Genomic DNA, 55,088 nt, shown 5'->3' on the forward strand with positions numbered 1-55,088 from the left:
TGGAAGCGCTGCAAGGCGTTGAGCTAACCGATACTAATGGCCCGTGAGGCTTGACCATATAACACCCAAGCGGTCTGAGATGACGACCGACAGGGCCGGATACGCAGAGACGTGTCGCGTTGCCAGCATGATTCCGTTTTTCGCCTGACGACCATAGCAAGCGTGAACCACCTGACCCCATGCCGAACTCAGAAGTGAAACGCCGTAGCGCCGATGGTAGTGTGGGGTCTCCCCATGCGAGAGTAGGTCATCGTCAGGCACCTTTTCAGAAACCCCGGCCATTGGTCGGGGTTTCGTCGTTCTGGGGGTTTCCCATGGAGAGTCCCGGGGTGCCGGCCGCCGGGAGGCCGGCCCGATCATCGTCAGGCACTTATTCAGAAAAGCCCCGTGTTCGAAAGAGCACGGGGCTTTTTGCGTTTCGGGCGCAGGCCCGGCGCCGATGCTGTTAGACCTTGGTCTATAGTCGATGGTATAATGCATCGCAACATGAATCGCGATGTGAGGCCGTAGCCATGAATTCCGCCAGGATGACCTTTCCCACCATCTGGGACCAGACGAATTCCCACCGTGCTGTTGTCATGCCGCTGCTGCGTGGCATGTGGCGGGGGGTAATGAGGCTTGCCGAGGCGCAGAGCCAGGCACAGGCGCGCCGGGGCTTCCTCCCGTACGTCTGATGCCGCTCACTGCCGCCCTCCGCAGGCAGAGAAGGTCATGACCAAGAAAAGCCCGGGCCATCAGGCCCGGGCTTTCTCGATCCTGGAAATGCGAAGGTGACGAGGCTTACACCACGCCCTGGTCGATCATGGCGTCGGCCACCTTGCGGAAACCGGCGATGTTGGCACCCAGTACCAGGTTGGTCGGCTCGCCGAACTCCTCGGCAGTGTCGGCGCACTGCTTGTGGATGTTGGCCATGATCTCCTTGAGCTTGGCGTCGACCTTCTCGAGGGGCCACTGCTCCATGCTGCTGTTCTGGGCCATTTCCAGCTGGCTGGTGGCCACGCCGCCGGCGTTGGCGGCCTTGCCGGGGCCGTAGGCGATCCTGGCCGCCAGGAAGCGATCCACGGCCGCCGCGGTGGACGGCATGTTGGCCCCTTCGCTGATGCAGGAGGTGCCGTTGCCCAGCAGCGTCTCGGCATCCGCCTCGGTGAGTTCGTTCTGGGTGGCGCAGGGGAAGGCGATATCGCCCTTGATACGCCAGACCGCATGGCCGTCGGCCGGGTAGTCGTCGACCGGGGTGTAGCTGGCCTCCGGGTGCTTGCCGAGATACGCCTCGAGGGAGGTGCGCTTCACCTCCTTGAGCTCCTTGAGCAGGTCCAGGTCGATGCCGCGCGGGTCATGCAAGGTGCCGCGTGAGTCGGAGCAGGTCACGGGCTTGGCACCCAGCTCATAGAGCTTCTCGATGGTGTAGATCGCCACGTTGCCGGCACCGGACACCAGGCAGGTCTTGCCCTCGATGCTTTCACCGCGCGCCTCGAGCATGTTCTGGGCAAAGTAGACGGCACCGTAGCCGGTCGCCTCCTTGCGGCCGATGGAACCGCCCCAGTTGAGGCCCTTGCCGGTGAGCACGCCCTCGTAGCGCCCGGTGAGCCGCTTGTACTGGCCGTAGAGGTAGCCGATCTCGCGGGCGCCGACGCCGATGTCGCCGGCCGGGACGTCGGTGGTCGGGCCGATGTGGCGATGCAGCTCGGTCATGAACGATTGGCAGAAGCGCATGATCTCGGCATCCGACTTGTCCTTGGGATCGAAGTCGGAGCCCCCCTTGCCGCCACCGATCGGCAGGCCCGTCAGGGCATTCTTGAAGATCTGCTCGAAGCCGAGAAACTTGATGATCCCGGAGGTGACGCTGGGGTGGAATCGCAGTCCGCCCTTGTAGGGGCCCAGGGCCGAATTGAACTGAACGCGATAGCCCTTGTTCACCCGGACCTTGCCGGCGTCGTCGGTCCAGCAGATGCGGAACATGATCTGGCGCTCGGGCTCGACGATACGCTCGATGATGCTGTGATCATGGTAGTGCGGGCTGCGCTCGAAGAGCGGGCGCAGGCATTCCAGCACCTCTTCGGCGGCCTGGTAGAACTCGGTCTGGGCCGGGCTGCTCTTGCGCAGACTCTCGAGAGTGTCGTGAACGTAGGGCATCGTCGATTCCTGTCGTGTGAAGAGAGTGGTAGGGGTCGCAGCGGTGTCGACCCGGTCTGAAATTGTTTTTCACAGGAACCACAATATAAAGCAATGCACCATTATGCAGCAACTGTATAGGTCATACGTGGATTAGACATTGATATGAACCAAAAACGCTTGAAAGTGCCGAATATGACCGCACCAAGATCGAGCATTCATTATCCTTCATAAATGTTTATTAAACGGTGCTGGCGAGATGTCGCCCCTGCAAGGGTCGCGCTGCTATGATGTGCGGCGTTTTTTTTCCTCTGCGGAGCCCTGCCTTGACCCTGACGACCCCGGCGCTGCTGTTTCCCGCCATCTCGCTGCTGCTGCTGGCCTACACCAACCGCTTCCTGGTCCTTGCCCAGCTGATTCGCAAGCTGGCGGATGAGGAGCGCAATCAGCATCAGGAGGTCAACGCCAGGCAGATCCTGCTGCTGCGCAAGCGCATCTCCCTCACCAAGCGCATGCAGCTGGCGGGGGTGCTGAGCTTCCTGCTCTGCACCCTCTCGATGTTTGCCCTCTTTCTCTCCCTCGAGCTGCCGGGCATGGTGCTGTTCGGTGTCAGCCTGGTGAGCCTGTCCGTCTCGCTGGTCTACTCCCTGTGGGAGATCCAGATCTCGACCAATGCCCTGAATGTCCAACTGCAGGACATCGAGGACCTGTTGGCCGCTGATGCGACAACGCCGCCGGCGCGGCAGCGTTCAGGAGATGAGCCATGACCACACCCTCGGAGCTGCTGTTCTACTGCCGGGCGGGATTTGAGCCCGACCTGGCCGCCGAGGTTACCGAGAAGGCCGCGGCCGCGGGTGGGGCAGGGGAGGCGCTCTTCGCCCCCGGGGACGGGTTCGTGCGCTTCCGGCTCGACGGTGGCGAGCCGGCCAACGCACTGCACCGGGCATTGCCCCTTGGCTCGCTGGTGTTTGCCCGCCAGAGCCTGGTGGCACTACCGCCGCTCCGGCTCTCCCGCGAGGATCGCCTCTCCCCCATCGTCGACCAGGTGGTAGCCAGCGGCTGGAACTTCGAGTCGTTCTGGCAGGAAACACCTGATACCAACGACGGCAAGGCCCTGGCCGGGTTGGCCAAGGCGCTGGATCGACCTCTGGCGTCGCTGCTCAAGAAGCGCCGGGCACTTCGCCGCAAGGCCGGCGGGCGTCGCCTGCACCTGCTGTGGAGTGCCGGCGACCGTGTCCAGCTCGGCATGAGCTTTCCCGGCAACCGCAGCGAGATGCCGGGGGGCATTCGTCGGCTGCGCTTCCCCCATGCGGCGCCGAGCCGTTCGACGCTGAAGCTCGAGGAAGCCTGGCACGAGTTCGTGCCACGGGACGAGTGGGACGAGCGGCTGGGGGAGGGGATGCAGGCGGCCGACCTGGGTGCGGCACCGGGGGGATGGACCTGGCAGCTGGTCCAGCGGGGCATGCACGTCTATGCCATCGACAACGGCTCGATGGACAAGGGCCTGATGGCGACCGGGCTGGTGGAGCACCTCCGGGAAGACGGCTTCGTCTGGGCGCCGCCCTGTCGGCTCGACTGGCTGGTCTGCGATATCGTGGACCGGCCGGCTCGGGTGGAGGCGATGGTCGAGCGCTGGCTCATCCGGCGCTGGTGCCGTGAGGCGATATTCAATCTCAAGCTGCCGATGAAGCGACGCTGGCCGGAGGTCTCGGCGTGCCTGGAGCACCTCGCGGAGGCGCTGGCCTCGGCCGGCATTGCCGCGGAGGTGGGCTGCCGTCACCTCTATCACGACCGCGAGGAGGTGACGGTGCACGTGCGGCTCCGCGGCTGACCCGCACGTGGGAAGGAGCGACGCGACTCAGTGGGTCGTCGGCTCATAGATGCGGATGCGTTCCTCCTCGGTCAGCAGCGGCAGCAGACGCTGCATGACGCGAGAGCGCTCCTCGCTGGTGTACCATTCCTTCCAGGCGCGCATGTCGCGCCACTTGGTGATCATCAGACGCCGGTCGCTGTGACCGAGCTCGACGAGACTTTCGCCGCCGACGAAGCCGCGAGCGCCCAGGGACTGGCGCATGGCTTCGCGGGCGGCCTCCTCGTACTCCTCCTCTAGCCCGGGCATGATCCGACGTTCGATAATGATCTTGATCATCTAGCTGCTCCCTACTGATTGTTCCCAACGACGAGGCCATCGATGGTTGATCCCCGTGACACCCACCCCGAGGGTGCCCCGCCCGATTTCGAGGTCGAGCTCGATACCACCGGGCTGTACTGTCCCGAGCCGATCATGCTGATGCACAACAGGGTGCGTGACATGCATGCCGGCCAGGTACTGAAGGTGATTGCCAGCGATCCGGCAACCACCCGCGACGTGCCGAAGTTCTGCCACTTTCTCGGGCACGAGCTGATCCATCGGCAGGAGCGCGACGGCAGCTACCTCTACTTTATCCGTTTAGGCTAATCCTGTCCGCCCGCCGGGTCCGCGCCTCAGTCGGCCGGGGGCTCGGGGGCATCCGGCATCACCATCAGGGCCAGCGCCTCCAGGGTGGCAGGGTCCTCGCGGCGAATACGATTGGCGATCTGGCGCTGGAAGAAGTAGACCACCCGGTGGCGGCTGTGACCCGGGTAGAGGCAGGCATCGCCCGGCAGGATGGGGGTCGACTCCACCAGGCGCTCGTCCGCCAGCAGGGCCTCCACGGCGCCGTCGCTGTAGAGCCGCCAGCCGAAGACCTGCTTGAGCTGCCAGGGGGCATTCCCCTCGTCCATGCACAGGGCATGGGTGCCCTGGGTCTCGGGGAGCTGCTGGATGAGGGTGACCTGCTCGGTCTCCTCGTAGTCGAAGTAGGCGGCGGCGTGCTCGAGTTCCAGCACCTTGTGCTCGGGCGCTACCTCGAACAGCTCCTCCGTCTCGGGGTCCCGGTAGCCGACGAAGCTGCCGTGCTCCTCGTCGTCGAGGCGGTGGCAGGGCGTCAGGGCCTCCATCCAGGGAACCAGGCCGACCACCTCACCATCCTCGCGCAGGCCCCACCCCAGCAGGGGCATGCCGTAGAGGGTGTCGGGACTGGAGGCGAGGCGATAGACCATCTCCAGGCCATCCAGCTCGGGGGCGAGGCGAATCAGGCGGCGTCGGGCTTGCTGACGCTGGCGCATGCTCTCGAGGTCGATGACCCGGGCGGAGCGGGGTGACAGCGGGATTCCCATGGTGTCCCTCCACATGCTGCGTGAACTGGCGGCCGGACAGTAGCGCACTGCGTCACTCTTGCACTCTCGCTTCCACCAATAGCACAGTCGCCCCGGGAGGTTAACCCCTGGCGCGTCATCGGCAGCGCCGATCGAGGCGCTCGCGCAGGGTGTCATGTCGCTCCCGGGCGGCCTGGAAGGCGGGCAGCGGCGCCTCCGGTGCCTCCAGCGAGAGCCAGCGGCGGCGATAGTCGCCGACGGCCTGGGGCCCCGAGATCTGGGCCTCGAGCAGGGTGTCGATGTCCTGGAGCCAGCGGGTAGCCGCGTCCTCGAGCCGCGTCAGCCAGGTGGCCATGTCGGCCGCCGTCGGGGAGTCCCCCGCACCGGCCGTGCGCGCGCAGCCATCGTGACGGTCCAGCGCGACCTGCAGCAGATCGGAGGCCTCCTCGAGGCGCTGTTCGGCCAGCATCAGGGTGCGCAGCAGCTCGGCCGTGTAGGGGCGGGCCTGGAGCGCCTGCAGGTGGCCTTCCAGGCGGTCGGCATCGGGCCGGCGATCCGGCCGGAACTGGTGGCGGGTCAGGTCATGCAGGAAGGCCAGCGCATCGCGCTGGGCAGGCGGCGGTGCCAGCGACTCATGAGCCAGCGGTGAACTCGCCCGGGAGAAGCTCCTGACCCACTCGTCGGAATCGAACAGCGAGTTCCAGCTGACCCGGGGCAGCTGCTCGGTCTTGATGGCGGCGAGTCGCTCCAGGCGCTCACGGTCGGCCTCGGCGAGGCGCTCCGGGACGTCGCTGGCCAGGCAGGCATCCAGGCGCTTCCACAGCTCCAGCTCGTAGAGCCAGCGCTGGCTGGCGGGGGCCACCCGCCCCAGGGCGCTGTTGCGCTCGGCGACCAGGGTGGTGATGTGGCACTCGCGCAGGGCGTAGACGTTGAGCATGCCGTCTCGGGTCTCGGGGATCTCCACCAGCCGTTCGCGACGCTCGGGGAAGGCGCCGATGTTGGCAGGGGGGCGGGGCTCGGGGGCCTCCATGCCCAGTCGGGCGGCGAGCGCCTGCTGGTAGTCGATCAGCAGGGCGTCACTGCTGTCTTCGCCGCTGCCGCCGCAACCGGCCAGCAGCAGGGTCGCCACGGCCGTGGCCACCCACTTCTGCCACAGGGCCGGCCTAGCTGTCGGAGAGGTCGATTCGTCCATGTGCCACCCCCTTGCTGATGCGTCTCAGGCGCTCGCCGAGCAGCAGGGCCGCTGCGGTGAGGCCTCCAATCAGGCCGACCCAGTAGCCGTGAACGCCCATCGGGTCGACCAGGCCGAACAGGCCGCGGGTTCCCAGCCAGTGGCCGCCGGCCAGTCCGACCAGCCAGTAGGCCACCAGCGTGATGAACATGATCACCCGGGTGTCCTTGTAGCCGCGCAGGGCGCCCGCCAGGTTGACCTGCAGCGAGTCCGAGACCTGGAAGATCATCGCCAGTATGACCAGCGACAGCGTCAGGCGTTGCACCGCCGGGTCATGGGTGTAGAGCGCGATCACCGGCTCCGCGGTGAGCCACAGCAGCAGGCTGTTGAGGCCGGCGACCAGCAGGGCGATCAGGATGCCGTTCCAGGCCACCCGCCGGGCCAGGCCGGGGCGCTGCTGTCCCAGGGTGTTGCCGACCCGCACCGTCAGCGCCATGCTCAGCGACAGCGGCAGCATGAAGAGGATCGAGGTGTAGTTGAGGGCCACCTGATGGGCCGCCACGGTCACCTCGCCGAGGCTGGCGATGAACAGGGCGATCAGCGTGAACAGGGTCACCTCGACGAAGATCGCCACGCCGATCGGCACGCCCACATGGAGCAGTTCGCCGATCATCCGCCAGCGCGGCGGCGTGGGCGAGTGCCAGAGCTTGACCTCGCCGTAGGCGCGGGAGCGACGCGTGTAGAGGGCCATGGCCAGGCTCATCACCCACAGCGAGAGCGCCGTGGCGATGCCGCAGCCCAGGGCGCCCAGCGCCGGCAGACCTGCCACCCAGGCCGGCAGCCAGTCGCCCAGCAGCCCGGTCAGCCCCTCGCCGCCGTAGATCAGCACGAAGTTGCTGGGGACGTTGACGGCGAGCCCGATCAGGCTGATCCACAGCGAGGGGCGCGTATGGTTCATGCCGTCGGAAAAGGCGCGCAGCGCCTGGAACAGCGCTGCCCCGGGCATGCCGAAGGCGACCGCGGACAGGTAGGCCGCCGAGCGCGTCGCCACCTCCTGGGGGACCTGCATCAGGGCGAAGATCGGCATCACCGCGAACCACAGCAGCAGGCCGGCGGCGATGCCCAGGGCCAGCGCCACCCACAGCGCCTGGTGGACATGGGGCCGGATGCCGGCGACCCGGCGACCGCCGAGCAGCTGGGCGACGATGGGCGTCAGCCCCATCAGGGTGCCGGTCATGAACAGCATCAGCGGCATCCACAGGCTCGAGCCCACCGACACGGCCGCCAGGTCGGTAGCGCTGAGCCGTCCGGTCATCATCACGTCGGCCACGCTCATGCCGGCCTGGGCGAGCTGGGCGCCGCAGATCGGCAGGGCGAGGCCGAGCAGCGGCCGCGTCTCCCTGCGGCTGGTGCGGGTCAGGTTGGCGAGTGGGCTGGCCACGGGCGTGCGCTCCCTGCGGTTCGGCGGGTCGTGGAAGCCGGCTATCCTAGCAACTCCCGAGGATTTTCGCCCGCCTGCGCGGCTCGCTATAATGCTGCCTTTACCCCCACCCCGGAGCTCGTGTGACCCACCGCCTCGACGACGTCATCGCCCTGTTCGACGGCCTCTTCCACGACACCTTCGCCACCCGGCTGGTGCGCGGCGGCGACGAGCCGCTCTACCTGCCGGCGGATGCCGACACGCCCTTCCACCGGGTGATCTTCGCACGGGGCTTCTACGCCAGCGCGCTGCACGAGATCAGCCACTGGTGCATCGCCGGCGCGCGCCGGCGCCAGCTGGAGGACTACGGCTACTGGTACCTGCCCGATGGCCGCGATGCCGACCAGCAGCGTGACTTCGAGGCGGTGGAGGTGGCGCCTCAGGCGCTGGAGCGGCTGTTCACCGAGGCCTGCGGGCGGGTCTTCCACGTCAGCGTCGACAACCTCGGTGGCGACGTGGCGGTGGACCGCGAGGCCTTCCGGGCGCGGGTGGAGGCAAGGGCCGACCGCTACCTGGCCGAGGGCCTGCCACGGCGCGCCGCCGCCTTCCGGCTCGCCCTGCAGCGCTTCTACCGGGAGGGTGACCCCCGGGAGGTCGCCATCGCCGCGGGGCGTCGCCGGCTCGAGCCGGCCCCTTTCGCCCTGGCCTGATCGCCGGCGACCGGACCGGGCGAAGTCGACTAGGCTGAAGGCGTTCCCCCAGCCGGAGTTCGCCGTGGCCACCGCTTCCCCGCCCCGCACCCCCGAGCCCCTGCCCCAGGAGCAGCACTTCCTTGCCGCCCTGCGCGATGACGACTGGCCGATCCCCGCAGCGTCCCTGGGCCTCGACGAGGTCGGACTCGACGGTCCGGCGCTGCTCGAGCTGTTCGAGTCCCAGCTGATGAGCCGCCATCTGGACCTGCAGGCCCGTCGCCTTCAGGCCCGAGGCGAGGGGTTCTACACCATCGGCAGCGCCGGCCACGAGGGCAATGCCGCGGTCGCCCGGGCCTTCCGCCCGAGCGATCCCGCCTTCCTGCACTATCGGGATGCCGCCTTCCTGATCGAGCGCAGCCGCCAGCGTCCCGGCCAGGCCCCGCTCTGGGACCTGCTGCTGAGCTTCGTGGCCTCCCGCGACGACCCGATCTCCGGCGGGCGTCACAAGGTGCTGGGCTCGAAGGCCCTCAACGTGCCGCCCCAGACCAGCACCATCGCCTCCCACCTGCCCAAGGCGGTGGGGGCGGCCCATGGCCTGGGGCTCTGCCGGCGCCTGGGCGTCAGCGGGGAGTGGCCGGCCCAGAGCGTGGTGCTGTGCAGCTTCGGCGATGCCTCCTTCAACCACTCCACCGCCCAGGGGGCGCTCAATGCGGCGGGCTGGGCGGCCTACCAGGGGTTGCCCATGCCGCTGGTGATGGTCTGCGAGGACAATGGCATCGGCATCTCCACGCCCACCCCGGCCGGCTGGATCGAGGCCAGCATGCGCGCCCGGCCAGGTTTCCACTTCCTGAGCGGCGACGGGCTGGACCTTCTCGACAGCTGGCGCGCCGCCCGCGAGGCCGAGGCCATCGCCCGCCAGCGCCGCCAGCCGGTGTTCCTGCACCTGCGCTGCGTGCGGCTGTTCGGCCATGCCGGCTCCGATGCCCAGCAGGCCTACCTCTCGGCGGAGCGTATCGCCGCCGACGAGGCTCGCGACCCGCTGCTGGTCAGCGCCGGCCTGCTGCGCCGCCACGGAATCCTGACGCGGGCGCAGCTCGCCGAGCGCTACCGGGCCATCGGAGACGAGGTGGCGCGGCTGGCCGAGGCGGCGATCCGTCGCCCGAAGCTGGAAAGCGCCGCGCAGGTGATGGCCAGCCTCGTCCCGCCGCCGCGCCCGGGGCGCGGGCAGCCGGCCCCGGCCCGGCAGGAGCGCGAGGCCGCCCCGGCCCCCATGGCGAAGCTGATCAACCAGGCCCTGCAGCGGCTGATGGCCGGCCACCCCCGCCTGGTGATGGCCGGCGAGGACATCGGCCGCAAGGGCGGCGTCTACGGGGTGACCCAGAAGCTGCAGGCGCGCTTCGGCGCCCATCGGGTGGTCGACACCCTGCTCGACGAGCAGAGCATCCTGGGGCTGGGGATCGGGCTGGCCCACAACGGCCTGGTGCCGATCCTGGAGATCCAGTTCCTGGCCTACCTGCACAACGCCGAGGACCAGCTGCGCGGCGAGGCCGCCACCCTGAGCTTCTTCTCCGATGGCCAGTATGCCAACCCCATGGTGGTGCGCATCGCCGGGCTCGGCTACCAGAAGGGCTTCGGCGGCCACTTCCACAACGACAACGCCATCGCCGTGCTGCGCGACATCCCCGGGCTGCTGGTGGCCTGCCCCTCCAACGGGGCCGATGCCGTGGGACTGCTGCAGGAAGCGGTGCGCCTGGCCGACGAGGAGCAGCGGGTGGTGGTCATCATCGAGCCCATCGCCCTCTACCACCGTCGCGACCTGCAGGAGGCGGGCGATGACGGCTGGTGCTGCGTCGACCCGGGGGCCAGGCATCGGCTGCCTCCGGGGGAGCCGGGGCAGTGGGGGGAGGGGACCGATCTGGCGATCATCACCTACGGCAACGGCGTGCTGCTCTCGCGGCAGGCCGCCATCGCGCTGGAGGCCGAGGGGGTTGCCCTGCGCATCATCGACCTGCGGTGGCTGACAGGCCTTGATCACGACGCCATCCAGCGCCGCGTGGCCGGCTGCGAGCGGGTGCTGGTGGTGGACGAGTGTCGGCGGTCCGGCTCGGTCAGCGAGGCGCTGGTCACCGGCCTGGTGGAGCGCGGCGTGGCCGGCGAGCGGCTGGCGCGGGTGACGGCAGAGGACAGCTTCATCCCGCTGGGGCCCGCGGCCACCCTGACGCTTCCCTCGGTGGCGACGATCCTCGAGGCCGCGCGCCGCCTGACGGGGAGGCGCTGATGCGGGGCGCCGGTCAGTCGTCGGCCGCGCCGTTCATGCGCTGATGCAGGTGCAGCATCACCTCCACCTCGTGCTCCGGGCGCAGCGGCTCGAGCCCCAGCTCGCCGAACAGCTCGCCGCGCGCCCGGGCCCAGTCGCCCGGCGCCAGGGCGGCGTAGAGACTCTCCGCGGGGGCCAGCTCCACGAAGGGGTCCAGGCCATAGGTGTCGAAGAGGCGTGACAGGGCGGCCTCGTCGTCGCTGATGCCCGCCGTGTAGAGGGTGTCGCTGAAGTGGTCGTTCTCCAGTTCGCGGATCACGTCCAGCGGGCTCACCCCCATGGAGTTGAGCTCTTCCAGGCTGTACTCGCCCAGCGATACCGTCTCGGCATCGAGCCAGTCGTCCTCGGGCTGGATCAGGGTGTGCTTGACGCGCCCGTCGGGCAGCGTCCAGGCGATCGCCAGCGGCAGGCCGCCGTCCTCGCCGGTCTCGACCGCAATGAAGCCGGGTAGGTCGGCCATGTCAGGAGTCCTCGTGTCGGGTGGCTGGGGGGTGAGGGTCCGCCATCGGCAGGCGGAAGAAGGCCCGGGCCGTGCGGGTGGTCGCCGCCGCCAGCTCGGCCTCGTCGATGCCGCGCCAGTGGGCGATCTCGCGCACGATCCACGGCAGCAGGGCCGGCTCGTGGCGCCTGCCCTTGAGTTTGGCAGGTAAATTGCGCGGCAGCAGGTAGGGGCAGTCGGTTTCCACCATCAGGCGGTTCAGGGGAATCTCGTCGACCAGCTCGCGCAGGTGGTGCCCGCGGCGCTCGTCGCACAGCCAGCCGGTCAGGCCGACATGCAGGTCGAGATCCAGGTAGCCGAACAGGGTGTCGCGATCGGCGGTGAAGCAGTGCACCACGGCGTCACCGATGTCGTCGCGCCAGGCGTGCAGCATCTCGCGCATGCGCCGGCCCGCGTCGCGCTCATGCAGGAACAGCGGCTTGCCGCTCTGTGCCGACAGGCCCAGCTGGGCCTCGAAGGCGCGCTCCTGTTCGGCGGGCGTGGAGAAGTTGCGGTTGAAGTCGAGCCCGCACTCGCCTACCGCCACGACCTCGGGCTGGCGATGCAGGTCGGCCATGGCGGCGGCGAGGCCGGCGTCCCAGCGGCTGGCGTCGTGGGGGTGCACCCCGGCGGTGGCATACAGGGCCAGCCCGGCGTCGGCATGGCGGCGGGCCATGGCCACGGCCTGTTCGGCGTGCTCGCGGTCGGTGCCGGTGAGGATCAGGGTGGTGACGTTGGCGGCGCGGGCGCGGGCCAGCACCGCCGGCAGGTCGCGGGCGAAGCTCTCGTGGGTCAGGTTGGCGCCAATGTCCACCAGCGGGGCGGCGGCGCGGAAGCGCAGCGCCTGGGGCAGGAAGTCATCGAAGCCGTCGGTCGGTTCAGCCAAGGCGGAGCTCCTGTGGTCGTGATGGCCGGATCGTCGGGGCGCGCCGCAGTTTACTCGGGAATGGCGGAGGTCACCATGGCGGCACGGCCACGGCGGGCCGGAGTTGCGATACACTAGCCGCCTTCGCGATTCGATGAGGTGTGTGCGTGACCCTGCTACGTCTGGAACAGCTGCAACTGGCCTATGGTACCCATGTGCTGCTCGACGGCGCCGACCTGGTGCTGGAGAAGGGCGAGCGCCTGGCCCTGGTGGGGCGCAACGGCACCGGCAAGTCGACGCTGCTCAAGCTGGTCGCCGGCGAGATCCTGCCCGACGGCGGCAGCATCTGGCGCGCTCCGGGTCTGAAGATCGGCGTGCTCGCCCAGGATCTCCCCGAGGCCTCCGGCCAGACCATCTTCGACGTGGTGGCCCAGGGCCTGCCCGAGGCGGGCGAGCTGCTCTCCGAGTACCACCACCTGATCCACGAGGACGAGCCCGACATGCGCCGCATGTCCGAGCTGCAGACGCGCCTCGAGGCGATCGACGGCTGGTCCTTCCACCAGCGCATCGACGTGGTGCTGACCCGGCTGGGGCTGCCCGAGGACGCCGAGATGGCTGCGCTCTCCGGGGGCTGGCGGCGGCGCGTGGCGCTGGCCCGGGCGCTGGTGGCCGAGCCCGACCTGCTGCTGCTCGACGAGCCCACCAACCACCTGGACCTCGACACCATTGCCTGGCTCGAGGAGCAGCTGGCCGCCTTCAACGGCGCCGTGCTGTTCATCACCCACGACCGCGCCTTCCTGTCGAAGCTGGCCACGGCCATCCTCGAGCTCGACCGCGGACGCCTCGGCCGCTATCCCGGCGACTACGCCAGGTACCAGGCCCAGAAGAGCCACGAGCTGGAGGTGGAGGCCCGCGAGAACGCCGAGTTCGACAAGAAGCTGGCCCAGGAGGAGGCGTGGATCCGCCAGGGCATCAAGGCGCGGCGCACCCGCAACGAGGGGCGGGTGCGGGCCCTGGAGCAGCTGAGGCGCGAGCGCAGCGAGCGTCGCGAGCGCCAGGGCAAGGCCAGCCTCAGCGTGGACAGCGGCGAGCGCAGCGGCAAGCGGGTGGTGGCCCTGGAGCATGTCACCCAGCGCTTCGGCGACGAGGCGGTGATCCGCGATCTTTCGCTTGAGATCCAGCGCGGCGACCGCATCGGCCTGATCGGCCGCAACGGCGCCGGCAAGACCACCCTGCTCAAGATCCTGCTGGGCGAGCTTTCGCCCACCGAGGGCAAGGTACAGCTCGGCACCAAGCTGAAGGTGGCCTACTTCGACCAGCTGCGCGGCGGGCTCGAGCCCGAGAAGAGCGTCTACGACAACGTGGCCCAGGGCAGCGACCGGGTCACGGTGGGCGGCCGCGACCGCCATGTGATGAGCTACCTGCAGGACTTCCTCTTCACCCCGGAGCGGGTCCGTCAGCCGGTCAAGGCGCTCTCGGGCGGGGAGTCCAACCGCCTGCTGCTGGCCAAGCTGTTCACCCAGCCGGCCAACGTGCTGGTGCTCGACGAGCCGACCAACGACCTGGACGTCGAGACGCTGGAACTGCTCGAGGAGCTGCTGCTCGACTTCGACGGCACCCTGCTGCTGGTCTCCCACGATCGGGCGTTCATGGACAACGTGGTGACCAGCGTGCTGGCCTTCGAGGGCGAGGGGCGGGTGCGCGAGTACGTGGGGGGCTACAGCGACTGGGTGCGCCAGGGCGGCAAGCTGCCCCCGGCGCCCTGGGAGGGAGCGGCCCGCCAGGGGGCCGAGCCGGCCCAGACCACCGAGGAGATGGCCGAGCAGTCGCCGCTGACCTCGAAGGCGACGGCGGCGAAGGAGCCCTCAGCGGGGGGAGGGAAAAAGCCGGCCAAGCTCTCCTACAAGCTGCAGCGCGAGCTCGACGGCCTGCCGGCCGAAATCGAGCGGCTGGAAGGCAAAGTCGCCGAGTTCGAAGCGAAGGTGGGCGATCCGGCTTTCTACCAGCAGGAGGCCGACGCGGTGACGGCGACCCTGGAGGCCCTCGCCGAGACCCAGGCGGCGCTTGACGCCGCCATGGAGCGGTGGATGGAGTTGGAGGCCATGGCCTCCGGCGACGCATAGGAAAGGCGCCCAGCGGGCGCCTTGGGAGTGGCAGGGAAGCGGTTACTCGGCGCTCTCGCCTTTCTTGCCCACGCGTACGGCGAGCACGTCGCACTGGGCACCGTGCAGTACGCCGGTGGAGGTGGAGCCCAGCAGCAGGGCGAAGCCGTGGCGGCCGTGGGAACCGACCACGATCAGGTCCACGCCGTTCTCCTCCGCGAAGCGGTGGATCTCGGTGTCGGGCATGCCCACCAGCACGTGCTGGTCCTCCTTGGCCACATGGGGGTCGGCGATCTCGGCCAGCCGCTGCTTGGCATGCTCGTCGAGTTGGTCCTGGATACTGGTCAGGTCCATGGGGATGTCGCCGCCGTAGGCGAAGCCCAGCGGCTCCAGGGTGTGCATGATCGACAGCTTGGCCTGGTTGCGGTCGGCGATCTGGTGGGCACGCTCCAGCACCTTGTGAGAGTCCTTGGTCAGGTCGACGGCGACCAGCACATGGCGGTATTCGTTGCTCATGGGGAGCTCCTTGGCAGGGGTCCAACGGGTTGGGCGGTATGCCTTCACTCTAGGCCGCGTCGCGTGCCAAGACAACGACTTGTATCAAGATTCACGCATCAACCCTGTCGGGAGAGAGGCATGGCCTGGTTCTTCATTCTATTCGCCCTGATGCTGGTGATCTCACCGGTGATGTGGCTCAAGCCGAGCCCCCGCCAGCGGCGTATCGCCGCCCTGCGCAGCCAGGTCATGAGGGCGGGCGTCAGCGTCAAGCTGGAGTCGCCGCCGCTGCACGGCATCAAGACGGCGATGCCGGTCTATCGCTGGCACTACCCGCAGGAGCGGCCGGGTCCCGACTTCCTGCTGGTGCGCGACAGCCATGCCGCCGACGCCCTCAAGCCGTTTGCCCACGGCTGGCGATGGCGCCACGAGCCCCTGCGGCCCCTGCCCGCCCCCCTGGAGACGCGGCTCAGGTCGCTGCTGGGCCGACTGCCGCAGGATGCGCTGGTGGTGGAGTCCGGCGCTCGCGCGCTGGGCCTCTGGTGGCACGAGTCCCAGGGCTTCGAGCGCGTCTCGACCTACCTGGAGGATTTTCAGGCGCTGCGCGACGGGCTCGCCGGTCGCCCGGACGACCCGACGGCCGCCTCTGCCTTCGGCGGGGGCGGCGAGTAGGTCGGCGGATCAGCCCTCGGCGTCGCGGGCCTGGATCGCCAGCCCGTTGTCCTCGATGCGCGAGAGCAGCTCGGAGAGGGTGGCCACGTCCTGGTCGCTCAGGCCGGCCAGCATCTCGGCCCGGGCCTGGGTCACTACCTGCTCGATCTGTTCCAGCAGGGGGGTGGCCTCCCGGGTGAGGTAGACGCGCTTGGTGCGGCGGTCCTGGTCGCAGGGCTGGCGCTCGATCAGGCCCTGCTCGGAGAGCTGGTCGAGGGTGCGGACCAGGGAGGGCGCCTCGACGCCGATGGCGCGGGCCAGGTCGCACTGGGGCTGGCCGTCACCCAGCCGCCACAGGTGGTAGAGGGTGACCCAGCGGGTCTGGGTCAGCCCCAGCGGTGCCAGGCGCTCGTCGATGATCGCGCGCCACAGGCGTGGCACGCGGCTGAGCTGGAAACCGATGTTCTGATGCATGGGGACTCTGGATTCCAAGGGGCGTCACGGGATTGTCCGAACCCCCCGCGTGGAATGCAAGCAGGCTTACCGTTCGTCACTCGCCTTGTCTTCCGCCGCCGGCTCGGCCGCCTCCCCCGTGGGCAGCGCCTCGCTCGCTTCCCGAGGCGGAGTGTCCTCGGCGGCCTGCGCTGACGGGGCCTCCTCGCCCGGTTCCGGTGGCGGGTCGTCGCCGGTGTCCTCCCGCGGCGCTGCCGACATGCCGGGTACCAGGTGCCGCCAGTCGAGCCCCGGCAGGCCAGGGGGCGACAGCGGCCTGCCGTCGGCCAGGGTGCCCCCCTCGCCGTCATCGACGGTGAAGCGCAACACGCCGATCCGCTGGCCGCTGTCGGTCATCACGTCGATCCGCCAGCGTCCCGCCGGCGACGCCGGAAAGTTCTCCTTGTGGCTCCAGGCCCGGTAGCCCGCCTCGCGGCCGCCCTCGATCACCAGCGGAATGCGGTCGATCACCTCGCCCTGGTGTCGCCATACGTGGAACACCTCCTCCCGAAGCCCCCGCGGCGCACGAATCGCCGTGTAGGCGTAGAGCCCGCTGCCGGCCAGCGCCTCGGGGGTCAGCCTGAGGCTGCCCAGCGGCGCTCTGGCCTCGCTGTCGAAGCCCGGCGACAGTGCCATGGCACTGATCCACAGGTTGGCAGGCGGGACCCAGACGCGCCCGAACCAGGCGGCGCCGGCCAGCACCGGCAGCAGTGCCGCGATCATCACCCAGCGTCGCGGCGCCTTGCGGCCCAGCAGGTGCAGCAGGCTCGGCAGGCTGAACAGCAGCATGGCGGCCAGCGCCAGCTTGAGGCTCTGGCCGGTGGTCAGCTGGAGCATGATCGGCAGGGTGACCAGCACCACTAGGAAGACACACTGGGCGTGGAAGGCGAAGTAGAGCCAGCGGAAGCGGTCCGCCACCCGGTAGTAGAGCGGGTCGATGATGGAGAACAGCGCCATGCCGAGCAGCAGCAGGGTGAACAGCGCCTGGCCGCTGCTCCAGACGGTGGTGGCGAGCAGGAAGGGCAGCGAGAAGAACAGCGTCTCCTGGTGGATCATCTGGGCGATGAACAGGGTGACGCCATGGGGCAGGGTGGGGTAGCCGCGTCGCGCCAGCAGCCGGCCGATCAGGCTCTCGAAGAGCAGCAGCAGCCAGGCGGCCAGCATCCCCAGCGCCAGCAGCGCCCCCAGCCACTGCTGGCGATCCACCAGGAAGAAGCTGCCGAGCCCTGCCGCGAAGGCGGCCGGCGGCCATAGCCAGCTCCAGGGGCGCAGTCGTTCCACCAGGCGCTCGACCCGCTGCTGGAAGGCATGCAGCTGCGGGGGGCTTCGCGGCGGGTCGTCGGGCGCTGGACTGGCTGAGGGGCGTGGCATGGAGGTCGGCTATCCTGATCGAAGTGAGGAAGTGACGCGCCAGGTTGTTACCTTAGCAGCGTTCGCCGGTGGCGGTATCGTGCGCCCCGGTCGATTAGGTGGCAGGCGATGATGGGAGGGGTTGACGTTTGCGCAGGAGTGAACCAAGCTGTGTGCATTCAAACGGCCGTATGAAATCGGGAGATTCGCGGAATGATCTATCAGGGCAATGCCATCACGGTGACGCGCGGCGACGACATCGCCACGCTCACCTTCGACCTGAAGGATGAATCGGTCAACAAGCTCTCCAGCGCGGTCGTCGCCGAGCTCGACGACGCCGTCAAGGCCATCCGGGCCGAGGGCGGCCTCAAGGGGCTGATGCTGACCAGTGCCAAGGAGGCCTTCATCGTCGGGGCCGACATCACCGAGTTCCAGGGCATGTTCGACAAGGGCAGCGACTTCCTGGTCGAGATGCTCGAGCGTGTCCATGGCATCTTCAATGCCATCGAGGACCTGCCGTTCCCCACCGTCACCGCCATCAACGGCCTGGCGCTGGGGGGCGGCTGCGAGGTGCTGCTGACCACCGACTTCCGAGTGATGAGCGACAAGGCCCAGATCGGCCTGCCCGAGACCCAGCTGGGCATCCTGCCGGGCTGGGGCGGCTGCGTGCGTCTGCCGCGCCTGATCGGCGCCGACAACGCCATCGAGTGGATCGCCGGCGGCACCCAGAACCGGGCCGACGCCGCCCTCAAGGTGGGGGCCGTGGACGCCGTGGTGCCGGGCGAGGAGCTCGAGGCTGCCGCCCTGGATATCCTCGCTCGGGCCAATGCCGGCGAGCTCGACTACCGGGCCCGCCGCCAGGAGAAGAGCCAGCCGCTCAAGCTGGGCCCCATCGAGCAGATGATGGCCTTCGAGACCGCCAAGGGCTACGTGGCCGGCAAGGCGGGCCCGCACTACCCGGCGCCGGTGGAGGCGATCAAGGTGATCCAGAAGGGCGCCGGCGAGGAGCGCGCCCGGGCCCAGGCCATCGAGGCCAAGGCGTTCGCCAAGCTGGCGCTCTCCGACGTGGCCTATAACCTGGTGGGGCTGTTCCTCAACGACCAGGTGGTCAAGAAGAAGGGCGCGCGGTTCGAGAAGCAGGCGCGACCGGTCAGGCAGACCGCGGTGCTCGGTGCCGGGATCATGGGCGGCGGCATCGCCTACCAGAGCGCCTCCAAGGGCACCCCGATCCTGATGAAGGACATCAAGGACGACGCCATCGAACTCGGCCTCAAGGAGGCGCGCAAGCTGTTCGCCAAGCAGGTGGAGCGCAAGAAGCTGACCACCGAGCAGATGGCCGAGAAGCTGAGCAACATTCGCCCGACCCTCTCCTATGGTGATTTCGGCAACGTCGACCTGGTGGTCGAGGCGGTGGTCGAGAACCCGAAGGTCAAGGACGCGGTGCTCACCGAGGTGGAAGGCCAGGTGGGCGAGGAGACCATCCTGGCCTCCAACACCTCCACCATCTCCATCACCCGCCTGGCGCAGAACCTCAAGCGCCCCGAGAACTTCTGCGGCATGCACTTCTTCAACCCGGTGCACCGCATGCCGCTGGTGGAGGTGATCCGCGGCGAGAAGACCTCTGACGCGGCGGTGGCGGCCACCGTGGCCTATGCCCGCGCCATGGGCAAGACGCCCATCGTGGTCAACGACTGCCCGGGCTTCCTGGTCAACCGCGTGCTCTTCCCCTACTTCGGCGGTTTCAGCCAGCTGATGGCCCAGGGGGCCGATTTCCAGCGGGTCGACAAGGTCATGGAGAAGTTCGGCTGGCCCATGGGCCCCGCCTACCTGCTCGACGTGGTGGGCATGGACACCGCGGTGCATGCCGGCGAGGTGATGGCCGAGGGCTTCCCGGAGCGCATGGGCAGCCTGGGCGGTGACGGCGAGCAGAAGAGCGCCATCCAGGCGATGTTCGAGAACGACCGCCTGGGCCAGAAGAACGCCAGGGGCTTCTACGCCTACGAGGAGGACCGCAAGGGCAAGCCGAAGAAGGTTCGTGACGAGGCGGCCATCGAGCTGGTCAAGGGCGTGGCCAGGGAGAGCCGCGAGTTCTCCGACGAGGAGATCATCAGCCGCATGATGGTGCCGCTCTGCCTGGAGACCGTGCGCTGCCTGGAAGATGACATCGTCGGCAGCCCGGCCGAGGCGGACATGGCGCTGATCTACGGCATCGGCTTCCCGCCGTTCCGCGGTGGCGCGCTGCGCTACATCGACGCCATGGGCGTGGACGCCTTCGTCGAGCTGGCCGACGGCCTGGCCGAGGAGCTGGGGCCGCTCTACGCCCCCACCGAGAAGCTGCGCGCCATGGCCGCCGCCGGCGAGACCTTCTACGGCGCCCCGGCCCAGGCCTGAGTCCCCCACCACGAACAGGAGTAACAGAACGATGAGCTTGAACCCGAGAGATATCGTGGTGGTCGACGGCGTGCGGACCGCCATGGCCAAGGCCAAGAACGGCGCCTTCCGCCACGTGCGCGCCGAGAACCTGTCCGCCGCGGTGATGGAGGCGCTGCTCGAGCGCTCGCCCGGCGTCGACCCCGGCGAGATCGATGACATCCTCTGGGGCTGCGTCAACCAGACCCTGGAGCAGGGCATGAACATCGCCCGCAATGCGGCGATCCTGACCCGCATTCCGCGCAGCGTGCCGGCCCAGACGGTCAACCGCCTGTGCGGCTCCTCCATGAGTGCCCTGCATACCGCCGCGGCCAACATCAAGGCCGGCATGGGCGACGTCTACCTGGTGGGCGGCGTGGAGCACATGGAGCACGTCGCCATGACCCACGGCGTCGACGTCAACCCGGCGGCCAGCAAGCACGCCGCCAAGGCGGCGATGATGATGGGCCTCACCGCCGAACTGCTGGGCAAGATGCACGGCATCTCCCGGGAGGACCAGGACGCCTTCGGCGTGCGCTCCCACCAGCGCGCCCAGGCCGCCATGGAGAAGGGCTACTTCGACAACGAGATCATCGGGGTGGAGGGCCACGACCAGCGCGGCTTCAGGGTCCGGGTCCAGCGCGACGAGGTGATCCGCAGTGACGCCAGCCTGGAGAAGATGGCCGAGCTCAAGCCGGTGTTCGACCCGCGCGGCGGCACCGTTACCGCCGGCACTTCCTCCGCGCTCTCCGTGGGCGCCTCGGGGATGCTGGTGATGAGCTACGAGCGTGCCCAGGCGCTGGGCCTCGAGCCCATCGCCCGGGTGCTCTCCACCGGCGTGGCCGGCTGCGACGCCTCGATCATGGGCTATGGCCCGGTGCCGGCCTCCAGGAAGGCGCTCAAGGCCGCCGGCCTCACCGCCGACGACATCCAGACCGTCGAGCTCAACGAGGCCTTCGCCGCCCAGGGCCTGCCGGTGCTCAAGGACCTCGGCTTCCTGGAGGCCTTGGACGACAAGGTCAACCTCAATGGCGGCGCCATCGCCCTGGGCCACCCGCTGGGCTGCTCGGGGACCCGCATCTGCACCACCCTGCTCAACGTGATGCAGCAGCGGGACACCACCCTGGGGCTGGCTACCATGTGCATCGGCATGGGGCAGGGGGTGGCCACGGTGTTCGAGCGCCTGAAGTAGCCGAGCGCCGGCGGCACGCCGGCGCCCTCGACATCGCCCACACGCCGGCGGCACCCCTCGGGGTGCCGCCGGCGTCGTCGTCCTGGCGGGTCAACGGATCACTTCCGCGGTCATGGCGCCGTCGTCGAGCCAGCCCTGTTCGCGGTAGTAGCGCAGCGCCCCCTCGTGGAGCGGGGCGGTGAGCCCATCGCGGATCATCGCCTGCGGGGTGAGCATGCCGAAGGCGGGATGGTGGGCCTTGAAGCGCTGGAAGTTGTCGAAGACCCCGGCGACCAGCCGGTAGACCTGTTCCGGGTCGGTGTCGGCCGAGGCCACCAGGGTGGCCCGCACGCCAAAGGTCCTGACGGCCGGCTGGTCGGGGCCGTACAGGCCGCCGGCGATCCAGGCAGGGCTGAAGAACGGGTAGGCCTCGACCAGTCGGTCGATGGCGTCGCCTTCCACGTCGATCAGCTCGGCATTGCAGAGGCGAATGGCCTGGGCCACCGAGGCGTTGGGATGGCCCACGGTATAGACCATGGCGTCGATGTTGCCGTGGCAGAGTTCCATCGCCTGCTGGTCGGCGGGCAGGTCGTTGACCATGCGGAAGCTGCTGCGGCTCCAGCCCCGACTATCCATCAGGCGCAGCATGGTGCCGCGCTGCCCCGAACCGGGATTGCCGATGTTCACCGAGCGCTGCAGCAGGTCGTCGAAGGCGTGGATCCCGGCATCGCGACGCACCACCAGGGTGAAGGGTTCGCTGTGCAACGAGAACAGCGAGCGCAGGCCAGCATCCGGCCCGGCCGCACGGAAGGCCTCGCTGCCGTTGACGGCATAGAAGTGGATGTCCGACTGGGCCAACGCCACCTCCACGTCTCCCTGCCGCACGGCCCGCAGGTTCGCGCTGGAGCCGTCACTGGATTCGGCGGTGCAGGGAATGTCCACCACCCGGCAGATGGCGCGTCCGGCGAGGTGGTAGACGCCGGCCGGACTGGCCGTGGCGATGGTCAGGGCAGAGTCGGCTTGCGTCGATGACGGGGCCCAGAGGAACAGGCTGGTCAGGCCGATGGCCAGCAGCCCAGCAGATCGTTTCATGACTCACCTCGCGTTGCGTGAGTCGACCAGGGACGAGCATGACCAAGAGGGCCGGGCGGAAGCCGAAGGCGGGGTGACTTCTCTGCGTTGCTGGTCGACGGGCGGTATTGTTGTGTTGTTGTTGTGCTTGTCTTGTTATCGCTTGATCAGGCGATGCCGTTTTAGCAACGTCTTGATTATCCCTGCGTTGTCAGGAATCACTTGAGGTATAGCAGGTGGTGAAGAGTGGCAATGGCGTTTCAACGAAATTTTATCGCATAAGCTTAGATCGCGCTGTCCTCCAGCCCCGCGGCCACGGCCATGCCCAGCTCCTCCACCTGCTCGACGAAGGCCTCCTGCCACTCCCCGCGCAGCAGCAGCGGCGCCTGGACCCACCGCCAGCGCAGCCCGGTGACGATGCCCTCCACGGCCCGGCGGGTGCCGGTGCCGTCGTGGCCGGCGCGGATATAGAGCGCACAGGGCAGGCCCTGCTTCTCCTCGAGTACCGGATAGTAGGAACGATCGAAGAAGTCCTTCAGGGCGCCGCTCATGTATCCCAGGTTCTCGGTGGTGCCGAGCAGGATGGCGTCGCAGGCCTGCACGTCCTCGGGGCCGGCCTCGAGGGGGGCCTTGACCACCACCTCCACGCCCTCGATCTCGGGGTGGCGGGCGCCCCGCTCGGCGGCCTCGCGCAGCCTGAGCGTATTGGGAGAGGGGGCATGGGCCACGATCAGCAGACGCTTGTTCATGTTGACAGCTCCTGGGCATTTTCCGAGGCTGAGGTGGTTTGCACACGTTACCTATCGTTCAGGAGGATCCACGATGGCATTTGCCCTGTCGACCCTGCGGCTTACCAGCCCCGCCTTCGAGGATGGCGGTGCGATTCCCGCCCTCCACACCGGGGAGGGCGATGACCTCTCCCCGGCGCTGGCCTGGCAGGACGTACCTGAAGGGACCAAGAGCTTTGCGGTGATCTGCCACGACCCGGATGCGCCCCTGGTGCAGCACGGCGCCTACGGCTTCGTGCACTGGGTGCTCTACAACCTGCCGGCCTCCACCACCTCCCTGGAGGAGGCGACCCGCGCCGGCACCCGCGGCAAGAACGACTTCGGCAAGACGGGCTACGGCGGCCCCATGCCCCCCGAGGGACACGGCCTGCATCGCTACTACTTCTGGGTGCTGGCGCTGGACAAGGCCACCGGCCTGCCCGAGGGGCTCAAGCTTCGCGACCTGCTCACCCAGATCGAGCCCCACCTGCTGGGCATGAACCGCCTGGTGGGCACCTATCGGCGCGGATGACGACGGGACAGCACGTCGCATGCATGACTCCCCGCCACTCAGGGTCTACTACGATGGCATCTGCCCTGGCTGCCGGCGCGATCGCGCCCGCTACGAGCGCTGGGCGGGAGAGGCCGGCAAGCAGGTAGCATGGTGCGATGTGACCGAGCACCAGCAGGAGCTGCGCGACAAGGGTGTCGACCCTCGGGCCGCGCTGCTCTCCCTGCACGTGGAGGAGGAGGGCGGGCCCATCCGGGAAGGCATCGACGCCTATATCCTGCTGATGCGCCGGGTGCCTCGGCTCAGGCCCCTGGCCTGGCTGATCGGCCTGCCGGGGCTCAAGCCGGCGCTGCGCTGGCTCTATGATGGCTGGGTCAGGCGGCGCCTGGCCCGGGAAGGGCGCCTGCCGTGAGGCCCGGCTTCCTCACGCCTTGCCGTTGAGGGTGGCGATCAGCCGTCGTGGCCCGCCGTGGTCGCGGTGCTCCCCGATCCAGATCCCCTGCCAGGTGCCCAGTGCCAGGCGGCCATCGCGTACCGCCAGGGTCAGCTGGGTGCCCAGCAGGCTGGCGATGACGTGGGCCGGCATGTCGTCGGGCCCCTCCAGGGTATGGCGGAAATAGGGCAGGTCGCCCGGTACCAGCCGGCGCAGGAAGGCGTCCATGTCGTGGCGCACGTCGGGGTCGGCGTTCTCGTTGAGGGTCAGCGAGGCCGAGGTGTGCTGAAGCTGCAGGTGCAGGAGGCCCACCCGGCAGCGGGTGAGCTCCGGCACGGCCTCGACGACGCCCTCGGTGATCAGGTGGAAGCCCCGTGGCAGGGTGGGAAGTCGGATCTCGTGCTGGTGCCACATGCCAGCCTCCTAGTGTCGATCAGGGAAAAGACGGTTCAGGTTGCGGGCGCCTCGCCTCGGGCCTGGCGCTCCTGGGGCAGCAGGGCGGCATGGACCAGGGCATTCACCGGCGTTTCGACCCCGGCCTGCCGGCCCAGTCGCACCACGGCACCGTTCTGGGACTCCAGCTCGGAGGGCAGGCCCGCCATGATGTCGCGCTGCATGGAGGCGGTGCTCGCCTCGGGCAGGGCGTCGATGAAGCGCAGGGCGCGTGTCGCGGCGTCGCGGGGCAGGGCCACGCCAAGGGCCCGGGCCACTGCCTCGATCTCGGCCAGCAGCCGCTCGATCATCTCGCGGGTCTCGGGCAGCGTACGGGTAACGCCGATGGGGGCCCGGGTGATGCTGCCGATCCCGCTCATGGCGCAGATGAACAGGAACTTGCTCCACACCGCGACCTGGATGTCGTCGGGGATCTCGGCGGCGACGCCCCGGGCCGCGTCGAAGGCTTCATTGAGGCGCTCGGCGCGCTTGCTGCGGCGGTTGTCGCGCTCGCCGAAGCGCACGAAAGGATCCACGCCCGCGTGGCGGATATGCCCGGGGCCCTCCCGCCAGGCGAGGATGCCGCACAGCCCCTGGAGCACATGGGCCTGGCCGAGCACGGCGGCCAGCTCGTCGGCGGCCTCGACGCCGTTCTCCAGCGGTACCACAAAGGTATCCGGCCCGATCATCGGGCGGATCGCCCTGGCGGCCTCGGGCACCTGCCACGCCTTCACCGCCACCAGCACGCAATCCACGGCGCCCACCTCGGCGGGGTCGTCGGTGGCGCTCACCTCGGGCAGGTGGACATCGCCCGCGATGCTCGAGACCGTCAGGCCATCGCGGCGCATCGCCGCCAGGTGCTCGCCGCGGGCGATGAAGGTCACCGCGTGGCCGGCCTCGGCCAGCCGTGCCCCGAAGTAGCCGCCCACGCCGCCGCTGCCCATGATCGCGAAACGCATGCTCTCCCTCTCCTCGGTCGTCGGATGTCATTGAAGCCTACACCGGTCGGGGCGTGTCGGCATCGTCGGGGCATCCCGCCGGTGAGGTCGAGCCGCCATGACGGCCCCCCGGGGGGCTGATACGATGGCGCTAACCGAATCCCGCCTGGCCGGATACGCCGCGTTGCCGGGCCATGCCCCATGGAAACATGCCATGAAGAAGTCCCATCCCGAAGCGCTGCCGCTGGACGACACCCTGTCGCCGCTCTCCCTGAAGCGCGTGGGCATCGACACCTACCGCGAGAACGTCGCCTACCTGCACCGTGAGTGTGACCTCTACCGCGCCGAGGGCTTCCAGGCGCTCTCCAAGGTGGAGATCCGCGCCAACGGCCGGCGCATCCTGGCCAGCCTCAACGTGGTGGACGACACCAGCATCGTCGACTGTCAGCAGCTCGGCCTCTCCGAGGATGCCTACGCCTCCCTGGGGACGGAGGAGGGCCACCCGGTCAGCGTCTCCCAGGCGGAGCCGCCGGCCTCGATCCCGGCCCTGCACCGCAAGCTGGCCGGCGAGCGACTGTCCCGCGACGACTTCCGCGGCATCATTCGTGACATCGCCGAGCTGCGCTACTCCAAGATCGAGCTGACCGCCTTCGTGGTGGCCTGCGACCGTGGCGAGCTCGACCGCGAGGAGGTCTTCTACCTGAGCGATGCCATGGTCCGCGTCGGGCGGCGCCTCGACTGGCACGAACAGCCGGTGGTGGACAAGCACTGCATCGGCGGCATTCCCGGCAACCGGACCTCCATGCTGGTGGTGCCCATCGTCGCTGCCCACGGCCTGCTCTGCCCCAAGACCTCGTCGCGGGCCATCACCTCGCCCTCGGGCACCGCCGACACCATGGAGGTGCTGGCCGACGTCGACCTGCCCTTCGACGCCCTGGGCGAGATCGTGAGGACCCACCGCGGCTGCCTGGCCTGGGGCGGCACCAGCCAGCTCTCGCCGGCCGACGACGTGCTGATCTCGGTGGAGCGCCCGCTCTCCATCGACTCCCCGGGGCAGATGGTGGCCTCGATCCTCTCCAAGAAGGTGGCCGCCGGCTCCACCCACCTGCTGCTCGACATCCCCGTGGGGCCTCACGCCAAGGTGCGCTCCATGCCCGAGGCCCGCCAGCTGCGCAAGCTGTTCGAGTTCGTGGCCGGGCGCATGGGGCTGACCCTGGACGTGGTGATCACCGACGGCAGCCAGCCGGTGGGACGGGGGATCGGCCCGGTGCTGGAGGCCCGCGACGTGATGCAGGTGCTCTCCAACCACTCCGCGGCACCCATGGACCTGCGCCAGAAGGCGCTGCGCCTGGCGGGCCGCATGCTGGAGTTCGACCCCGACGTGCGCGGCGGCGACGGCTTCGGCATCGCCCGGGACATCCTCGATTCCGGCCGGGCCCTGGAGAAGATGCAGGCGATCATCGCCGCCCAGGGGGCGAAGCCCTTCGACCCCGATGCGCCTCCGCTGGCGGCCCACCATTTCGAGGTGGTGGCCCATGAGGCGGGGGTGGTCACCGGCATCGACAACCTCAAGCTGGCGCGCATCGCCCGCCTGGCCGGCGCCCCCAAGGCCGCCGGGGCCGGTGTCGACCTGCTGGCCCGCATCGGCGATCGCGTCGAGGCGGGCCAGCCGCTCTACCGGGTCCATGCGGCCTTTCGCAATGAACTGGCCTTCGCCCACCAGTCCAGCGAGCGGGACAGCGGCTTCAGCATCGGTCAGGCCGCGCAGATCACCCGCCTGAACGTGGAGTTCTGATGACCCCTGCACTGCTCCATTTCCCCGACGAGGCGGCACCGGCCCGGCGGCTCGCCGAGGCGGCGGGCATGGCCGCCCATGCCGTCGACCGCCACCGCTTCCCCGACGAGGAGCTCAAGCTCACCCTGCCCTTCGCCGAGGCAGCGGCCTTCCCCGAGACCCTGGTCATCTATCGCAGCCTCGACCGCCCCAACGACAAGCTGGTCGAGCTGCTGCTGCTGGCGCGCCACGCCCGCGGGCAGGGCGTCTCCCGGCTGGTGCTGGTGGCGCCGTATCTCGCCTACATGCGCCAGGACATCGCCTTCCACGCCGGCGAGGTGGTCAGCCAGGGCATCGTCGGTGGCTTCCTCGCCGAGCTGTTCGACGCGGTGATCACCGTGGACCCCCACCTGCATCGTATCGAGCGGCTCGAGCAGGCGATCCCCCTGGCACATGCCGTGGCGATCTCCGGTGCCCCGCGGCTGGCCGAGCTCATGGCCGGGAAGCGCCCCGGGGCGCTGCTGCTGGGGCCCGACGAGGAGGCGCGCCAGTGGGTCGCCCAGGCCGCCGAGGTCACCGGCCTCGACCATGATGTCTGTCGCAAGACCCGTCGCGGCGACCGGGACGTGACGGTCACCCTGCCCGAGATCGAGGTGGCGGGGCGGCGGGTGGTGCTGATGGATGACGTGGCGAGCTCCGGCCATACCGTGGCCCGCGCCGCCGAGGCGCTGCTGGGGGCCGGGGCGGCGTCCGTGGACGTGGCGCTGACCCATGCGCTGTTCGCCGGCGATGCCCTGGCGGTGATCCGGGAGGCCGGTGTCGGCGAGATCTGGAGCACCGACTGCATCGCCCACCACAGCAACGCCATCGCCATGGCGCCGGTGCTGGCCGAGGCGCTGGCCGCGCTGACATGACAACGGGGCGGGCCTCTCGGCTCGCCCCGTCGCGGTTTGCTTTCCCTTCGGCTTCGACACTAGGTGTTGTCGTGCTTCCCGGGCTTGTCCGCCCCCTGGTGGCCCAGCGCCCCGGCCTCGTCGAGGCGCGGGTGGTTGTCCTGAAACTCCCGGTGCGGGTCGGGCAGGGCGTCCAGCGCCTGGAGGGTGCGGGTGATGGCGTGGATCGCCGCCGTCACGTCCCGTGTGTTGCCGGTCTCGGAGATGGTGTGCATGTTGCGGATCGGGAAGCCGATGGAGGTGGCCACGCAGTCCACGGCGGCCAGCACCCCGGCCATGCCGTCGGTGCCGGTGTCGGCGCCGACGATGTCCCGCTGCATGGGGATGTCGTGCTCCCGGGCGGTGGTCTCGACAATCCGGTTGAGCTGCTCGCTGGCAATGGCCCCCACCGACAGGGTGAAGCCCTTGCCCATCTCCAGCGGCTGCATGCGGCGGTCGCCGATGCCCGGGGCGGCCACGTAGTCGTGGTTCACGTCCACGGCGATGATCGCATCGGGCCTGAGCTCCCCGGCCAGCACCCGGCTGCCGAAGCGGCCGATCTCCTCGTAGCTGGCGATGGCGAACAGCACCCGCACCTGCTCGGTGCCGCCCGCCTCGGCGATCAGCCGCGCCACCTCGGCGGTGACGAAGCAGCCCAGGCCGTTGTCCAGATAGGCGCCGTAGAAGGTGTCCGGGCTGAAGCCGTGGCGGATAGGGCGGTTGAAGAGGATCGAGTCGCCGGGGCGCACGCCCAGGTTCTCCACCTGCTGCTTCTTGTTCTCGCCATGGATCTGCAGGTCCAGGTAGAGCTGTTCCTTCTTGATGCCCTTGCTGCCATCGCGCTGGGCCGGGTCGGAGAAGTGGATGGCCCCCAGCGCCTCCACGGTGCCACCCTCGATGCGGCGGTAGCGGCCGGGTGCGGCCGGGTCCTCGCTGAACAGCGTGACCTCGTGGCCGATCAGCACGTTGGGCAGGAAGGAGTCACTGTTGATCCAGATCTTGCCGTCCTCGCCGATGGAGCGGACCTGCATGCGGATCTTGTCAGCGTGGCCGATCACCATCACCTTGAACAGGTCGTCGCGACCCGGGTGGGTGTCCAGCACCACCCCGGCATGGCCCTTGAACTGGCGAAGCTGCCAGCCAGTGGGGGCGAAGCTCTCGAAGTGGGGCTTGAGCACGCCGTAGGTCATGGCCGCCTCCAGGCCCACGGGGCTGGGGGCCGCGAGGATGCGTCGCATCAGCTCGAACTGGGGCTCGGGCATGGGGCTCGTCCAGGGAGTGTCGCTCATTGCGTTCTCTCTCGCTTCAGGGGGTGATCATCACCCCGGAGCTTACCATTCCGGGCGGCTGCGGTCTGTCCGAGGCGTCGTCGGGTGCCACTGCCGCCCTCGGCCAGGCTATGCTGAGCGCCATACCCTCAATCTCTGGGCCATGAGTAAAAGGAGAGCCAGGCATGTGGTCAAGGATGTCAGTGATGTTGCCCCTCGGGTTGGCGGTACTGCTGGTGGCAGGCTGCGCCGGCGCTCCGCCGTCGCCACCCGAGCCGGAACGGGAGGTCGCACCGCCCCCCGAGGGTGGCATGCCTGGCGCCGGGGCGGAGGAGGCGGCCTGGTTGCCGCCGCTGTTCGACGGCGTGGAGGACGAGGTGCACTACTACATCAGCCGGCTGCCGGACCGCGGTTTCGTCACTAGCTACGGGGGGGAGGAGCATCCGCGCCCCTGGTACATCGCGGCCGAGCGGCTGGGACGGATCGGCGAACCGGCCATTCCCCTGCTGGCCTCGCGCCTCGAGTCCCCGGACGAGTATGAGCTGATGCTGGTGCTCTACGCGCTGATGCTCGCCTCGCAGGATCCGTCGCTGGTGGCCGCCACCGGCGGTGACACCCTCGAGCTCGGTACCGTGCTGGACCCGCGGCACAATGCTGAGAACCTCGCCAGGGCCCGGGCCTGGTGGCAGCGCCATGGCTGGCGCTGGCCATCATCCAGGCGATGACGCCCCGGGGCGAGTGGTCACCCGTCCGTCCAGCATGGCGCTTCCCCGGCCTGCCGGAGGCGTGCCCCGTCATCCCCGGATCTCGGCGACGACCTCGCCGGTCTCCTCGCTCAGCCCCGTCTCCTGGAAACCGAGGCTGGCGTAGAACTCCCTGGCGACCTGGTTGGTTGGCACATAGCAGATCGCAATTCGCTCGAAGGGGCCCTGAGCCTGGATCTCCTCCAGCACGCACTGCATGGCCCGGTGCCCGATGCCTCGTCCCTGGTGATGTCGGTCGACCATGAGGCGGAAGATATTGTAGGCGGGTGGCCGGTCGTCGTGCTCGAAGGATTCATACATGAGGAAGCCGACCACTTCGCCATCGCAACAGATGGCGCGAGGTCGATAGGTCGGATGGAGGCTCGATTCGGCCAGGGAGTACATGTTGTCGGCGACATAGTCACGCTGCGATGTGGCGACCTCCAGCGCGATGACAGCCTCGAAGTTCTCGCGGGTGACCTCCTTCAGTGCCACGTCCATCGCATGCTCCTCTCTCTTCGGGGTATCGCCCGCCGGCGGGGGGGCGTCCACTCTCCGCGCCACCCATGGCCCCGGGTGCTCGGGGGCGAGATGACATCGCCACCGGGCCCCGCCGTGTTGCGCTGTCAGTATGGTGCATCCTGCGGACAGCGAGCGACGGTGTCGTCTCTTACGCGTCTCCGCACGACTGTGCCAAGCTGGAAGCAGGATGAAGGAGACGTCGAGGGGGCCATGAACGACAGTCGGCGTGAAGCGCTGGAGCGGGAGCATCGTCCGGAGGTGATCGAGCGGCGCCTGCGTGCTCCGTCACGGGGCCGGCACCTGCCCGATGCCATCCTCGGCGGTATCGACGGCTGCGTGACCACCTTTGCGGTGGTCTCCGGGGCCTTCGGGGCGGGCTTCTCGGCCACCGTCGCCCTGGTGCTGGGCCTCGCCAACCTGCTGGCCGATGGCTTCAGCATGGCGATCAGCAACTACGAGGCGACCCAGGCCCAGCGCGAGCATGTCGACGGGGTGCGACGCAGCGAGAACCACCATATCGACGTGGTCCCGGAGGGAGAGCGCGAGGAGATCCGCCAGATCTTCCAGCGCAAGGGGTTCACGGGCGAGACCCTTGAGCGGGTGGTGGACACCATCTGCAGCGACCGTGAGGTCTGGGTGGAGACCATGATCTCCGAGGAGCATGGCCTGCAGAGTGGGGGGCTGAGCCCGCTGCGCTCGGCGCTGGTCACCTTCGTCGCCTTCCTGGTGGTCGGCGCCATGCCGCTGCTGCCCTATGCGGTGCCGGGACTGGATACCACCCGGCAGTTCCTGGCGAGCCTGGCGGTGGCCGGGCTGATGTTCTTCCTCATCGGCATGGGCAAGAGCCTGGTCTACCACCAGCCGGTGCTGAAGTCGGGGCTGAGGACCCTGCTGATCGGCGGCGGCGCGGCGGGGCTGGCCTTCCTGACCGGCCACCTGGCACAGGCGATGTTCGGCGTGGGGATGTAGGTGTCGCCTTCTCCCCAGGCCAGGTTGAACGGCAGGGCCGCGCTGGCCACAGAAGCGTGGACCTCATCGCCGCCTCGCCCGAGCCGAGACACGAGGATATCGGCGGGCAGGGCGACGGCATGAAGAAAATCATGCTGGCCCCTGTCGAGTGGGCGGGGGCCGACTGGACTACCTTGATGATGAGGCTGGCCCGCCAGAGGCACGATGGTCGGGAATTGTCGGTCCTGGCATCCCGGTTTTTCCATGAGCCTCGCCATTCGCTAACGCCATTCGAGGAGCCCTCATCATGGCCAAGAAAGCTTCCAAGGACACCGAGGAGGTTCCGGTCTCGGCAGGCAAGTCTGCCCCCCAGGCCGAATCCCGGGCGATGAGCCCGTTCCGGGAGTTTGATCGACTGCTCGAAACCTTCTTCGATCGTGGCGGTATGCCGTCGCGCTGGGAGCATCCCCTCTGGCAGCGCTTTGCCGCCTTCGAGAAGGGCATGCCGAAGGTCGATGTCATCGACCGCGACGCCGAGGTGGTGGTGCGCGCCGAGGTCCCGGGCTTCGAGCGCGAGGAGCTCGATGTCTCGGTGACCGATGGCGCGGTGACCATCAAGGGCGACCACCGCGAGGAGAGCAGGGAGGAGGAGGGCGAGTACTACCATTCCGAGATCTCCCGCGGCTCCTTCACCCGGACGGTGGCACTGCCCGGTGAGATTGATGCCGACAAGGCGGCGGCCACCTTCAGGAACGGGGTCCTCGAGCTGACCCTGCCGAAGCACAAGAAGGCCAACCGTCGCAGGGTCGAGGTCAAGTAACTATCCGGAACGACTGGCATGCCGGGTATGACGGCATGCCAGCCGTTCCTTGTATGAGAGAACGACATGGAAACCACCTGGGTAGTCGTCGCCGATCAGGCACGAGCACGTCTCTTCTCGGCGTCCGACCAGAGAGGGGCGCTTGAGGAGGTGGAGGATCTGGCCAATCCGGAGGGCCGCCTGCATGACCAGGATCTGAATGCCGATCGGCCGGGACGCGCCTTCGACTCCATGGGTGAGGGGCGTCATGCCATGGGCAAGCACCATTCGCCCAAGGAGCAGGAGGCGATACGTTTCGCGCAAGAGGTCGGGGATCGCCTGGCCGTCGGCCTGCATGATGGCGCCTACCGGCACCTGATCATCAGCGCCACGCCGCGGTTTTTGGGGTTGCTGCGCGAGGCGCTGCCCGAGGATGTCAGGAAGCGCGTCGTGCTCGAGCTTCACAAGGACCTCACCGCCTTGAGCAGCGACGAGATTCGGGCGCACCTGCCGGAGCGGCTGCCCCGGGCACCCCTTTCCCAAGGGGAGTAGTGGCAGGGCACGATGGCGAGTACCTGGGGCGGGCAGTGGGCGGTGTGACCCTCTGACGGATCGGGGATGTCATGCCCCGCCGCGGCATCACGGCCTGTGCTTTCCTTGACAGTCCCGGCCGGCGTCGGGCGGAGCTGCCGACGCTTCCGGTTCGGTGACGAAGGCACTGCGATGAAAGGCGGCGGCGGCCTCCACCTCCGCCATGCCGCGCAGGCCGGGTTCCGGTGGTGCCTCGCCGGCCAGCACGCGCAGCACCGATCTCACGCCGCGTGACAGGGAGACGAGGTTGTAGCCGCCCTCCAGCACGAAGACCAGCCGGCCGCCGCACTGCTGACGGGCGAGTGACTGCAGGATGCCGGTCATGGCGGCAAAGCCGTCATAGGAGACATTCAGCGCCAGGTCATGGCTGTGGGGGTCGAACCCCGCCGAGACCAGGATCAGGTCCGGGCGGAACCACTCCGCCGCCGGCACCAGGATCTCGCGAAACGCCTTGAGATAGGCGGCGTCACCGGCATCGGCAGGCATGGGGACGTTGACGTTGGTGCCTTCTCCCAGACCCACCCCGACCTCCTCGAGGCTGCCCGTCCCCGGGTAGAAGGGCGAGGCGCGATGAATGTCCACCAGCAGCACATCCGGGTCGGCCCAGAAGATGTCCTGGGTGCCGTTGCCATGGTGGGCATCCCAGTCGACGATCATCACCCGCTCGCAGCCCAGCGCCAGGTGCGCATGGGCAGCGGCCACCGCCACGTTGTTGAACAGGCAGAAGCCTCGGGCGCGCACCGGCTCGGCGTGATGGCCGGGCGGCCTGACCAGCGCGAAGCTGCTCTCCGCCCGTCCCTTGACCACCGCTTCCACCGCGGCGATGGCCGTGCCTGCCGCCACCTCGGCGGCCTCGACGCTGCCGGGAGACACCGCCGTGGTATCCACGTCCAGCCAGGCGCTCTTGCCGCGCAGCTGATAGATGCTGTCCAGGTAGGAGAGGGTGTGGACCCGGGCCAACTCCTCTCGTGTTGCGGCCACCCCGGCCTCGAAAGTGACCCCGGTCACCGGTTCGAGCTCGAGGAAGTGGCGGATGGCGGTCAGCCTGGCGGGGTGTTCCGGATACTTCCAGGGTACGCCCAGCCCCGACAGCAGTGAGCGGATGCGCGTGTCCATTCGCCCGGGGAGGAACGGCACCTCGATGTCCGGTTCATGGGCCAGCATGCGCTCGTCGTAGAAGGCGATCACACTGTTCTGGTTGCTCACGGCTCAGGCTCCCTGGTCGGTGGGGCCCCACCCGCGGTGGAGCCGCCACCTCCAGCATAGCCGGTAAGCTAGCCCAGGGCGTCGAGCAGCCGCTGCGTGGCCAGGAACAGCTGGCGGCGCGGCTGGGCGCCCTCCAGCACGCCGGCGTGCTCGCCGTCCAGGCTGAAGCGCAGTGCCGGCACGCCCTGGATGCCGAGCTCGCGGGCGGTGCGCTGATCCTCCATCACCGCCTGGCGATGGTCGCCGTTCTCCAGCGCTCGACGCAGCGCGCTGCCGTCCAGGGACAGCCCATCGGCCACTCGCGCCAGCGCCAGCGGGTCGGCCAGGTCCAGGCTCTCCTCGAAGAAGCCCCGGAACAGCGCCCTGCGCATGGCGTCGCCGGCGCCCGGTTGCTGGGCCGCCTGGGTCTCGGCCCAGGCGGCGGCCTCGTGGGCCAGCCGTGAACGCGGCTGGATCCGCGGCAGCCGCAGGGTCATGCCGCGTTCGGCGGCCATGGGATAGACGGCCCGGCCCCAGACGTCTTGCAGGTAGTCGCCGTCCGGGTCCAGGGTCGGCTCGGGGTCGGGGCGCAGTTCGAAGGCGCGCCAGCGAATCGTCATCCGGCCGGCGAAGCGCTCGGCCAGGGCGTCGAGCTCCGGCATTTCCAGGTAGCAGAAGGGGCAAACGTAGTCGCTGAAGACGTCGAGCGCGATGCGCGGCTGGGCCATGGGGGCTCCTGCGGTCGGTGGGCGGGTGGGCCTATCCTGCCAGGCGGCTCAGCCGGCGGCCAGGCAGGCCGGCAGGCTCTCGCTCAGCGAGCGGGGGACGATGCCCAGGTCCCGGAAGGTGCCGACGCCGTCGCCGACGAGGTTGTCGCGCTGCATCAGCCATACCTGATCGCGGGTCAGCGGGGCGCCGGGGAGGGGAGAGAGCAGTGCGGCCAGCAGGTGCCAGCTCCAGAAGGGCACCGGCACCAGGGGGCGGTCGCGCTTCAGGTGGGCCATCACCCGCTCGACGATCTCGCGGTAGCCGAGCGTCTCGGGGCCGCCGAGTTCGAACAGGCAGCGCCCGGGCGGATGCGACCCGACCAGCGAGACCACCGCGCGGGCCACGTCCACCACGTGCACCGGCTGCAGGCGGGTCTCGCCGCGGCCGAACAGGGGAATCGCCGGCAGGCGCGTCAGGCCGGCCAGGCTGGAGAGAAAGGCGTCCTGCGGGCCGAACAGCACGCTCGGCCGCAGCAGGATCGCCCGGGAGAGGGCATCGACCACGGCATGCTCGCCGCGGGCGTGCGCCCGCACGTAGGGCGAGGGGCAGTCCAGGCGGCAGCCTATCCCCGAGATCTGCACCAGCCGCTCGATGCCGGCTTCATTTGCCAGGCGTGCCAGACGCGCGGCGCCCGCCACGTGGATCGCCTCGAAGTCGAGTCCACGTCGCTCCTTGTAGAGGCTCACCGCATTGACCACGGCGCCGGCCCCCTGCACGGCCCGGGCCACCGACGCCTCGTCGCGGAGATCGGCGGCCATGAGCTCGATACGATCGTCCTCCTCGGCCCAGTCGGGCAGGGCGGGGCGGCGGGCGACCAGCCGCACCGGCCGGCCGGCATCCACCAGCTCGCGGATGATGGCCCGGCCGAGAAAGCCGGTGCCGCCGAATACCGTGATCGGGTGGTCGGGCATGGCGCGTCTCCGTGACGGGTAGGGCCTATCCTGCCAGGCGTAGCGCGGCGCGTCATGCGCCGGGGTGCCGCGTCACGCCGCTGGAGCCCGGGAGGCGGGCGGTGTAGGCTTGCCGCCTTCGATTCCCGGCGCACAGGAGCTGCCCCCATGAGTGACCTTCCCCACTGCCCGTCCTGCGGTTCCACCTACACCTATGACGACGGCCTGCAGTATGTCTGTCCGGAGTGCGGCCATGAGTGGTCCCGGGAAGCCGGCAGCGATGCCGCCGAGGAGGGGCCGGCGGTGCGCGATGCCAACGGCAATCCGCTGGCCGACGGCGACACCGTCACCGTGGTCAAGGACCTCAAGGTGAAGGGTTCCTCGCTGGTGGTGAAGGTGGGCACCCGGGTCAAGAACATCCGCCTGGTCGAGGGTGACCACGACATCGACTGCAAGGTCGACGGCATCGGCCCCATGAAGCTGAAGTCGCAGTTCGTGAAGAAGGCATGACGGTGAGGGCCCCGAGGCGGGAGGCCGGGCGAGGGGGATAGATGCCTCATATGAGAATGATTGTCGTTATTGATGTCATCGGCGGCGATCCTGCCGCCATCCTGCCGGTTGTGGCCAGGAAACGGGGGTCGGGCTTCACATCGAACTTATACAGGACTAAAATGGTCCCCAATTGAGGCGCGCCGCCTTCCCGGCGTGCGCGACACCGAGGAGGGCAGGCATGCTCAAGCTTTCGCGGCTGACCGACTACGCCGCCGTGGTGATGGCGCAGATCGCCCGACATCCGGAGCAGTCCCATGCGGCGGCCGAGCTTGCCGACGCCGTTCAGCTGCCGCACCCCACGGTCTCCAAGACCCTGAAGATGCTGGTCAAGGCGGGGCTCCTCGAGTCGCGCCGCGGGGCCCAGGGGGGCTACTCGCTGGCACGTCCCGCCTCGCGCATCACCGCCATCGACATCATTACCGCCATCGAGGGGCCGGTGGCGATGACCGAGTGCAGCCACGCCGAGGGCGACTGCGACCTCGCCGCCACCTGCGGCGTGTCGGACAACTGGCAGCGCGTGTCGCTGGCCGTCCGCACCCTGCTCGACAGCGTGACGCTGGCCCACCTGGCCGACACTGCACCGATCAAGCTGCCGGTGCAGCTGCCTATCCAGAGCGTCAGCCTGGCCGCCGACACGGCCTGAGACCACTTACGAATCATGAGGGCGAGTGACCCTCGCCAGCCCAACCGCCCGGGAGGGGAGACACCATGGCAAGTCAGGAAATGGAACAGCTTGTCCGTCGCGACTACAAGGAAGGTTTCGTGACCGACATCGAGAGCGACACGGTACCGCCCGGTCTCGACGAGGGCACCATCGCCTTCATCTCGAACAAGAAGGGCGAGCCGGAGTGGATGCTCGAGTGGCGCCTCAAGGCCTACCACCAGTGGCTGAAGATGACCCCGCCCTCCTGGGCTCATCTCGATTATCCGCCCATCGACTACCAGGCGATCTCCTACTACAGCGCGCCCAAGCGTGACGAGGACAAGCCCCAGAGCCTCGACGAGGTGGACCCCAAGCTGCTCGAGACCTACGAGAAGCTGGGCATTCCGCTGCACGAGCGCGCGGCTCTGGCCGGCGTGGCGGTGGACGCGGTGTTCGACTCGGTATCGGTGACCACCACCTTCAAGGAGAAGCTGCACGAGGCGGGGGTGATCTTCTGCTCCATCTCCGAGGCGATCCGCGACTACCCGGAACTGATCAAGCAGTACCTGGGGACCGTGGTGCCGGTGGCCGACAACTACTTCGCGGCGCTCAACTCCGCGGTGTTCACCGACGGCTCCTTCGTCTTCGTGCCCAAGGGCGTGACCTGCCCCATGGAGCTCTCCACCTACTTCCGTATCAACGCCGCCAACACCGGCCAGTTCGAGCGCACCCTGATCATCTGCGAGGAGGGCGCCCAGGTCTCCTACCTGGAGGGCTGCACCGCGCCGATGCGCGACGAGAACCAGCTGCACGCGGCGGTGGTCGAGCTGGTGGCCCTGGACGACGCCTATATCAAGTACTCCACGGTGCAGAACTGGTACCCCGGCGACGAGGACGGCAAGGGTGGCATCTACAACTTCGTCACCAAGCGCGGCGACTGCCGCGGCGACCGTTCGCGCATCAGCTGGACCCAGGTCGAGACCGGCTCCGCCATCACCTGGAAGTACCCCTCCTGCGTGCTGCGCGGCAAGGACAGCATCGGCGAGTTCTACTCCGTGGCGGTGACCAACGGCCGCCAGCAGGCCGATACCGGCACCAAGATGATTCACATCGGCGAGGGCTCCCGCTCCAGCATCATCTCCAAGGGGATCTCCGCCGGCCGCAGCAACCAGTCCTATCGCGGCCTGGTCAAGATCGGCCCGCGGGCCAAGGGGGCGCGCAACTTCACCCAGTGCGACTCGCTGCTGATCGGCGACACCTGCGGCGCGCACACCTTCCCCTACCAGGAGATCGGCAACAGCACCGCCACCGTCGAGCACGAGGCCACCACCTCCAAGATCGGCGAGGACCAGCTCTTCTACTGCCAGAGCCGGGGGATCTCCGAGGAGGACGCGGTGAGCATGATCGTCAACGGCTTCTGCAAGGACGTCTTCCAGGAGCTGCCGATGGAGTTCGCCGTCGAGGCCGAGGCGCTGCTGAGCGTCACCCTCGAAGGCGCGGTCGGTTAATCCCCATTTTCAGAATTCAAAGGTAGCGAAGATGCTCGAAGTCAAGGATCTGCACGTCACGGTCGAAGGCAAGGAAATCCTCAAGGGCCTCAGCCTGACCATCAAGGCCGGTGAAGTCCACGCCATCATGGGCCCCAACGGGGCCGGCAAGTCCACCCTCTCGGCGGTGATCGCCGGCAAGGAGGGCTACGAGGTCACCTCCGGCTCGATCACCTTCGAGGGCCAGGACGTGCTGGAGATGGAGGTCGAGGAGCGGGCGCTGGCCGGCATGCTGCTGGGCTTCCAGTACCCGGTCGAGATCCCCGGGGTGAAGAACATCTACCTGCTCAAGGCGGCGCTCAACGCCAAGCGTGCCGCCCATGGCCAGGAGGACATCCCGGCGCCGGAGTTCATGAAGCTGATCAAGGAGAAGATCGCCGAGATGAAGATGGACGCCAGCTTCCTGCAGCGTTCCGTCAACGAGGGCTTCTCCGGCGGCGAGAAGAAGCGCAACGAGATCCTCCAGATGCTGGTGCTCGAGCCCAAGCTCGCCATGCTCGACGAGATCGACTCGGGGCTGGACATCGACGCCATGAAGGTGGTGGCCGACGGCGTCAACAGCCTGCGCGCCCAGGAGCGGGCCATCCTGCTGGTGACCCACTACCAGCGCCTGCTCGACTACATCGTGCCCGACCACGTCCATGTGCTGGTGGATGGCCGCATCGTCAAGAGCGGCGATGCCGAACTGGCCAAGGAACTCGAGGCACGCGGCTACGACTGGGTACTGGAGGAATCCGCGGCATGAGCGATGTGCAGACCTTTCTCGATCGCCTGAGCGAGCGCAGCGCCTCCCGGGGGGCGGAGCCGACCTGGATCGCCGCACGGCGCCAGGCCGGGGCCGCGCGCTTCGAGGCGATGGGCTTCCCGACCCGCCGCGACGAGGCGTGGAAATACACCGACGTGCGCGCCATCGCCCGGGGCGACTTCGCCCTGGCCGACAGCGCCGAGTTCTCCCAGGCCTCGGCCGCGGCGCTGACCCTGCCCCTGGAGGCCCATCGCCTGACCTTCGTCGACGGCGTCTTCTCGGCGCCGCTGTCGCAGCTCGAGGGCCTGCCGGCGGGGGTGGCGCTGCTGCCGCTGTCGCGGGCGCTGGAGGAGAACCACGAGGCGGTGGGCGGCCCCCTGGGCCGGCTGACCGGGGTGGAGTTCTCGCCCTTCTCGGCCCTCAATACCGCCTTCATGGAGGAGGGCGCCGTGCTGCGCCTGGCGCCGGGTACCGTGGTGGAGAAGCCGATCGTGCTGCAGTTCCTCTCCCGGTCCGGCGAGCGGGCGGTGATGAGCCATCCGCGCATCCTCATCGAGGCGGGCGGGCGCAGCCAGGCCACCGTGATCGAGCATCACATCGGCGAGGAGGCCGCGGCCAACTTCACCAACCTGGTGGCCGAGATCATGCTCGACCGCGGGGCGATCCTGACCCACTACAAGCTGCAGGAGGCGCCGCTGGCCGACCTGCACGTGGCCAGCATCCACGTGGAGCAGGGCCGCGACAGCACCTACACCTCGTTCAACCTGAACCTGGGGGGCGGCCTGGTGCGCACCGACCTGATCAGCGAGCTCAACGGCCAGGGGGCCACCGCCAACTTCTACGGCCTCTTCTACGGCCAGGGCCGCCAGCACGTGGACAGCCACACCCTGGCCAACCACAACGCGCCCCACACCTACTCCAACGAGAACTACAAGGGCATCCTCGACGACCGTGCCCATGGCGTGTTCAACGGCAAGGTGGTGGTCAAGCGCGACAGCCAGAAGATCGAGGGCTACCAGAGCAACGCCAACCTGCTGCTCTCCGACCGCGCCGAGATCGATGCCAAGCCCGAACTCGAGATCTATGCCGACGACGTCAAGTGCTCCCACGGCACCACCACCGGCCAGCTCGACGCGGAGGCGGTCTACGCCCTGCGCACCCGCGGCATCGACGAGCAGACGGCCCGCGGCCTGCTGACCCTGGCCTTCGCCGGCGAGGTGCTGGAAGAGGTGGGCCTCGACGCCATCGCCGAGCGGGTCGAGCTGGCGGTGGCTGGCAAGCTCCCCGAGCGCTTCAACCTGGCCGGGCTGGTGGAAGCGGCCGTGGCCCTGGGCGATGAATGAGCGGGCAACAGACGATCACCGAGCGAGGACTACCGGATGACTGACCTGGCCACCAGCAGCGAACTCGAGGCCCCGTCCCTGGACGTGGCCGCGGTGCGGGCCGATTTCCCGATCCTGGCGCGCCGGGTGCACGGCAGGCCGCTGGTCTATCTCGACAATGCCGCCACCAGCCAGACCCCGCGGCAGGTGATCGCGACGTTCGACGACTACTACGGTCGCTACAACGCCAATATCCACCGCGGGCTGCACACCCTGGCCGACGAGGCCACCGCGGCCTTCGAGGGGACCCGCGAGACGGTGCGCGGCTTCCTGAATGCCGCCGACAGCCGCGAGATCATCTTCACCCGCGGCACCACCGAGGCGATCAACCTGGTGGCCTACAGCTGGGGGCGCGCCAACCTCCGGGCCGGCGATGAAGTCCTGATCTCGCGGCTGGAGCACCACTCCAACATCGTGCCCTGGCAGCTGCTGGCCGCGGAGCTCGGTTTCACCATCAGGGTGATCCCGGTGGACGAGCGCGGGGTGCTGGACATGGCGGCCTACCGGGAGCTGCTCGGCGAGCGCACGAAGCTGGTGGCGGTGAACCATGTCTCCAACGCCTTCGGCACGATCAACCCGGTCAGGGAGATGGCGGCCAGCGCCCACGCCCGGGGCGCCCTGATCCTGGTCGACGGCGCCCAGGCCACGCCTCACCAGGCGGTGGACGTCCGCGACATCGACGCCGACTTCTACGCCTTCTCCGGGCACAAGGTCTACGGCCCCACCGGGGTCGGCGTGCTCTACGGCAAGGCGGCGCTGCTCGAGGCGATGCCGCCCTGGCAGGGCGGCGGCGAGATGATCCGGACCGTCTCCTTCGAGGCGGGCACCACCTTCGCCGAGATCCCCCACAAGTTCGAGGCCGGCACTCCGGCCATCGCCGAGGTGATCGCCCTGGGCGAGGCGCTGAAGTGGGTGGCCGGCGTCGGCCTCGGCGCCATCGGTGCCTGGGAGGGGCGGTTGCTCGCCCATGCCACGGCCGCGGTGTCGCGCATCGACGGCCTGCGCATCCTGGGCACCGCCCCGGACAAGGCCGGCGTGCTGTCGTTCGTGGTCGACGGCGCCCATGCCCAGGACATCGGCCTGCTGATCGATCAGCTCGGGGTGGCGATCCGCACCGGCCACCACTGCGCCCAGCCGCTGCTGGCCCAGTTCGGCGTGGATGCCACCTGCCGGGCCTCGTTTGCCGCCTACAACACCCTGGAAGAGATCGACGTCTTCGTCGAGGCCCTGGAGCGGGTCATCGGCATGGTGCGCTGAGACCAGGCACCGGATCACGGAACGAGAGAGAGCCATGAGCGAAATCGAGCAGATTGCCCGCCTGCAGAAGGGCCAGACGCTGCCGTTGCAGCGCGACGTGGAGGCCATCTCCATTCCCTTCGGCAAGACCGTGACCCTGGCCGAGGACAGCATCGTCAGCGTGATGCAGGCCAAGGGCAGCACGGTGAGCGTGGGCTACGAGGGGCGCCTCTACCTGATCGAGGGTGCCAACCTCGATGCCCTGGGGCTCGAGGCGCTGCCGCGGCCGACCCTCGACGAGAATGCCTCCGAGGACGAGATCGAGCAGTTCGTCTGGGACCAGCTGCGCACCTGCTTCGATCCGGAGATCCCGGTCAACATCGTCGACCTGGGGCTGGTCTACGGCTGTCGCATCGAGCGACTGATCACCGGCGAGCGCATCGTTACCATTCGCATGACCCTCACCGCGCCGGGATGCGGCATGGGCGACGTGATCGCCGCCGACGCCCGCAACAAGATCCTCGGCGCCCCCCAGATCGCCAAGGTGCATACCGAGATCGTCTTCGACCCGCCCTGGAGTCGTGAGATGATGAGCGACGAGGCCAAGCTCGAGCTCGGCATGTTCTGACGCCACCCCCCGCGGCGGGGCCTGGGGAGTGCCATGAAGCGAACGGTGTGGGCGGCCTTCCGGGGCCTGCTGATGACGCTGGGGGCGGCCACGCTCCTGGCCGCGCTGCTGTTCGTGGTCGCCAACCTCTGGGTGCTGGGACAGACCCGCGCCCGCATCGAGCACGAGCTGCCGCTGTGCCGTGCCGAGCAGGTGGGGATCGTCTTCGGTACCTCCCACTGGACGCGCAGCGGGGTCCGCAACCCCCACTTCGAGGCCCGCATGAGCGCCTCGGCGCGCCTCGTCCGCCTGGGTCGCGTCGACCACCTGCTGCTCTCCGGCGACAATCGCACCCGGTTCTACAACGAGCCCATCACCATGTGGCGGGACCTGCGGGGGCGCGCGGTGTCCGACGACGACATGACCCTCGACTACGCCGGCTTCAGCACCTTCGACACCCTGGCCCGGGCCCGGGAGGTGTTCGGGGTGGAGCGGGCGCTGCTGATCACCCAGGCGTGGCACCTGCCGCGGGCGCTGTTCATCGCCGATGCCCTGGGGGTAGAGGCCAGCGGCTGTGCGGTGCCCGCCCAGCGGGTGGCGGGGGTCTGGCGACTGCAGGTCCGGGAGTGGGTGGCGCGGGTGGCCACCCTGGGTGATCTCTACCTGTGGGGGCGCTCCCCCCACTTCCTCGGCCCGCTGGAGCCGCTGGAGATCACGCCGCGGACCTGGGAACCGCCGGCGCCCGAGCCGCGGACGGCCGAAATCGGGGACGGGTGAGCGGGAGGGCAGGGCTCAGCGGCGCTGGCGCTGCTTCTGCAGGGCGTAGAGCTCACGGATCAGGCCGCGGCAGCCCTTCCAGCACGCCTCGATGACCGGCTCGATGGGTTCGGGCAGGGGATGGGTGTAGAGGGTGGAGAGCGCCTGCATCAGCACGCGCTCCTGCTCGAGCAGCTCGCCGATCACCACCTGGCTCTCGTTGCCGACGAAGCTCTTCAGCCGGCTCCACAGCCACATGTAGTCATCGCGCTCCACATCCGCGTCGCGCGGCAGCATGTTGAGATGCTGGCGGGCCAGCTCCTGCAGCTCGTGCATCGACCGGTCCCGGGCCTCGTAGTGGGGCTTCAGGGTGTCGCGCAGGGACGGGCGCAAGCGCTCCAGGTTGTCCTGGAAATAGTCGATGCTGTCGGCCAGCGCCTCCAGGACGCTGTCCATCGCCACCTGGCGATTGTCGAGAAACATGAGCGGTCACCTCCTCCGGTGACGCAGATTGTGGCGGGGGAAACACTGTTTTGCTACCCCCGGGGAGGAATAAATTTCCTCCCCATTGGGCCTGGCCCGGGTCGTCCTGGCAATTACCCCTTGGGCTTAGGCGGTGCCTTGCGGCTCGGAGCGGCGTGCTTCTCGATATGCTCGACGATCAGGCCGGCGATGTCCTTGCCGGTGGCCGTCTCGATGCCCTGCAGCCCGGGCGAGGAGTTGACCTCCATGATCACCGGCCCGTGATTGGAGCGCAGCAGGTCGACGCCGGCCACCCGCAGGCCCATCGCCTTGGCGGCACGGATGGCCGTGGAGCGCTCCTCGGGGGTGATGCGGATGACGCTGGCGGTGCCGCCGCGGTGCAGGTTGGAGCGGAACTCCCCCTCGGCGGCCTGGCGCTTCATGGAGGCCACCACCTTGTCGCCGATCACGAAGCAGCGGATATCGGCCCCGCGGGCCTCCTTGATGTACTCCTGCACCATGATGTTGGCCTTCATGCCCATGAAGGCCTGGATCACCGACTCGGCGGCCTGGTTGGTCTCGGCGAGCACGACGCCGATGCCCTGGGTGCCCTCCAGCAGCTTGATGACCAGCGGGGCGCCCTTGACCATGGTGATCAGGTCTGGGATGTCGTCGGGGGAGTGGGCGAAACCGGTGATCGGCAGCCCCAGGCCCTTGCGCGAGAGCAGCTGCAGGGAGCGCAGCTTGTCCCGGGAGCGGGTGATGGCCACGGAGTCGTTGAGCACGTAGGTGCCCATCATCTCGAACTGGCGCAGCACGGCGCAGCCGTAGAAGGTCACCGAGGCGCCGATGCGCGGGATGACCGCGTCGAAGGGCTCGAGCTCCTCGCCCTTGAGGTGGATGGAGGGATGATGGGCCGCGATGCTCATGTAGCAGCGCAGGGTGTCGATCACGCGGGCGGTATGGCCGCGCTGTTCGGCGGCCTCCACCAGCCGGCGGGTGGAGTAGAGGTTGCGGTTGCGGGACAGCAGCGCGATATGCATCGGAAGGCTCCGGATGGCCGGTGGAGGTCAGGGTTCGCCGTGCAGGAAGGCGGCGCCGGGGGCCACCAGCAGGCGGCGCAGGGCGCGGCGGCCGAGCAGCATCGGGTGGCGCATGTCGCGGCGGTCGGTCAGCGTGAGCTCGACCGGGTACTCCAGGTCACCGAGGCGCAGCAGGGTACGGATCACGTAGCGCCACTCCTCCTGCCCGTTGGAGCTGCGCACCTTGCGCCGGTCATGCAGGTGCATGCGGAAGACATGGGGCGGGGTGTCCGGCCCCCCGCTGCGAGTGGTGAAGCTGACCCACAGCTGGCCGTCCTCCTCGAAGGACTCGATGTCCTCGGCGTGCAGCGCCGAGGTGCGGGCGCCGGTATCTGCCTTGGCACACAGCGTGAGGTGCATCTCCGGCAGCACGATCATCTCGCGGCGGCCGATCACCGCCTTGGGGGTATAGGGCAGCTCTTTCATGGTCATCCTTCCGGTGTCCCCGTTTGCCGTGTCAGTTCCGCCAGGCGCTGGCCGATGGCCGAGTCCGGGGCCGCCTCGCGCAGCGCCATCAGCACCGGCAGGCGCAGCCTCGGGACCAGCGCCAGGTCGCGGGCCACGCTCATGAAGTCGGCGTTGCGGCACTCCGCGAGGCGGGTGAGGAAGCGCGGCAGGCGCCGGGCGTCCTCCAGATGATGCCAGCCGCGTCCCGCCATGGCCGCCAGCAGGTCGGGGCCGCAGGCGTCCGGGTCGGCGAGCAGGGCGTCGAACCAGGCACCGGCCGCTGCCGCCTCCGCGCCACCCATGGCGCGCACGCAGGCACAGAACGCCTCCACGTCTCCCGCCGCGGCGTCTGCCTCGCCCCGCGCCCGCAGGGCGCGGGCCAGGGCGTCATCGATGGCCACATGCTCCAGACAGTAGCACAGCGAGGTGAGCACTTCGCCAGGCAGCGCGGGCAGGCGAGCGGCCAGCTGGCGGCGCTGCTCGGCATCCATGCGCACGACGAAGTCGGCCAGCCCCTGCAGGCCGAGGGCCTGCCAGTCGATGGCCTGCTGGCCGCTCAGGTAGGCCTCCACCGGCTCCAGGTGCTGGCTGGCCGGCTGGCCCAGGTCAAGGCTGGCACGGGCATGCAGCACGGCCTGGAAGGGCAGGGTGGGGGTGAAGGCCAGCGGGTTGTCCTTCATCAGGTTCTCCACCGCCTCGCCTCCCTCGCGCCCGACGCTGGCCACGCTGCGCCCCAGGGTCTCCAGCAGTCGCTGGACAAAGGCGTCGCGGGGCGCCGCCACCAGCTGGCCCTGCTCGTCCAGCGGCAGCGCCAGGAACCAGATCAGCGGATCGCGGACGTCGCCGAGGCGAAACACCAGGCCCAGGCGCGCCTGGCCCTGCCAGGGGGCCGGCCAGGGCGCCTCGCCACGCTCGAAGGCCGCCAGGGTCTCCAGGCTGCAAGGTTCGACGCGTCGTCCCAGGTGGTAGAGCCACACCTCGGCGCCGCTGCGAACGAAGAAGTCGTGAAGGCTGTGGATCGGTTGCATGGCGTCTCCCGTTTTCGAAGCGTGCACTCTACCGCGGTGGTCAAGCGCTGTCAGCAGCGGAGGAGTCCGCAGGGATCCACGCCGCTGGTCAGGAAATGATCGATGGGCCGAAGGCCCCGTCATGCCTGGCCGGCAGGCGACTTTCCAGAGATTATCCACAGCCCCGTTCAGGAAAACTGTGAACTGTGCACAAGACGCCCGGGAGGGGGCCCCCGGGCGGTGGACAGGGCGTGCGGGGTGGCCGGGTCCCGGGCGAACGGGGATAATGGCCCTACATGTCACCGAGGTACCCGAAATGAGCGTTCACCAGGAGCTGGCGGTCGCCCTGCGCGAGCTGGAGGCGACCATGCGTGCCACCGGGCAGTGGCGCATGGAGCGCCCCGAGCCCGCCGCCTTCGACAGCGTGGCACCGTTCTGCGCCGATACCATGTCGCTGCCCCAGTGGCTGCGCTTCGTGTTCATCGTGCGTCTGGAAGCGCTGGTGGAGGTGCAGGCGCCGATGCCGGCGAAGTGCGAGGTGGCCCCCGCGGTGGAGGCCTGGATGGCTCAGTCGGGCGCGCGCGCCAGCGAACGGCTGATGATGAAGCGGGCGGTCGAGGCGGTCGACCGGCTGGTCACCGAAAACTGAGCGGGACGTGAGCGGCGGGGTGGGCCGGCCCTGTCGGGCCGGCCGGGTCGACTACTCGGCGGTCGCCAGCAGGCTGGCGTTGCCACCGGCGGCGGTGGTGTCGATGCACAGGTGGCGCTCCACCACGTAGCGCTCGGGCGCGATGGTCTGGGTCTCGAGCGGCACGATGGCGCCCTCGCGACCGGCCAGCGCGACGCGCAGCTCCCGGGTCCAGTCGCTGGCCCCCGCGGCAGCCACGGCCGCGATGCCCTCGACCCGGGTCAGCGTCTCGGCCTCGAGGCTGCCGTCGAGGGCGGCGGCGGGGGCCCCGGCCTCGACCAGCGGCTGCACGGCCTGGGCAGCGCCCGGGACGACCAGCACCGCCGCGCAGCCCGCGCCGAGGGCCTGCACCGCCTGGGCGATGGCGATCTCCAGGGTCGGCCCCAGGCAGAGCACCGGTCCCTTGGGATACATCGCCAGGCGGTTGCTCTCCCCGGTGGGCCCCGGCAGCGTCTGGGGCGTCATGTCCAGGGCCGCGGCCTCGGCCAGCGCTTTGCGAATCACGCCACGCTTCCCCGACAGCGCCTTGCGCAGCACCTCCACCCGGTCGGGTCGCGCCGCCCAGTTGCGCGCGTCCAGGCCGTCCAGGGCCGCCTGGAGATCGCCCAGGGGCACGGTCTTCCCCGTCGGCGCCTCGTGCTGCTCGGCATCGGCGGTGCGGCGGAAGCGGGTGACATAGAGCGGCCCGCCGGCCTTGGGCCCGGTGCCCGAGAGCCCCTCGCCGCCGAAGGGCTGGGAGCCGACGATGGCGCCGATCTGGTTGCGGTTGACGTAGATGTTGCCCACATGGAGCCGCTCGACGATCTGCTGCACGCGGTCGTCGATCCGGGTGTGCAGGCCGAAGGTCAGGCCGTATCCCCGGTCGTTGATCGCGTCGACCACCCTGTCGATGTCCCGCGCCTTGAAGGTGGCCACGTGCAGGACCGGGCCGAAGATCTCGCGCTCGAGGTCCTCGATGCCCCCGACCTCGACCACCGCCGGGGTGACGAAGGTGCCGACATCCGGCACCGGCAGCGTCTTGATCACCTTGCCGGCCTTCTGCCGGGCCGTCACATAGTCGCCGATCTCGGTCTGGGCCTCGGCGTCGATCACCGGCGAGACGTCGGTGTCGGTGTTCCACGGGTCGCCGATGCTGAGCGCGTCCATGGCGCCGTCGAGCATGTCGAGCAGGCGGTCCCGCGCCTCCTCCTGGACGTAGAGCATCCTGAGCGCCGAACAGCGCTGGCCGGCCGACTGGAAGGAGGAGATCAGGATGTCGCGCACCGCCTGCTCGGTCAGCGCCGTGGAGTCGACGATCATCGCATTCAGGCCGCCGGTCTCGGCGATCAGCACCGCGTCGGGGCCGGCATTCTGCGCCAGGGCCTGGTGGATGATCTGCGCCACCGGGGTCGAGCCGGTGAAGCAGACCCCGGCGATGCGCGGATCGCTGGTCAGTGGCCCGCCCACCGTCGGCCCGTCGCCGGGCAGCAGCTGCAGGGCCGCCTCGGGCAGTCCGGCCTCGCGCATCAGCTCGATGGCGCGGGCGGCGATCAGCGGCGTCTGCTCGGCGGGCTTGGCGAGCACCGCGTTGCCGGCCGCCAGGGCGGCGGCGATCTGGCCGGTGAAGATGGCCAGCGGGAAGTTCCACGGGCTGATGCAGACGAAGATGCCGCGGGCGCTGCCGGGCTCCTCCGCCTCCAGCCGTTCGCCCTCGTTGGCGTAGTAGCGCAGGAAGTCCACCGCCTCGCGCACCTCGGCGATGCCGTCGAACATCATCTTGCCCGCCTCGCGGGTGGTGATCACGGTCAGCTCGGCGATGTGCTCCTCGTAGAGATCGGCGGTGCGGCGCAGCACCTCGGCCCGCTCCGCCGCCGGCCGCGCCGACCAGTCGCGGAAGCCCTCCTCTGCGGCGTCGAGGGCGGTCGCGACCTCCTCCGGCGTCGCCTCATGCACCTGGCCGACCACCCGGGAGGTGTCGGCGGGGGAGACGACATCGCGGGCCTCGCCACGGGGAGCCGGGCTGCCCGCCAGCATCGGGCCGGCGGTCCAGGTGGTGTCGGCGAAGCCCTCCCGCGCCTCGAGCAGCGGCAGGATCGAGGCCGGCTCGTTGATCCGGTAGCCCCTGGAGTTTCGGCGCTCGGGGGCGAACAGCTCGCCGGGCTGGCGGATCAGCGGGCTCGAGATGGCCTCGCCCAGCTGCTGCATCCCGGCCACCGGGTCCTTCGAGACCTCGCTCGGGGGAATCGAGGCGTCCACCACCTGGTTCACGAAGGAGGAGTTGGCCCCGTTCTCCAGCAGGCGGCGTACCAGGTAGGCCAGCAGGTCGCGGTGGGCGCCCACCGGGGCGTAGATGCGGCAGTGGGTGCCTTCGGCATCCTTGACGATCTGGTGCAGCGACTCGCCCATGCCGTGCAGGCGCTGGAACTCGTAGCTGTCCTTGTCGTCGCCCGCCATGGCGACCACCGCGGCACAGGTGTGGGCGTTGTGGGTCGCGAACTGCGGGTAGATGCGGTCGCGCCGGTCGAGCAGCATCTGGGCGCAGGCCATGTAGCTGACGTCGGTGTTGATCTTGCGGGTGAACACCGGGAAGGTCTCGACCCCCATCTCCTGGGAGAGCTTGATCTCCGTATCCCAGTAGGCCCCCTTGACCAGCCGCACCATGATCCGGCGGTCGTGCCGCTCGGCGAGGTCGTAGAGCGCCTCGATCACCGGCCCGGCGCGACGCCCGTAGGCCTGCACCACGACCCCGAAGCCGTCCCAGTCCTCGAGGCTGGGGTCGGCCATCAGCGCCTCGATCACATCCAGGGAGAGGTCCAGCCGGTCCTGCTCCTCGGCGTCGATATTGAAGCCGATATTGGCCTTGGCCGCCTGCCGCACCAGTTCCTGCGCGCGTGGCAGGAGCTCGGCCATCACCGTGTCGCGGTGGGTGTATTCATAGCGCGGATGCAGCGCCGAGAGCTTCACCGAGATGCCGGGGCTGCCGCGCACGTCGCCCTTGGCCTGCTTGGCGATGGCGGTGATCGCCTTGGCATAGGCCGCGTGGTAGCGACGGGCGTCGGCGTCGGTGCGGGCCGCCTCGCCCAGCATGTCGTAGGAGTAGGTGTAGCCCTGCTTCTCGAGCTCGCGTGCATTCTTCATGCCCTCCTCGATGGTCTGGCCGAGCACGAACTGGCGGCCGAGGATCTTCATGGACTGGCCCACCGCGGTGCGCACCACCGGCTCGCCCATGCGGCGCACCAGGCCGCGCAGGGCCCGCACCGGGCCCTTGGGATCCTCGTCCAGCACCTTGCCGGTCAGCAGCAGGGCCCAGGTGGAGGCGTTGACCATGGACGACGAGGACTTGCCCAGGTGGGCGCCCCAGTCGGAGGGCTCGATCTTGTCGTGGATCAGGTCGTCGATGGTCTCCGCGTCGGGCACGCGCAGGAGCGCCTCGGCCAGGCACATGAGACCCACGCCCTCGGCGGTGGAGAGCCCGTACTCGGCCAGGAACGACTCCATCATCGACGGCTTCTTTTCCTTGCGCACCCGTTCGACGTATTTCGCACCGGCGTCGGCGACCCGGCGGCGCTCTTCCTCCGACAGCCGGAGCTGTCCGACGAGTTCATCCAGCACCTTGGCCTCGTCGGCCGCATAGCGGGCGCGGATGCGCGCACGGGATTCGCTGATGGCGTCATGGGGGTGAAGGTCTGCTTTGTTCATGCTCGAACTCCCTGGGGTTCCGACACGCCGCGTCGAGGCGACGCCGGAAAGGGCTCCCGCAGGACCCCTTTCATCACGTTGATGGCGTGTTGCGCGCTCTGTTAGCGAGTGATGTGCTGGTATTCGCCGGCATCGGCGGTGGCTCTGCTCACCACCACGATGGCGATCATGGCCGCGATGAAGCCGGGAATGATCTCGTAGACGCCGGGTCCGCCCATGAAGGAGCCGTTCCAGCCCAGCGAGATCCAGATCATGACGGTGGCGGCACCCACCACCATGCCGGCAATCGCGCCGGCCCCGTTGGTGCGCGGCCACATCAGCGACAGGATGATCAGCGGGCCGAACGCCGCACCGAAGCCGGCCCAGGCGTTACTGACCAGTCCCAGCACCTGGGAGTTCTCGTCGGAGGCGATGACGGCGGCCACCAGGCCGACGAGCACCACGCAGACCCGGCCAACCGCCACGGTCTCCTTATCGCTGGCCTCCTTGCGCAGGAACAGGCGATAGAAGTCCTCGGTGAGGGAGGAGGACGACACCAGCAGCTGACTGGAGATGGTGCTCATGATCGCGGCCAGCAGGGCCGCATAGAGGAAGCCCGTGACCAGCGGGTGGAACAGCAGGTTCGCCAGGATGATGAAGATGGTCTCCGGGTCCTGGACATCCAGGCCGTTGCGCACCGCATAGGCGCGGCCGAATATCCCCAGGGAGATCGCGCCGATCAGGGAGATCGCCATCCAGCTCATGCCGATGTTGCGGGCAACGGGCACATCCTTGAGGGAGCGGATGGCCATGAAGCGCACGATGATGTGTGGCTGCCCGAAATATCCCAGCCCCCAGGTGACCGCCGAGAGCCAGCCGACGAAGGTCAGTCCCGCCGTCCATGACAGCAGCGTGGTATCAACGCTATTCAGGGTCTCGGACGCCTGGGCGAAGCCGCCGCCGCCTTCACCGAAGAGCACCACCGCCGGCATGATCACCAGCGCCAGCATCATGATGCAGCCCTGCACGAAGTCCGTCAGGCTCACGGCCAGGAAGCCGCCGACGACGGTATAGATCAGCACCACGCCCAGGGTGATCACCACGCCCATGGCATAGTCGCTCATGCCACCGAAGTTGTAGATGCCCGAGAACGCGCTCTCGAACAGCTTGCCGCCGGCCACCAGACCGGAGGCCGTGTAGACCGCGAAGAAGATGACGATCACCACGGCCGATACCGTGCGCAGGGAGAGCGCCCGGGTCGGGAAGCGGTTGGCCAGGAACTCCGGGATGGTGATGGCGTTGCCGTAGTGAACCGTCTGTTCACGGAGGCGAGGTGCGACCAGGGTCCAGTTGAAGAACGCGCCCACGAGCAGGCCGATACCGATCCAGGCCGAGCCCAGGCCGGAAACGAACAGCGCCCCGGGCAGGCCCAGCAGCAGCCAGCCGCTCATGTCCGAGGCCCCGGCCGACAGGGCCGCCACCTGGGGGCTGAGGGCGCGGCCACCCAGCATGTAGTCCTCGGACGAGGACGTGGACTTGCGCATGGCATAGACGCCGATGGCGATCATCAGCGCAAAGTAGCCAAACAGGCTTATCCAGACTCCAGTAGCCATGAAATACCTCCAGTTCATTGGGCCGGAGCGGGCTCCGGCCGGATAACGCATCTACCGTTGGGAGTCCGGTAGCGGCGCGCGTTTATTGTTGTCACTTCGCTTTCGTCATGCGCAACGGGGCGCTGCCGCCTGTCACGCCAGGGGTTACTGCTCGATGCTTGCCTCCTGTCGCTCGTCCCTGGTTCAGGGCGTTGTGGGATGGGATGCCTTCGGTGCTGCCGGATTGGCCGGGTTCTTGCTCAGTTTAAAGGCGTCGATGAAAAGCGTAGCAGTCGAGCCGGGTCACGTCGGCTCGTGCAGGGGGAAGCAGGGTAGAGGCATCGAAGGGGCCGGCCGATGGGGCAGGCCGGCCAGGGAGGAGGGCGTCTGGTGGCATGATCCCGTTGCGGCGATCCGGCGGGTAGCGCTCGACATGTCGAGCCCCCTTTCATGAAAAATGTAGTACTGATACTAGCGCGTATCGAGAGGCCGCAGCATTTCACGCTGTGTGGACGGTGCCTAGGGCCAGAGGATGGGGCGGGCGGCCCACATGCCGGTACCGCCTTTGCGCCTGCCAACGCAACGAGGCCCGCCGGTGGCGGGCCTCGTCGTGGCGCGAAGGGGGGATCAGAAGCGGTAGCTGATACCGCCCATCACCACCCAGGGGTCGATCTCGACCTTGCCGACGCCGACACCTTCAACCTTGGCATCGGTGTCGATATCGAGATACCAGGCGGCGGCGTTGAGCGCCCAGTTGTCGTTGATCAGCAGGTCGACGCCCACCTGGCCGGCGGCGCCCCAGGAGTCATCCAGCTCCAGGTTCAGGGCCGTGCCGTTAGCCAGCGAGACTTCTTCATCAGAGAAGCGGGTGTAGTTGACGCCCACGCCGACGTAGGGCTGCACGCTGGCCGCGGTGCCGCCCAGCGGGTAGTACTGCACGGTCAGGGTCGGCGGCAGATGCTTGGTGGAGCCAGACGCTGCACCGTCACCCAGGGTGAAACTGTGCTTGAACTGCTCGGCGGCCAGCAGCTCGACGCCGATCTTGTCGTGGAAGCGATAGCCCAGGGTAAAGGCGAAGCGGGTATCGTCGTCGACATTGGTACCTACGATGACGCCATCACCCAGCAGCGGGCTGAGGTCCAGATTGCCGTTATCACTCTTGGGGGCCACCTTGGCCACGCCCAGGCGGGTAAAGAAGTCGCCGGCGCCGTAGGCCAGGGCCTGGGTGCTGGTGGTAAAGGCGGCGGCGGCCAGGCCGGCGGCCAGCAGGGTGGGGAGGTGCTTGCGCATGGGGCGGCTCCTTGAGGTTCCGGGTTCAGCGTTGTGGTCTAGCCAGTCCCTGGCCTGCCAGGGTGACGGGAAGTTTAATCAAGCTGCCCGGGAACTTTCTTGACGTCGGTCAAGTGATGTTGCAACGCACAAGGGCGGGAGCCCGGAAATAGCGATACAAGAAGGAGACAAAAAAGGACGCCGCCGGGCTGGGCCCGGCGGCGTCCTTCGTGACGGCGGATTACCGCAGACGTTGCGCTGCGCGGATCAGAAGCGCAGGGTCACGCCACCGCCGATGGTCATCGGGTCGATCTTGGCGGTGCCGATGCGCTCGCCGCCGACGGAGATACGCGAGTCGACGTCGGCGTAGTTGGCGAAGCCGTTGAGCATCAGGTTGTCGGTGATGGCGAGGTCCACGCCCACCTGGCCCACGGCGCCGTAGCTGCGACGGGCGTCCACGCCTTCCGGCTCGCCGGAGAAGCGGGTGTAGTTGAGGCCGGCGCCCACGTAGGGCTGCACGCGGGAGTCCAGGCCGCCCATGGGGTAGTAGTTGACCAGCAGGTTGACCGGCATCCGGTCGATGGTGCCGCCCAGAGCACCCGCAGAGAACTCATGCTCGATCTTCTCGGAGCCGTTGAGCTCCACGCCGACCTTGTCGTGGAACAGGTAGCCGGCGCCGAGGGTGAAGCCGGTCTCGCCGCTGCTGACGCCGTCGAGCACGCCGTTGTCGGAGCGGGTATCGGACTTGGCGAAGCCGCCACGCACGAAGGTGTCGCCGGCGCTGTAGGCCAGGGCGGCCTGGCTTGCGAAGGCGCAGCTGGCGGCGATGGCGGCCGCGGTGATCAGTCGAGTGGTGCGCATATGGGGATCCTCCCTGTTGCTTCACGCGAAGTCGCGTTGCCGGAGCGTCCGGCATCCTGTGACCAAGGTATTATACGAAACACTGTTTCCAAATGTCTCGTCACGAGTGGTCAACAATTGTGAAAGTTCTTTTCCGCGGGCGCGCAGGGGAGGGAGCGGACACGAAGGCGCCGGGCAGGAGCCCGGCGCCAGGATAGGCGGGAGTGATCAGAAGCGGTAGGTGATGCCGCCGCCGATGGTCATGGGGTCAATCTTGGCCTCGCCGATGTCGGTACCGCCCAGGCGCACGTCGGCGGAGACGTCGGCGTAGCTGACGAAGCCGTTGAGCATCAGGCCCTGGGCCACGGCCAGGTCCACGCCCAGCTGGCCGATGGCTCCATAGCTGCGGCGGACGTCCAGTCCCTCGAGCTCCTCGCCGGAGAAGCGGGTGTAGTTGAGGCCGGCGCCCACGTAGGGCTGGACCCGGGAATCCATGCCGCCCATGGGGTAGTAGTTGACCATCAGGTTGATCGGCATCCGATCGACGCTGCCGATGGGGCCTCCAGCGAGGGTGAGGTCATGTTCGACCTTCTCCTGGCCGCTGAGCTCGATGCCCAGCCTGTCGGTCAGGAGGTACCCTACGCCGTAGTAGAGGCCCCGCTCGTCGGAGACATCCAGGCGCAGGTTGTCGGCCGTCAGGTCGCCATTGTTGGACTTGACGTCGGTCTGGGCGATGCCGCCGCGAACGAAGATATCCCCGGCGCTGTAGGCCAGGGCCATCTGGCTGGCCATGGCACAGCCGGCGGCGATGGCGGTGACGGTCAGGAGATTGGTTCTTTTCATCGGGTCGTTCCTCTCGTCGAGCTTGGTCGTCGTTCTGGGCGGCAGCGTCGTGCCTGAGGTCCTGCATTCCTGTACAAGTATGACTATAGAAACGATGTTTGCAAAAGTCCTGTAAAGTTTTTCGATGGCGCCCATAGCCGCCCATGACTCGCGGCCATGGGCAGGCGCGGGCCCTTTGGGGGCGTTCGGCCCCGTTGTCGGGCATCGGGCTTGTACAACACTTGACGCGGCGCAGCGTCGGGGCTCGCGAGAACGGCGG

At 68.8% G+C, this 55,088-nt stretch carries 54 protein-coding genes and 1 rRNA gene; 27 read left to right on the forward strand and 28 right to left on the reverse strand.

Features of this window, described 5'->3' with window-relative positions; all coding sequences use genetic code 11:
- The first annotated feature begins 143 nt into the window (after positions 1-143).
- Positions 144-259: ribosomal RNA gene (rrf, locus tag BDK63_RS13105) — 5S ribosomal RNA — on the forward strand.
- 521 nt (positions 260-780) lie between these two features.
- On the opposite strand, the gene gdhA is transcribed toward rrf, so the two are convergent.
- The gene (gene gdhA, locus BDK63_RS13110) at positions 781-2,133 is read right to left on the reverse strand and encodes an NADP-specific glutamate dehydrogenase (RefSeq protein ID WP_183332686.1); all 1,353 of its coding nucleotides are present in this window, start codon (positions 2,131-2,133) and stop codon (positions 781-783) included.
- Between the two features lie 305 nt (positions 2,134-2,438).
- Here gdhA and BDK63_RS13115 point away from each other — a divergent pair, with 305 nt between their 5' ends.
- Positions 2,439-2,879 carry a DUF2721 domain-containing protein gene (locus BDK63_RS13115; RefSeq protein WP_183332689.1) on the forward strand — a complete coding sequence of 147 codons (441 nt, stop codon included), beginning with the start codon at positions 2,439-2,441 and terminating at the stop codon, positions 2,877-2,879.
- Positions 2,876-3,943, forward strand: coding sequence for a 23S rRNA (cytidine(2498)-2'-O)-methyltransferase RlmM (gene rlmM / locus BDK63_RS13120; protein WP_183332691.1), 1,068 nt, complete (start codon positions 2,876-2,878; stop codon positions 3,941-3,943). Before BDK63_RS13115 ends, rlmM begins: the two co-directional genes overlap by 4 nt.
- 27 nt (positions 3,944-3,970) lie before the next feature.
- Here the strand turns inward: rlmM and BDK63_RS13125 are convergent, their stop codons facing one another.
- The gene (locus BDK63_RS13125) at positions 3,971-4,261 is read right to left on the reverse strand and encodes an antibiotic biosynthesis monooxygenase family protein (protein ID WP_183332693.1); all 291 of its coding nucleotides are present in this window, start codon (positions 4,259-4,261) and stop codon (positions 3,971-3,973) included.
- 42 nt (positions 4,262-4,303) lie between these two features.
- Between BDK63_RS13125 and tusA the strand changes: the two genes are divergently transcribed.
- Positions 4,304-4,570: a sulfurtransferase TusA gene (tusA, locus tag BDK63_RS13130; protein ID WP_183332695.1), complete on the forward strand. Its 267-nt coding sequence runs from the start codon at positions 4,304-4,306 to the stop codon at positions 4,568-4,570.
- A 26-nt stretch (positions 4,571-4,596) separates the two neighbouring features.
- Here tusA and BDK63_RS13135 read toward each other — a convergent pair whose 3' ends face one another.
- The 3 genes from BDK63_RS13135 to BDK63_RS13145 form a co-directional block, all read right to left on the reverse strand.
- On the reverse strand, positions 4,597-5,310 hold the full coding sequence (locus BDK63_RS13135; protein ID WP_183332696.1) for a hypothetical protein: 714 nt from the start codon (positions 5,308-5,310) through the stop codon (positions 4,597-4,599).
- A 115-nt stretch (positions 5,311-5,425) separates the two neighbouring features.
- Positions 5,426-6,481: a DUF3080 family protein gene (locus tag BDK63_RS13140; RefSeq protein ID WP_183332699.1), complete on the reverse strand. Its 1,056-nt coding sequence runs from the start codon at positions 6,479-6,481 to the stop codon at positions 5,426-5,428.
- Positions 6,453-7,901: an MATE family efflux transporter gene (locus tag BDK63_RS13145; protein ID WP_183332701.1), complete on the reverse strand. Its 1,449-nt coding sequence runs from the start codon at positions 7,899-7,901 to the stop codon at positions 6,453-6,455. Before BDK63_RS13145 ends, BDK63_RS13140 begins: the two co-directional genes overlap by 29 nt.
- Positions 7,902-8,023: 122 nt before the next feature.
- Here BDK63_RS13145 and BDK63_RS13150 point away from each other — a divergent pair, with 122 nt between their 5' ends.
- Both BDK63_RS13150 and BDK63_RS13155 read left to right on the forward strand, forming a co-directional pair.
- Complete coding sequence (locus BDK63_RS13150; protein WP_183332703.1) at positions 8,024-8,590, forward strand: elongation factor P hydroxylase; 567 nt, start codon at positions 8,024-8,026, stop codon at positions 8,588-8,590.
- A 64-nt stretch (positions 8,591-8,654) separates the two neighbouring features.
- Entirely contained in the window at positions 8,655-10,850 is a 2,196-nt protein-coding gene (locus BDK63_RS13155) for a thiamine pyrophosphate-dependent enzyme (RefSeq protein WP_343065317.1), read from the forward strand.
- Positions 10,851-10,863: 13 nt separating this feature from the next.
- Here BDK63_RS13155 and BDK63_RS13160 read toward each other — a convergent pair whose 3' ends face one another.
- Both BDK63_RS13160 and BDK63_RS13165 read right to left on the reverse strand, forming a co-directional pair.
- Positions 10,864-11,349: a hypothetical protein gene (locus BDK63_RS13160; RefSeq protein ID WP_183332705.1), complete on the reverse strand. Its 486-nt coding sequence runs from the start codon at positions 11,347-11,349 to the stop codon at positions 10,864-10,866.
- A gap of 1 nt (position 11,350) precedes the next feature.
- Positions 11,351-12,253 carry a TatD family hydrolase gene (locus BDK63_RS13165; RefSeq protein WP_183332707.1) on the reverse strand — a complete coding sequence of 301 codons (903 nt, stop codon included), beginning with the start codon at positions 12,251-12,253 and terminating at the stop codon, positions 11,351-11,353.
- Positions 12,254-12,399: 146 nt separating this feature from the next.
- On the opposite strand from BDK63_RS13165, the gene BDK63_RS13170 reads away from it, so the two are divergent.
- Complete coding sequence (locus tag BDK63_RS13170) at positions 12,400-14,355, forward strand: ATP-binding cassette domain-containing protein (protein ID WP_183332709.1); 1,956 nt, start codon at positions 12,400-12,402, stop codon at positions 14,353-14,355.
- A gap of 42 nt (positions 14,356-14,397) precedes the next feature.
- Here the strand turns inward: BDK63_RS13170 and BDK63_RS13175 are convergent, their stop codons facing one another.
- A complete protein-coding gene (locus BDK63_RS13175; protein WP_183332711.1) occupies positions 14,398-14,850 on the reverse strand; it encodes a universal stress protein in 453 nt (150 codons plus the stop codon).
- A gap of 120 nt (positions 14,851-14,970) precedes the next feature.
- Here BDK63_RS13175 and BDK63_RS13180 point away from each other — a divergent pair, with 120 nt between their 5' ends.
- Positions 14,971-15,501: a preprotein translocase subunit YajC gene (locus BDK63_RS13180; protein ID WP_183332713.1), complete on the forward strand. Its 531-nt coding sequence runs from the start codon at positions 14,971-14,973 to the stop codon at positions 15,499-15,501.
- Positions 15,502-15,510: 9 nt separating this feature from the next.
- On the opposite strand, the gene slyA is transcribed toward BDK63_RS13180, so the two are convergent.
- Both slyA and BDK63_RS13190 read right to left on the reverse strand, forming a co-directional pair.
- Positions 15,511-15,954, reverse strand: a complete 444-nt coding sequence (slyA, locus tag BDK63_RS13185) for a transcriptional regulator SlyA (RefSeq protein ID WP_183332715.1) — start codon at positions 15,952-15,954, stop codon at positions 15,511-15,513.
- Positions 15,955-16,020: 66 nt separating this feature from the next.
- Entirely contained in the window at positions 16,021-17,343 is a 1,323-nt protein-coding gene (locus BDK63_RS13190) for a DUF5924 family protein (protein WP_221202619.1), read from the reverse strand.
- Between the two features lie 192 nt (positions 17,344-17,535).
- Between BDK63_RS13190 and fadB the strand changes: the two genes are divergently transcribed.
- On the forward strand, positions 17,536-19,713 hold the full coding sequence (fadB, locus tag BDK63_RS13195) for a fatty acid oxidation complex subunit alpha FadB (RefSeq protein ID WP_183332717.1): 2,178 nt from the start codon (positions 17,536-17,538) through the stop codon (positions 19,711-19,713).
- Positions 19,714-19,744: 31 nt separating this feature from the next.
- Positions 19,745-20,923: an acetyl-CoA C-acyltransferase FadA gene (fadA, locus tag BDK63_RS13200; RefSeq protein ID WP_183332719.1), complete on the forward strand. Its 1,179-nt coding sequence runs from the start codon at positions 19,745-19,747 to the stop codon at positions 20,921-20,923.
- Positions 20,924-21,013: 90 nt separating this feature from the next.
- Here fadA and BDK63_RS13205 read toward each other — a convergent pair whose 3' ends face one another.
- Entirely contained in the window at positions 21,014-21,994 is a 981-nt protein-coding gene (locus BDK63_RS13205) for a TAXI family TRAP transporter solute-binding subunit (protein ID WP_183332721.1), read from the reverse strand.
- Positions 21,995-22,257: 263 nt separating this feature from the next.
- Positions 22,258-22,722, reverse strand: a complete 465-nt coding sequence (locus BDK63_RS13210) for a flavodoxin family protein (RefSeq protein WP_183332723.1) — start codon at positions 22,720-22,722, stop codon at positions 22,258-22,260.
- A gap of 73 nt (positions 22,723-22,795) precedes the next feature.
- Here BDK63_RS13210 and BDK63_RS13215 point away from each other — a divergent pair, with 73 nt between their 5' ends.
- The gene (locus BDK63_RS13215; protein ID WP_183332725.1) at positions 22,796-23,272 is read left to right on the forward strand and encodes a YbhB/YbcL family Raf kinase inhibitor-like protein; all 477 of its coding nucleotides are present in this window, start codon (positions 22,796-22,798) and stop codon (positions 23,270-23,272) included.
- A gap of 19 nt (positions 23,273-23,291) precedes the next feature.
- Positions 23,292-23,663, forward strand: a complete 372-nt coding sequence (locus BDK63_RS13220) for a thiol-disulfide oxidoreductase DCC family protein (RefSeq protein WP_183332727.1) — start codon at positions 23,292-23,294, stop codon at positions 23,661-23,663.
- Positions 23,664-23,675: 12 nt separating this feature from the next.
- On the opposite strand, the gene BDK63_RS13225 is transcribed toward BDK63_RS13220, so the two are convergent.
- Both BDK63_RS13225 and BDK63_RS13230 read right to left on the reverse strand, forming a co-directional pair.
- On the reverse strand, positions 23,676-24,098 hold the full coding sequence (locus tag BDK63_RS13225; RefSeq protein WP_183332729.1) for a secondary thiamine-phosphate synthase enzyme YjbQ: 423 nt from the start codon (positions 24,096-24,098) through the stop codon (positions 23,676-23,678).
- Between the two features lie 35 nt (positions 24,099-24,133).
- Positions 24,134-25,075 carry a 2-dehydropantoate 2-reductase gene (locus tag BDK63_RS13230; RefSeq protein ID WP_183332731.1) on the reverse strand — a complete coding sequence of 314 codons (942 nt, stop codon included), beginning with the start codon at positions 25,073-25,075 and terminating at the stop codon, positions 24,134-24,136.
- Positions 25,076-25,268: 193 nt separating this feature from the next.
- On the opposite strand from BDK63_RS13230, the gene BDK63_RS13235 reads away from it, so the two are divergent.
- Positions 25,269-26,849: a thymidine phosphorylase family protein gene (locus BDK63_RS13235; protein WP_183332733.1), complete on the forward strand. Its 1,581-nt coding sequence runs from the start codon at positions 25,269-25,271 to the stop codon at positions 26,847-26,849.
- Positions 26,849-27,742, forward strand: coding sequence for a ribose-phosphate diphosphokinase (locus tag BDK63_RS13240; protein WP_183332736.1), 894 nt, complete (start codon positions 26,849-26,851; stop codon positions 27,740-27,742). The genes BDK63_RS13235 and BDK63_RS13240 overlap by 1 nt, the downstream gene beginning before the upstream one ends.
- A 59-nt stretch (positions 27,743-27,801) precedes the next feature.
- On the opposite strand, the gene BDK63_RS13245 is transcribed toward BDK63_RS13240, so the two are convergent.
- The gene (locus tag BDK63_RS13245) at positions 27,802-29,049 is read right to left on the reverse strand and encodes a M20/M25/M40 family metallo-hydrolase (RefSeq protein WP_183332738.1); all 1,248 of its coding nucleotides are present in this window, start codon (positions 29,047-29,049) and stop codon (positions 27,802-27,804) included.
- Between the two features lie 185 nt (positions 29,050-29,234).
- Here BDK63_RS13245 and BDK63_RS13250 point away from each other — a divergent pair, with 185 nt between their 5' ends.
- A complete protein-coding gene (locus tag BDK63_RS13250) occupies positions 29,235-29,753 on the forward strand; it encodes a hypothetical protein (protein WP_246386118.1) in 519 nt (172 codons plus the stop codon).
- Between the two features lie 69 nt (positions 29,754-29,822).
- Here the strand turns inward: BDK63_RS13250 and BDK63_RS13255 are convergent, their stop codons facing one another.
- Positions 29,823-30,272 (reverse strand): GNAT family N-acetyltransferase, encoded by a 450-nt coding sequence (locus BDK63_RS13255; protein ID WP_183332742.1) that lies wholly within the window; start codon positions 30,270-30,272, stop codon positions 29,823-29,825.
- A gap of 231 nt (positions 30,273-30,503) precedes the next feature.
- On the opposite strand from BDK63_RS13255, the gene BDK63_RS13260 reads away from it, so the two are divergent.
- From BDK63_RS13260 to BDK63_RS13270, 3 genes are all read left to right on the forward strand, one after another.
- Positions 30,504-31,262: a VIT1/CCC1 transporter family protein gene (locus BDK63_RS13260; RefSeq protein ID WP_183332744.1), complete on the forward strand. Its 759-nt coding sequence runs from the start codon at positions 30,504-30,506 to the stop codon at positions 31,260-31,262.
- Between the two features lie 286 nt (positions 31,263-31,548).
- Positions 31,549-32,061, forward strand: a complete 513-nt coding sequence (locus tag BDK63_RS13265; RefSeq protein ID WP_183332746.1) for an Hsp20/alpha crystallin family protein — start codon at positions 31,549-31,551, stop codon at positions 32,059-32,061.
- A 66-nt stretch (positions 32,062-32,127) separates the two neighbouring features.
- A complete protein-coding gene (locus BDK63_RS13270) occupies positions 32,128-32,592 on the forward strand; it encodes a host attachment protein (protein WP_183332748.1) in 465 nt (154 codons plus the stop codon).
- An 87-nt stretch (positions 32,593-32,679) separates the two neighbouring features.
- Here BDK63_RS13270 and BDK63_RS13275 read toward each other — a convergent pair whose 3' ends face one another.
- From BDK63_RS13275 to BDK63_RS13285, 3 genes are all read right to left on the reverse strand, one after another.
- Positions 32,680-33,837: a histone deacetylase family protein gene (locus BDK63_RS13275; protein ID WP_343065318.1), complete on the reverse strand. Its 1,158-nt coding sequence runs from the start codon at positions 33,835-33,837 to the stop codon at positions 32,680-32,682.
- Positions 33,838-33,905: 68 nt separating this feature from the next.
- Complete coding sequence (locus BDK63_RS13280; protein ID WP_183332750.1) at positions 33,906-34,544, reverse strand: DsbA family oxidoreductase; 639 nt, start codon at positions 34,542-34,544, stop codon at positions 33,906-33,908.
- Positions 34,545-34,592: 48 nt separating this feature from the next.
- Complete coding sequence (locus tag BDK63_RS13285) at positions 34,593-35,495, reverse strand: NAD-dependent epimerase/dehydratase family protein (RefSeq protein WP_183332752.1); 903 nt, start codon at positions 35,493-35,495, stop codon at positions 34,593-34,595.
- A gap of 147 nt (positions 35,496-35,642) precedes the next feature.
- On the opposite strand from BDK63_RS13285, the gene BDK63_RS13290 reads away from it, so the two are divergent.
- The 8 genes from BDK63_RS13290 (at position 35,643) to BDK63_RS13325 (ending at position 42,963) form a co-directional block, all read left to right on the forward strand.
- Entirely contained in the window at positions 35,643-35,984 is a 342-nt protein-coding gene (locus tag BDK63_RS13290) for a zinc ribbon domain-containing protein YjdM (protein WP_183332754.1), read from the forward strand.
- A gap of 220 nt (positions 35,985-36,204) precedes the next feature.
- Positions 36,205-36,669 (forward strand): SUF system Fe-S cluster assembly regulator, encoded by a 465-nt coding sequence (locus BDK63_RS13295; protein WP_183332756.1) that lies wholly within the window; start codon positions 36,205-36,207, stop codon positions 36,667-36,669.
- 65 nt (positions 36,670-36,734) lie between these two features.
- Entirely contained in the window at positions 36,735-38,177 is a 1,443-nt protein-coding gene (gene sufB / locus BDK63_RS13300; protein ID WP_183332758.1) for a Fe-S cluster assembly protein SufB, read from the forward strand.
- A gap of 31 nt (positions 38,178-38,208) precedes the next feature.
- Positions 38,209-38,961 (forward strand): Fe-S cluster assembly ATPase SufC, encoded by a 753-nt coding sequence (gene sufC / locus BDK63_RS13305; RefSeq protein WP_183332760.1) that lies wholly within the window; start codon positions 38,209-38,211, stop codon positions 38,959-38,961.
- Positions 38,958-40,304, forward strand: a complete 1,347-nt coding sequence (sufD, locus tag BDK63_RS13310) for a Fe-S cluster assembly protein SufD (protein WP_183332762.1) — start codon at positions 38,958-38,960, stop codon at positions 40,302-40,304. The genes sufC and sufD overlap by 4 nt, the downstream gene beginning before the upstream one ends.
- A gap of 36 nt (positions 40,305-40,340) precedes the next feature.
- Positions 40,341-41,600, forward strand: coding sequence for a cysteine desulfurase (locus BDK63_RS13315; RefSeq protein ID WP_281379288.1), 1,260 nt, complete (start codon positions 40,341-40,343; stop codon positions 41,598-41,600).
- 34 nt (positions 41,601-41,634) lie between these two features.
- Positions 41,635-42,207 carry a putative Fe-S cluster assembly protein SufT gene (sufT, locus tag BDK63_RS13320; RefSeq protein WP_183332764.1) on the forward strand — a complete coding sequence of 191 codons (573 nt, stop codon included), beginning with the start codon at positions 41,635-41,637 and terminating at the stop codon, positions 42,205-42,207.
- Between the two features lie 33 nt (positions 42,208-42,240).
- On the forward strand, positions 42,241-42,963 hold the full coding sequence (locus tag BDK63_RS13325; RefSeq protein ID WP_183332766.1) for a SanA/YdcF family protein: 723 nt from the start codon (positions 42,241-42,243) through the stop codon (positions 42,961-42,963).
- Between the two features lie 15 nt (positions 42,964-42,978).
- Here the strand turns inward: BDK63_RS13325 and BDK63_RS13330 are convergent, their stop codons facing one another.
- From BDK63_RS13330 to BDK63_RS13345, 4 genes are all read right to left on the reverse strand, one after another.
- Positions 42,979-43,425: a hypothetical protein gene (locus BDK63_RS13330; protein WP_183332768.1), complete on the reverse strand. Its 447-nt coding sequence runs from the start codon at positions 43,423-43,425 to the stop codon at positions 42,979-42,981.
- 113 nt (positions 43,426-43,538) lie between these two features.
- Positions 43,539-44,447: a 30S ribosomal protein S6--L-glutamate ligase gene (gene rimK / locus BDK63_RS13335; RefSeq protein ID WP_183332770.1), complete on the reverse strand. Its 909-nt coding sequence runs from the start codon at positions 44,445-44,447 to the stop codon at positions 43,539-43,541.
- A 27-nt stretch (positions 44,448-44,474) separates the two neighbouring features.
- Positions 44,475-44,912, reverse strand: coding sequence for an ATP-dependent zinc protease family protein (locus tag BDK63_RS13340; RefSeq protein ID WP_183332772.1), 438 nt, complete (start codon positions 44,910-44,912; stop codon positions 44,475-44,477).
- Between the two features lie 2 nt (positions 44,913-44,914).
- The gene (locus tag BDK63_RS13345; protein ID WP_183332774.1) at positions 44,915-45,961 is read right to left on the reverse strand and encodes a DUF3549 family protein; all 1,047 of its coding nucleotides are present in this window, start codon (positions 45,959-45,961) and stop codon (positions 44,915-44,917) included.
- Between the two features lie 295 nt (positions 45,962-46,256).
- On the opposite strand from BDK63_RS13345, the gene BDK63_RS13350 reads away from it, so the two are divergent.
- On the forward strand, positions 46,257-46,589 hold the full coding sequence (locus BDK63_RS13350; protein ID WP_183332776.1) for a YqcC family protein: 333 nt from the start codon (positions 46,257-46,259) through the stop codon (positions 46,587-46,589).
- A gap of 51 nt (positions 46,590-46,640) precedes the next feature.
- On the opposite strand, the gene putA is transcribed toward BDK63_RS13350, so the two are convergent.
- The 5 genes from putA to BDK63_RS13375 all read right to left on the reverse strand — a co-directional run bounded on the left by putA (position 46,641) and on the right by BDK63_RS13375 (position 54,829).
- Positions 46,641-50,306 (reverse strand): bifunctional proline dehydrogenase/L-glutamate gamma-semialdehyde dehydrogenase PutA, encoded by a 3,666-nt coding sequence (putA, locus tag BDK63_RS13355; RefSeq protein ID WP_183332778.1) that lies wholly within the window; start codon positions 50,304-50,306, stop codon positions 46,641-46,643.
- Positions 50,307-50,407: 101 nt separating this feature from the next.
- Positions 50,408-51,898 (reverse strand): sodium/proline symporter PutP, encoded by a 1,491-nt coding sequence (gene putP, locus BDK63_RS13360; protein ID WP_183332780.1) that lies wholly within the window; start codon positions 51,896-51,898, stop codon positions 50,408-50,410.
- 606 nt (positions 51,899-52,504) lie between these two features.
- Entirely contained in the window at positions 52,505-53,167 is a 663-nt protein-coding gene (locus tag BDK63_RS13365) for an OmpW/AlkL family protein (RefSeq protein WP_183332782.1), read from the reverse strand.
- Positions 53,168-53,413: 246 nt separating this feature from the next.
- On the reverse strand, positions 53,414-54,007 hold the full coding sequence (locus tag BDK63_RS13370) for an OmpW/AlkL family protein (protein ID WP_183332784.1): 594 nt from the start codon (positions 54,005-54,007) through the stop codon (positions 53,414-53,416).
- A gap of 207 nt (positions 54,008-54,214) precedes the next feature.
- Positions 54,215-54,829: an OmpW/AlkL family protein gene (locus BDK63_RS13375; RefSeq protein ID WP_183332786.1), complete on the reverse strand. Its 615-nt coding sequence runs from the start codon at positions 54,827-54,829 to the stop codon at positions 54,215-54,217.
- Positions 54,830-55,088 lie beyond the last annotated feature (259 nt).

This window comes from Halomonas campaniensis, from assembly GCF_014193375.1.
GTDB classification, from domain to species: Bacteria; Pseudomonadota; Gammaproteobacteria; order Pseudomonadales; family Halomonadaceae; genus Halomonas; species Halomonas campaniensis.

Bases quoted from the DNA above. Each gene is read 5' to 3' on its own strand.
- gdhA (WP_183332686.1), bottom strand. From the start codon at position 2,133: ATGCCCTACGTTCACGACACTCTCGAGAGTCTGCGCAAGAGCAGCCCG.
- rlmM (WP_183332691.1), top strand. From the start codon at position 2,876: ATGACCACACCCTCGGAGCTGCTGTTCTACTGCCGGGCGGGATTTGAG.
- BDK63_RS13125 (WP_183332693.1), bottom strand. From the start codon at position 4,261: ATGATCAAGATCATTATCGAACGTCGGATCATGCCCGGGCTAGAGGAG.
- tusA (WP_183332695.1), top strand. From the start codon at position 4,304: ATGGTTGATCCCCGTGACACCCACCCCGAGGGTGCCCCGCCCGATTTC.
- BDK63_RS13135 (WP_183332696.1), bottom strand. From the start codon at position 5,310: ATGGGAATCCCGCTGTCACCCCGCTCCGCCCGGGTCATCGACCTCGAG.
- BDK63_RS13140 (WP_183332699.1), bottom strand. From the start codon at position 6,481: ATGGACGAATCGACCTCTCCGACAGCTAGGCCGGCCCTGTGGCAGAAG.
- BDK63_RS13160 (WP_183332705.1), bottom strand. From the start codon at position 11,349: ATGGCCGACCTACCCGGCTTCATTGCGGTCGAGACCGGCGAGGACGGC.
- BDK63_RS13175 (WP_183332711.1), bottom strand. From the start codon at position 14,850: ATGAGCAACGAATACCGCCATGTGCTGGTCGCCGTCGACCTGACCAAG.
- BDK63_RS13180 (WP_183332713.1), top strand. From the start codon at position 14,971: ATGGCCTGGTTCTTCATTCTATTCGCCCTGATGCTGGTGATCTCACCG.
- slyA (WP_183332715.1), bottom strand. From the start codon at position 15,954: ATGCATCAGAACATCGGTTTCCAGCTCAGCCGCGTGCCACGCCTGTGG.
- BDK63_RS13190 (WP_221202619.1), bottom strand. From the start codon at position 17,343: ATGCCACGCCCCTCAGCCAGTCCAGCGCCCGACGACCCGCCGCGAAGC.
- fadB (WP_183332717.1), top strand. From the start codon at position 17,536: ATGATCTATCAGGGCAATGCCATCACGGTGACGCGCGGCGACGACATC.
- fadA (WP_183332719.1), top strand. From the start codon at position 19,745: ATGAGCTTGAACCCGAGAGATATCGTGGTGGTCGACGGCGTGCGGACC.
- BDK63_RS13205 (WP_183332721.1), bottom strand. From the start codon at position 21,994: ATGAAACGATCTGCTGGGCTGCTGGCCATCGGCCTGACCAGCCTGTTC.
- BDK63_RS13210 (WP_183332723.1), bottom strand. From the start codon at position 22,722: ATGAACAAGCGTCTGCTGATCGTGGCCCATGCCCCCTCTCCCAATACG.
- BDK63_RS13215 (WP_183332725.1), top strand. From the start codon at position 22,796: ATGGCATTTGCCCTGTCGACCCTGCGGCTTACCAGCCCCGCCTTCGAG.
- BDK63_RS13220 (WP_183332727.1), top strand. From the start codon at position 23,292: ATGCATGACTCCCCGCCACTCAGGGTCTACTACGATGGCATCTGCCCT.
- BDK63_RS13225 (WP_183332729.1), bottom strand. From the start codon at position 24,098: ATGTGGCACCAGCACGAGATCCGACTTCCCACCCTGCCACGGGGCTTC.
- BDK63_RS13230 (WP_183332731.1), bottom strand. From the start codon at position 25,075: ATGCGTTTCGCGATCATGGGCAGCGGCGGCGTGGGCGGCTACTTCGGG.
- BDK63_RS13235 (WP_183332733.1), top strand. From the start codon at position 25,269: ATGAAGAAGTCCCATCCCGAAGCGCTGCCGCTGGACGACACCCTGTCG.
- BDK63_RS13240 (WP_183332736.1), top strand. From the start codon at position 26,849: ATGACCCCTGCACTGCTCCATTTCCCCGACGAGGCGGCACCGGCCCGG.
- BDK63_RS13245 (WP_183332738.1), bottom strand. From the start codon at position 29,049: ATGAGCGACACTCCCTGGACGAGCCCCATGCCCGAGCCCCAGTTCGAG.
- BDK63_RS13250 (WP_246386118.1), top strand. From the start codon at position 29,235: ATGTTGCCCCTCGGGTTGGCGGTACTGCTGGTGGCAGGCTGCGCCGGC.
- BDK63_RS13255 (WP_183332742.1), bottom strand. From the start codon at position 30,272: ATGGACGTGGCACTGAAGGAGGTCACCCGCGAGAACTTCGAGGCTGTC.
- BDK63_RS13260 (WP_183332744.1), top strand. From the start codon at position 30,504: ATGAACGACAGTCGGCGTGAAGCGCTGGAGCGGGAGCATCGTCCGGAG.
- BDK63_RS13265 (WP_183332746.1), top strand. From the start codon at position 31,549: ATGGCCAAGAAAGCTTCCAAGGACACCGAGGAGGTTCCGGTCTCGGCA.
- BDK63_RS13270 (WP_183332748.1), top strand. From the start codon at position 32,128: ATGGAAACCACCTGGGTAGTCGTCGCCGATCAGGCACGAGCACGTCTC.
- BDK63_RS13280 (WP_183332750.1), bottom strand. From the start codon at position 34,544: ATGGCCCAGCCGCGCATCGCGCTCGACGTCTTCAGCGACTACGTTTGC.
- BDK63_RS13285 (WP_183332752.1), bottom strand. From the start codon at position 35,495: ATGCCCGACCACCCGATCACGGTATTCGGCGGCACCGGCTTTCTCGGC.
- BDK63_RS13290 (WP_183332754.1), top strand. From the start codon at position 35,643: ATGAGTGACCTTCCCCACTGCCCGTCCTGCGGTTCCACCTACACCTAT.
- BDK63_RS13295 (WP_183332756.1), top strand. From the start codon at position 36,205: ATGCTCAAGCTTTCGCGGCTGACCGACTACGCCGCCGTGGTGATGGCG.
- sufB (WP_183332758.1), top strand. From the start codon at position 36,735: ATGGCAAGTCAGGAAATGGAACAGCTTGTCCGTCGCGACTACAAGGAA.
- sufC (WP_183332760.1), top strand. From the start codon at position 38,209: ATGCTCGAAGTCAAGGATCTGCACGTCACGGTCGAAGGCAAGGAAATC.
- sufD (WP_183332762.1), top strand. From the start codon at position 38,958: ATGAGCGATGTGCAGACCTTTCTCGATCGCCTGAGCGAGCGCAGCGCC.
- BDK63_RS13315 (WP_281379288.1), top strand. From the start codon at position 40,341: ATGACTGACCTGGCCACCAGCAGCGAACTCGAGGCCCCGTCCCTGGAC.
- sufT (WP_183332764.1), top strand. From the start codon at position 41,635: ATGAGCGAAATCGAGCAGATTGCCCGCCTGCAGAAGGGCCAGACGCTG.
- BDK63_RS13325 (WP_183332766.1), top strand. From the start codon at position 42,241: ATGAAGCGAACGGTGTGGGCGGCCTTCCGGGGCCTGCTGATGACGCTG.
- BDK63_RS13330 (WP_183332768.1), bottom strand. From the start codon at position 43,425: ATGTTTCTCGACAATCGCCAGGTGGCGATGGACAGCGTCCTGGAGGCG.
- rimK (WP_183332770.1), bottom strand. From the start codon at position 44,447: ATGCATATCGCGCTGCTGTCCCGCAACCGCAACCTCTACTCCACCCGC.
- BDK63_RS13340 (WP_183332772.1), bottom strand. From the start codon at position 44,912: ATGAAAGAGCTGCCCTATACCCCCAAGGCGGTGATCGGCCGCCGCGAG.
- BDK63_RS13345 (WP_183332774.1), bottom strand. From the start codon at position 45,961: ATGCAACCGATCCACAGCCTTCACGACTTCTTCGTTCGCAGCGGCGCC.
- BDK63_RS13350 (WP_183332776.1), top strand. From the start codon at position 46,257: ATGAGCGTTCACCAGGAGCTGGCGGTCGCCCTGCGCGAGCTGGAGGCG.
- putA (WP_183332778.1), bottom strand. From the start codon at position 50,306: ATGAACAAAGCAGACCTTCACCCCCATGACGCCATCAGCGAATCCCGT.
- putP (WP_183332780.1), bottom strand. From the start codon at position 51,898: ATGGCTACTGGAGTCTGGATAAGCCTGTTTGGCTACTTTGCGCTGATG.
- BDK63_RS13365 (WP_183332782.1), bottom strand. From the start codon at position 53,167: ATGCGCAAGCACCTCCCCACCCTGCTGGCCGCCGGCCTGGCCGCCGCC.
- BDK63_RS13370 (WP_183332784.1), bottom strand. From the start codon at position 54,007: ATGCGCACCACTCGACTGATCACCGCGGCCGCCATCGCCGCCAGCTGC.
- BDK63_RS13375 (WP_183332786.1), bottom strand. From the start codon at position 54,829: ATGAAAAGAACCAATCTCCTGACCGTCACCGCCATCGCCGCCGGCTGT.